This window comes from Haloplanus salinarum (genome assembly GCF_009762275.1).
Taxonomy (GTDB): Archaea; Halobacteriota; Halobacteria; order Halobacteriales; family Haloferacaceae; genus Haloplanus; species Haloplanus salinarum.
The window spans coordinates 1-56,846 of sequence record NZ_CP034344.1 but is presented as its reverse complement, the minus strand read 5'-3'; the positions used below and the strand labels follow the sequence as shown (position 1 = coordinate 56,846).

General features: G+C 60.5%; 56 protein-coding genes and 1 pseudogene (1 of these 57 running past the window's edge). 9 read left to right on the top strand and 48 right to left on the bottom strand.

The genetic code is table 11. From position 1 onward, the window contains the following. Positions 1 to 224, top strand: the final stretch of a protein-coding gene (locus EI982_RS00275; protein WP_233255202.1) for a Cdc6/Cdc18 family protein. 1,276 nt of this gene lie to the left of the window's left edge; 224 of the gene's 1,500 nt are visible here — the last part of the coding sequence; the start codon falls outside the window, past its left edge; it ends in the stop codon at positions 222 to 224. Positions 225 to 739: 515 nt separating this feature from the next. Here the strand turns inward: EI982_RS00275 and EI982_RS00270 are convergent. Further along, positions 740 to 1,063, bottom strand: a complete 324-nt coding sequence (locus EI982_RS00270; protein WP_157687622.1) for a DUF6788 family protein — start codon at positions 1,061 to 1,063, stop codon at positions 740 to 742. A 138-nt stretch (positions 1,064 to 1,201) separates the two neighbouring features. Between EI982_RS00270 and EI982_RS00265 the strand changes: the two genes are divergently transcribed. After that, the gene (locus EI982_RS00265) at positions 1,202 to 2,125 is read left to right on the top strand and encodes an ArsR family transcriptional regulator (protein WP_157687621.1); all 924 of its coding nucleotides are present in this window, start codon (positions 1,202 to 1,204) and stop codon (positions 2,123 to 2,125) included. 37 nt (positions 2,126 to 2,162) lie between these two features. Here the strand turns inward: EI982_RS00265 and EI982_RS00260 are convergent, their stop codons facing one another. The 3 genes from EI982_RS00260 to EI982_RS00250 all read right to left on the bottom strand — a co-directional run bounded on the left by EI982_RS00260 (position 2,163) and on the right by EI982_RS00250 (position 3,762). Beyond that, positions 2,163 to 2,597, bottom strand: coding sequence for a PIN domain-containing protein (locus EI982_RS00260; protein WP_008308689.1), 435 nt, complete (start codon positions 2,595 to 2,597; stop codon positions 2,163 to 2,165). Further along, positions 2,598 to 2,849, bottom strand: a complete 252-nt coding sequence (locus EI982_RS00255; protein WP_157687620.1) for an AbrB/MazE/SpoVT family DNA-binding domain-containing protein — start codon at positions 2,847 to 2,849, stop codon at positions 2,598 to 2,600. A 91-nt stretch (positions 2,850 to 2,940) separates the two neighbouring features. After that, positions 2,941 to 3,762, bottom strand: a complete 822-nt coding sequence (locus EI982_RS00250) for a hypothetical protein (protein WP_157687619.1) — start codon at positions 3,760 to 3,762, stop codon at positions 2,941 to 2,943. Positions 3,763 to 3,990: 228 nt separating this feature from the next. On the opposite strand from EI982_RS00250, the gene EI982_RS00245 reads away from it, so the two are divergent. Next, on the top strand, positions 3,991 to 4,662 hold the full coding sequence (locus tag EI982_RS00245; protein WP_157687618.1) for a helix-turn-helix domain-containing protein: 672 nt from the start codon (positions 3,991 to 3,993) through the stop codon (positions 4,660 to 4,662). Beyond that, entirely contained in the window at positions 4,659 to 5,354 is a 696-nt protein-coding gene (locus EI982_RS00240; RefSeq protein ID WP_157687617.1) for a nucleotidyltransferase domain-containing protein, read from the top strand. Before EI982_RS00245 ends, EI982_RS00240 begins: the two co-directional genes overlap by 4 nt. Positions 5,355 to 5,478: 124 nt before the next feature. On the opposite strand, the gene EI982_RS00235 is transcribed toward EI982_RS00240, so the two are convergent. The 5 genes and pseudogenes from EI982_RS00235 to merA all read right to left on the bottom strand — a co-directional run bounded on the left by EI982_RS00235 (position 5,479) and on the right by merA (position 9,890). Further along, positions 5,479 to 6,408 (bottom strand): ArdC-like ssDNA-binding domain-containing protein, encoded by a 930-nt coding sequence (locus tag EI982_RS00235; RefSeq protein ID WP_157687743.1) that lies wholly within the window; start codon positions 6,406 to 6,408, stop codon positions 5,479 to 5,481. 86 nt (positions 6,409 to 6,494) lie between these two features. Continuing rightward, positions 6,495 to 6,842, bottom strand: coding sequence for a DUF8013 domain-containing protein (locus tag EI982_RS00230; RefSeq protein WP_157687616.1), 348 nt, complete (start codon positions 6,840 to 6,842; stop codon positions 6,495 to 6,497). Positions 6,843 to 6,917: 75 nt separating this feature from the next. Beyond that, positions 6,918 to 7,919, bottom strand: a complete 1,002-nt coding sequence (locus EI982_RS00225) for a DUF6610 family protein (protein WP_157687615.1) — start codon at positions 7,917 to 7,919, stop codon at positions 6,918 to 6,920. A 124-nt stretch (positions 7,920 to 8,043) separates the two neighbouring features. Further along, positions 8,044 to 8,258: pseudogene (locus EI982_RS18580) on the bottom strand (hypothetical protein). Between the two features lie 177 nt (positions 8,259 to 8,435). Beyond that, positions 8,436 to 9,890, bottom strand: coding sequence for a mercury(II) reductase (gene merA / locus EI982_RS00215; protein WP_157687614.1), 1,455 nt, complete (start codon positions 9,888 to 9,890; stop codon positions 8,436 to 8,438). 78 nt (positions 9,891 to 9,968) lie between these two features. Between merA and EI982_RS00210 the strand changes: the two genes are divergently transcribed. Next, on the top strand, positions 9,969 to 10,313 hold the full coding sequence (locus EI982_RS00210; protein ID WP_081927482.1) for a winged helix-turn-helix transcriptional regulator: 345 nt from the start codon (positions 9,969 to 9,971) through the stop codon (positions 10,311 to 10,313). 101 nt (positions 10,314 to 10,414) lie between these two features. Next, a complete protein-coding gene (locus EI982_RS00205) occupies positions 10,415 to 10,969 on the top strand; it encodes a peroxiredoxin (RefSeq protein WP_049987294.1) in 555 nt (184 codons plus the stop codon). A 42-nt stretch (positions 10,970 to 11,011) separates the two neighbouring features. Here the strand turns inward: EI982_RS00205 and EI982_RS00200 are convergent, their stop codons facing one another. The 21 genes from EI982_RS00200 to EI982_RS00110 form a co-directional block, all read right to left on the bottom strand. After that, complete coding sequence (locus EI982_RS00200) at positions 11,012 to 12,172, bottom strand: hypothetical protein (RefSeq protein ID WP_128904654.1); 1,161 nt, start codon at positions 12,170 to 12,172, stop codon at positions 11,012 to 11,014. Between the two features lie 170 nt (positions 12,173 to 12,342). Then, positions 12,343 to 12,879: a hypothetical protein gene (locus EI982_RS00195; RefSeq protein WP_157687613.1), complete on the bottom strand. Its 537-nt coding sequence runs from the start codon at positions 12,877 to 12,879 to the stop codon at positions 12,343 to 12,345. Further along, positions 12,876 to 13,031 carry a hypothetical protein gene (locus EI982_RS18190; protein ID WP_006183438.1) on the bottom strand — a complete coding sequence of 52 codons (156 nt, stop codon included), beginning with the start codon at positions 13,029 to 13,031 and terminating at the stop codon, positions 12,876 to 12,878. Before EI982_RS18190 ends, EI982_RS00195 begins: the two co-directional genes overlap by 4 nt. Then, positions 13,031 to 13,717, bottom strand: a complete 687-nt coding sequence (locus EI982_RS00190) for a DUF6166 domain-containing protein (RefSeq protein WP_157687742.1) — start codon at positions 13,715 to 13,717, stop codon at positions 13,031 to 13,033. Before EI982_RS00190 ends, EI982_RS18190 begins: the two co-directional genes overlap by 1 nt. Before the next feature lie 157 nt (positions 13,718 to 13,874). After that, positions 13,875 to 14,174, bottom strand: a complete 300-nt coding sequence (locus EI982_RS00185) for a hypothetical protein (protein WP_157687612.1) — start codon at positions 14,172 to 14,174, stop codon at positions 13,875 to 13,877. Positions 14,175 to 14,227: 53 nt separating this feature from the next. Beyond that, entirely contained in the window at positions 14,228 to 14,449 is a 222-nt protein-coding gene (locus EI982_RS00180) for a DUF8129 domain-containing protein (RefSeq protein ID WP_157687611.1), read from the bottom strand. Positions 14,450 to 14,498: 49 nt separating this feature from the next. Beyond that, positions 14,499 to 14,777, bottom strand: coding sequence for a DUF7389 domain-containing protein (locus EI982_RS00175; RefSeq protein WP_006183442.1), 279 nt, complete (start codon positions 14,775 to 14,777; stop codon positions 14,499 to 14,501). A 23-nt stretch (positions 14,778 to 14,800) separates the two neighbouring features. Beyond that, positions 14,801 to 15,202, bottom strand: coding sequence for a DUF6166 domain-containing protein (locus tag EI982_RS00170; protein WP_122106725.1), 402 nt, complete (start codon positions 15,200 to 15,202; stop codon positions 14,801 to 14,803). Positions 15,203 to 15,281: 79 nt separating this feature from the next. Further along, positions 15,282 to 15,677, bottom strand: coding sequence for a DUF7567 family protein (locus EI982_RS00165; protein WP_006183444.1), 396 nt, complete (start codon positions 15,675 to 15,677; stop codon positions 15,282 to 15,284). Positions 15,678 to 15,754: 77 nt separating this feature from the next. Continuing rightward, positions 15,755 to 16,120 (bottom strand): DUF7568 family protein, encoded by a 366-nt coding sequence (locus EI982_RS00160; RefSeq protein ID WP_006183445.1) that lies wholly within the window; start codon positions 16,118 to 16,120, stop codon positions 15,755 to 15,757. A 3-nt stretch (positions 16,121 to 16,123) separates the two neighbouring features. Continuing rightward, a complete protein-coding gene (locus EI982_RS00155; RefSeq protein ID WP_006183446.1) occupies positions 16,124 to 16,615 on the bottom strand; it encodes a DUF7995 family protein in 492 nt (163 codons plus the stop codon). A 107-nt stretch (positions 16,616 to 16,722) separates the two neighbouring features. Next, complete coding sequence (locus tag EI982_RS00150) at positions 16,723 to 17,145, bottom strand: DUF8025 family protein (protein ID WP_006183447.1); 423 nt, start codon at positions 17,143 to 17,145, stop codon at positions 16,723 to 16,725. A 121-nt stretch (positions 17,146 to 17,266) separates the two neighbouring features. Continuing rightward, positions 17,267 to 19,639, bottom strand: a complete 2,373-nt coding sequence (locus EI982_RS00145) for a heavy metal translocating P-type ATPase (RefSeq protein ID WP_015299293.1) — start codon at positions 19,637 to 19,639, stop codon at positions 17,267 to 17,269. A 60-nt stretch (positions 19,640 to 19,699) separates the two neighbouring features. Further along, positions 19,700 to 20,449: a helix-turn-helix domain-containing protein gene (locus tag EI982_RS00140; RefSeq protein ID WP_157687610.1), complete on the bottom strand. Its 750-nt coding sequence runs from the start codon at positions 20,447 to 20,449 to the stop codon at positions 19,700 to 19,702. A gap of 61 nt (positions 20,450 to 20,510) precedes the next feature. Further along, positions 20,511 to 20,795 (bottom strand): DUF7967 family protein, encoded by a 285-nt coding sequence (locus EI982_RS00135; RefSeq protein ID WP_006183450.1) that lies wholly within the window; start codon positions 20,793 to 20,795, stop codon positions 20,511 to 20,513. Positions 20,796 to 20,832: 37 nt separating this feature from the next. Then, positions 20,833 to 21,495, bottom strand: coding sequence for a DUF6735 family protein (locus EI982_RS00130; RefSeq protein ID WP_006183451.1), 663 nt, complete (start codon positions 21,493 to 21,495; stop codon positions 20,833 to 20,835). A 68-nt stretch (positions 21,496 to 21,563) separates the two neighbouring features. Then, a complete protein-coding gene (locus EI982_RS00125) occupies positions 21,564 to 21,944 on the bottom strand; it encodes a hypothetical protein (protein WP_006183452.1) in 381 nt (126 codons plus the stop codon). Positions 21,945 to 22,050: 106 nt separating this feature from the next. Next, complete coding sequence (locus EI982_RS18575; RefSeq protein ID WP_096396460.1) at positions 22,051 to 22,239, bottom strand: DUF8012 family protein; 189 nt, start codon at positions 22,237 to 22,239, stop codon at positions 22,051 to 22,053. A 144-nt stretch (positions 22,240 to 22,383) separates the two neighbouring features. After that, the gene (locus tag EI982_RS00120; protein WP_096396480.1) at positions 22,384 to 23,271 is read right to left on the bottom strand and encodes a biosurfactant protein 1; all 888 of its coding nucleotides are present in this window, start codon (positions 23,269 to 23,271) and stop codon (positions 22,384 to 22,386) included. Between the two features lie 100 nt (positions 23,272 to 23,371). Beyond that, on the bottom strand, positions 23,372 to 24,298 hold the full coding sequence (locus EI982_RS00115; protein ID WP_049983730.1) for a transcription initiation factor IIB: 927 nt from the start codon (positions 24,296 to 24,298) through the stop codon (positions 23,372 to 23,374). 224 nt (positions 24,299 to 24,522) lie between these two features. Next, the gene (locus tag EI982_RS00110; RefSeq protein WP_157687609.1) at positions 24,523 to 25,419 is read right to left on the bottom strand and encodes a DNA-binding protein; all 897 of its coding nucleotides are present in this window, start codon (positions 25,417 to 25,419) and stop codon (positions 24,523 to 24,525) included. Between the two features lie 733 nt (positions 25,420 to 26,152). On the opposite strand from EI982_RS00110, the gene EI982_RS00105 reads away from it, so the two are divergent. Together EI982_RS00105 and EI982_RS00100 are read left to right on the top strand one after the other, a co-directional pair. Next, positions 26,153 to 27,076 (top strand): winged helix-turn-helix domain-containing protein, encoded by a 924-nt coding sequence (locus tag EI982_RS00105; RefSeq protein WP_157687608.1) that lies wholly within the window; start codon positions 26,153 to 26,155, stop codon positions 27,074 to 27,076. Then, a complete protein-coding gene (locus EI982_RS00100) occupies positions 27,073 to 27,885 on the top strand; it encodes a DUF6036 family nucleotidyltransferase (RefSeq protein ID WP_135806887.1) in 813 nt (270 codons plus the stop codon). Before EI982_RS00105 ends, EI982_RS00100 begins: the two co-directional genes overlap by 4 nt. A gap of 165 nt (positions 27,886 to 28,050) precedes the next feature. Here EI982_RS00100 and EI982_RS00095 read toward each other — a convergent pair whose 3' ends face one another. From EI982_RS00095 to EI982_RS00040, 12 genes are all read right to left on the bottom strand, one after another. Further along, entirely contained in the window at positions 28,051 to 28,374 is a 324-nt protein-coding gene (locus EI982_RS00095; protein WP_157687607.1) for a DUF7558 family protein, read from the bottom strand. Then, complete coding sequence (locus EI982_RS00090) at positions 28,374 to 28,664, bottom strand: DUF8069 family protein (protein WP_157687606.1); 291 nt, start codon at positions 28,662 to 28,664, stop codon at positions 28,374 to 28,376. Before EI982_RS00090 ends, EI982_RS00095 begins: the two co-directional genes overlap by 1 nt. Before the next feature lie 220 nt (positions 28,665 to 28,884). Continuing rightward, positions 28,885 to 29,325: a DUF8030 family protein gene (locus EI982_RS00085; RefSeq protein ID WP_157687605.1), complete on the bottom strand. Its 441-nt coding sequence runs from the start codon at positions 29,323 to 29,325 to the stop codon at positions 28,885 to 28,887. A 74-nt stretch (positions 29,326 to 29,399) separates the two neighbouring features. Beyond that, a complete protein-coding gene (locus EI982_RS00080) occupies positions 29,400 to 30,653 on the bottom strand; it encodes a phage NrS-1 polymerase family protein (RefSeq protein ID WP_049983723.1) in 1,254 nt (417 codons plus the stop codon). A 447-nt stretch (positions 30,654 to 31,100) separates the two neighbouring features. Then, a complete protein-coding gene (locus EI982_RS00075) occupies positions 31,101 to 35,483 on the bottom strand; it encodes an ATP-binding protein (protein WP_157687604.1) in 4,383 nt (1,460 codons plus the stop codon). Continuing rightward, on the bottom strand, positions 35,476 to 37,683 hold the full coding sequence (locus EI982_RS00070) for a VirB4 family type IV secretion system protein (protein WP_157687603.1): 2,208 nt from the start codon (positions 37,681 to 37,683) through the stop codon (positions 35,476 to 35,478). The genes EI982_RS00075 and EI982_RS00070 overlap by 8 nt, the downstream gene beginning before the upstream one ends. Further along, positions 37,676 to 38,797: a TraC-like domain-containing protein gene (locus tag EI982_RS00065; protein ID WP_157687602.1), complete on the bottom strand. Its 1,122-nt coding sequence runs from the start codon at positions 38,795 to 38,797 to the stop codon at positions 37,676 to 37,678. The genes EI982_RS00070 and EI982_RS00065 overlap by 8 nt, the downstream gene beginning before the upstream one ends. A 2-nt stretch (positions 38,798 to 38,799) precedes the next feature. After that, positions 38,800 to 39,915, bottom strand: coding sequence for a TrbL/VirB6 family protein (locus EI982_RS00060; RefSeq protein WP_074878667.1), 1,116 nt, complete (start codon positions 39,913 to 39,915; stop codon positions 38,800 to 38,802). A gap of 2 nt (positions 39,916 to 39,917) precedes the next feature. Next, positions 39,918 to 40,778, bottom strand: a complete 861-nt coding sequence (locus tag EI982_RS00055; protein WP_172863988.1) for a hypothetical protein — start codon at positions 40,776 to 40,778, stop codon at positions 39,918 to 39,920. Continuing rightward, positions 40,775 to 42,508: a DUF8186 domain-containing protein gene (locus EI982_RS00050; RefSeq protein ID WP_172863989.1), complete on the bottom strand. Its 1,734-nt coding sequence runs from the start codon at positions 42,506 to 42,508 to the stop codon at positions 40,775 to 40,777. The genes EI982_RS00055 and EI982_RS00050 overlap by 4 nt, the downstream gene beginning before the upstream one ends. A gap of 27 nt (positions 42,509 to 42,535) precedes the next feature. Beyond that, positions 42,536 to 42,955, bottom strand: coding sequence for a DUF7985 family protein (locus tag EI982_RS00045; protein WP_074878673.1), 420 nt, complete (start codon positions 42,953 to 42,955; stop codon positions 42,536 to 42,538). 6 nt (positions 42,956 to 42,961) lie between these two features. Beyond that, on the bottom strand, positions 42,962 to 43,240 hold the full coding sequence (locus EI982_RS00040) for a hypothetical protein (RefSeq protein ID WP_008364407.1): 279 nt from the start codon (positions 43,238 to 43,240) through the stop codon (positions 42,962 to 42,964). 474 nt (positions 43,241 to 43,714) lie between these two features. On the opposite strand from EI982_RS00040, the gene EI982_RS00035 reads away from it, so the two are divergent. Then, positions 43,715 to 44,590 (top strand): DUF8172 family protein, encoded by an 876-nt coding sequence (locus tag EI982_RS00035; protein ID WP_079235334.1) that lies wholly within the window; start codon positions 43,715 to 43,717, stop codon positions 44,588 to 44,590. A gap of 157 nt (positions 44,591 to 44,747) precedes the next feature. On the opposite strand, the gene EI982_RS00030 is transcribed toward EI982_RS00035, so the two are convergent. From EI982_RS00030 to EI982_RS00005, 6 genes are all read right to left on the bottom strand, one after another. Next, positions 44,748 to 45,974 carry a site-specific integrase gene (locus tag EI982_RS00030; protein WP_089769900.1) on the bottom strand — a complete coding sequence of 409 codons (1,227 nt, stop codon included), beginning with the start codon at positions 45,972 to 45,974 and terminating at the stop codon, positions 44,748 to 44,750. Beyond that, entirely contained in the window at positions 45,971 to 46,429 is a 459-nt protein-coding gene (locus tag EI982_RS00025; protein WP_157687601.1) for a hypothetical protein, read from the bottom strand. Before EI982_RS00025 ends, EI982_RS00030 begins: the two co-directional genes overlap by 4 nt. 3 nt (positions 46,430 to 46,432) lie before the next feature. Next, entirely contained in the window at positions 46,433 to 47,014 is a 582-nt protein-coding gene (locus EI982_RS00020; protein WP_058984797.1) for a DUF7342 family protein, read from the bottom strand. Between the two features lie 484 nt (positions 47,015 to 47,498). Continuing rightward, positions 47,499 to 49,175, bottom strand: coding sequence for a transposase (locus tag EI982_RS00015; protein WP_157687600.1), 1,677 nt, complete (start codon positions 49,173 to 49,175; stop codon positions 47,499 to 47,501). A gap of 276 nt (positions 49,176 to 49,451) precedes the next feature. Next, the gene (locus EI982_RS00010) at positions 49,452 to 55,034 is read right to left on the bottom strand and encodes a PKD domain-containing protein (protein ID WP_157687599.1); all 5,583 of its coding nucleotides are present in this window, start codon (positions 55,032 to 55,034) and stop codon (positions 49,452 to 49,454) included. A gap of 184 nt (positions 55,035 to 55,218) precedes the next feature. Next, entirely contained in the window at positions 55,219 to 56,601 is a 1,383-nt protein-coding gene (locus EI982_RS00005) for a bacterio-opsin activator domain-containing protein (protein WP_233255201.1), read from the bottom strand. Positions 56,602 to 56,846: the final 245 nt, after the last annotated feature.

The window sequence follows — 56,846 nt, the reverse complement described above, 5'->3', positions numbered from 1 at the left end:
TAAATCACGTCACAGAGCAGAGTACGTACGGTGTACTGGACTTCGAGCGTCGGGGCAAGGGGCGAGGCAGAGGAGTGCATATGTATTTCTCCCTCTCCGAGGATCCGGAAACGATCATGGAGACGATCCGTGAGGATTCCCGGTTCGAAGATCTAGCTCACGAAGAGGCGACTATCAGAGCGGTTGTCCGCGAACGGCTGAAGCAGTTCCGGAGTAAAAACTAATCTCGCCCGTATTCTCCCCGCACTTACTTCTCGAAAACGGGGGGTGTTCGTATCCCGCGCGATGCGTTACAACTCGAAAATGGGGGGTGTCATTCGTCGGGATGTCTCGTTACTACTCGAAAACGGGGGGTGGGTGAGCCAAGAGATTTGACGTGCCGGTCGATGTACTGTACTTTCCCCTTTCCCTCTCCCATTTACAACTCGAAAACGGGGGGTGTGTCCTACGATTTCTTTGTCGTCGGGACCATCGATGATGGGGAGACGGTGGAGAAACGACGGAAACGCGGGGGGTGTGGTCCCTTCAAAATCAGCGTCACCCCCTCCACCCACATCCAGTTACGACGGAAACGTGGGGTGGGTGTTTTCCCTCATCGAGTTTTACTCGTCCGGGGTGACCGGACCCATTCACACTGAGGGGTGTTGGACAAACCGATCCCATTCACACTCTGTGGGGTGTCGCCTGCTACGTCTCTACTAGTACTGAAAAAGAACATCAGACTACAGTTCAATCTCGTCTACTCGTCGGGATTCACTGGCCCCTTGTACTTCGACGTCACCGAATCTCCTTCCCGCCACTGCCAGTAGTAGTAGCGGTTGTCGTTGATCTCCTTGATCGTGATTGTCGCTTTGGCAGGGACGTCGTCCGGGAGATCGTCTGGTCGCTCTTCGACCTCTTCTTGATCTGCCGACTCCTCGAGACGGGCCTCCCGTTCCTTGTGCTCGGCGAGCGCTTCAGCGTACGTCGCAACATCTCGGAGCTGCTCCGGGCTCGACTCGTTGAGCGTGTTGACGATCTCCGTCGGGAGGTTCGCCGGTGGGGTCGGGGGTTCGTAGGACATCGGCCACTCTCGTGTTAACCAACACGACTCACGAGTCCATAGTTTTGTTGGTTAAGACGATGGAGACGACTCTCGTGCCTGCTGGCTGTAACATTACTTGAAACTTCTTTATATACAAGTTTCGTACTATGTTACACCGTGCTCCGGCGTATCGAACTCGAGGTCATCGCCACGGTCGACTGCGGCGACACGATCTCCGAACTCGCGACGAAGCTCGACCACAGCGAGAGCTATCTCTCTCGTGCCGTCAGCGACCTCGTTGAGAAAGGGCTCGTCTACACGGAACGCGATGGGCGGCGAAAACGAGTCGTCCCATCGGATGCTCGCGCCGTCGAACTCTATCGGGACCTCGTCCGCCAGCACTCCCACATCGACTTCCCCGAGCTACTGACCGGCAAGGCACTCGAGGTGCTGTACTACCTCGACCAGCCGCGAACTGTCTCCGAGATCGCCGACCGGAGCGACAACTACCGCAACACCGTCAACCGCATCCTCAAACGGTTTCGCGACCGCGGTCTCGTTGGGACCGTCGACGGCCACTACGAGTTCAACGCCGACTTCGACCGCCTCCACGAGTTCGCACGTGAACTCGCACACCATCTGCATCGCCAGCGCCTCGAAGTCGTTGCCCCGAAGGGCACAATTCTCTGGGAGGACTACGACGAATTCTTCGCCCAGGCCGAGACGGAGATCGACACGGAAGCGTTCCACGAAACCGGCCTCGCTCGGTTCGCGGCCTTCGACCTGCAGTTCCTGCTCACCGGCCATCGCTACTACGTCTACTCCGAGGATCTCGACGCAGTCTCGCCGGCGGAGCTCTGCTGTCACACGCTGCTGATCGACGACGGCAGTCGCCACCGCTCGTACTGTCTTCTCCTGCTCAGTCACGTCGACGTCGACGAGGCGGACCTCCGAGAGCAGGCGACGAAGTATGGCCTCGAAGACGAAATTGACGCCTTGCTGCGCTACCTCGAGACGCAGGGCGACGTCGACGACGACCGGCTCCCGGAGTGGGACGAGTTCCAGGAGCTGGCGGCTGACTACGAGGTGCAACTAGCCTGAGACCGAACATCGTCACCAGCCGTGCCGTCTGCCTGCGTCAGTTCGGATCGTAGGGATTCGTTGCTGTATCGAGCCGATAGACGTCCTCGACGGCGTCAAAATCGTCGTCAAACGCATACAGGTAGCCGAGCCCCTCGGTTTGCATATACGCGATAATGCAGGCATCGACGAAGGAGAGGGGTTCGTGTTGGCGAAAGAGGGCCTTCCCGGTTGCGAGGGCGTCGGTAGTGAGCGAGTCGATGTGGAAGCGGGCGTTTTCTTCGATTCGATCGAGGAGATCGACGGCTGCGTCGTGGCCGGCGTGGGTCGTGAGACCGTTCAGTGTTTCCGCGAGCACGTAGTCGAGGACGACTGCCTCCGGGAGCGTTCCATTGTCAATGCCCTGGAGCACCGGGAGTGCAACGTCGTGAGACCCATCCCGCCGGTATGCGGCGGCAAAGAGGACTGTCGTATCGATGAGTGCACGAGGCATTTACTCGACGTCGACGCCCCAGGCGTCGTGCTCGCTCGTGACATCGGTCGACTCCTCACCAGCGTAGCCGTCGAAGTCGGCGAACGTGCCGGTTTGCTGTTGGATGACGTGGACTCGGATGCTCCCGTCGTCCTCGAGATGCCAACGGAGCTGATCGCCATCGTCGATATTGAGTTCACGCCGAATCCGGGCGGGGATGTTTGCCTGGTTTCCAGATACCTTGCTTTCGGCGTCGATTCTGTCGCTGCTCATACCTCCCGATATGTGGCCGGCCGTGAAAAGCCTAGTGTGCCGCCACACTACCCAGTATCAGAAGAGTGATTCCGACGGAGAGGATGATGATCTACCCTGAGGTCGTTGGGAGCCGACCATCCGGACGTGGAACACGACCCTGTTTGATCTCGTGATCGACGCGACGCAGATGCTTACAGCCGCCTTCGGGTGAACGTTGCTGCCAGTCGGGACAGGTACACGACTCGTCGACGACGTCAACTTCGTACCGGTTTCCGGACGCGGACTGTACTTCGTAGCGGCCACCTTTCGAGAGGAGCGAGACGTCCATCGCTTCAGCGACGGCACGCGCCGTGCGGGGCTCGAGATCGTCCTGCGACTGTGTGTTCTCGTCGACGACCAGTCGGTCGCGAACGTCGCCCGTTCGACCCCCGTCCGGAGCGACGGCTTCCGCAGGGCCACTGAGCCGCTCGTGGAGCACTTCCTCCACCGGCTGGCCTTCCGGCCACAGGTAGTGGACCTCACGGCGCTCGCGATGATCGTAGGAGCCACAGGCGGCAGCGCTCCCAGTCCAGACACGCCACGCCCCGAGTGCTGCCATCACGTCGACGATGACTCGCGGAACAGCCTCGTGCTTGTCGGGGTAGAACATCCGAAAGCGAGTACATTCCGCCTGCGGCGGAACCGTCTCCCACCACTCGACGTCGTCGTCCCAGCTCTCGTACATCGCCTTATCCTTCCCGTATCCGACGGTCAGGCCGTCGATCTGCGGTATCTCCACCGATGTCTCGTCAGCCTCTTCTTCGAGCAGCCGAAGGACGGCGTACCGGAGATACTCGTGATTCGGATTGTCTGAAGATTGGGAGACCTGCTCGTGGTGCTCTGCGACTCGCTCTGCCTCGTCGAGAACGGTCGTTAGATATCGGTCGGTCATGGGTCAGTGGAGACGGGAGTGCGCCTCCGCCCCTCGGCGGGCGCTGAAAAACTTAACCAACAAATAGCGATCAGTCGTATCCTCTGTTGGTTAACCCCTCTCTGCTCGAATGCTGAGCCGGATCGGACTACCGGAGCTAAGAATAGTATATCTGTATAGCAATAACGTCATAGGGAATACGGGGGACAAGACTAATACCGTTAGATGCGATACCGATAACTAACGATGATGGAGTACGTCGACGAGACCGCGGCGAAGATCATAGTCGCGGCCCGGCCGGGTGACTCGATCCGGCGAATCGCCCAGAAGATCGACGGCTCCTACTCGTGGGTCTACGACTGGATCGAGCGGTTGGAGGACGCAGGCTTCATCCGGCGTGAGGACGGCATCTACATCGAGAATTACGCTGTCAGGGATCGCTACTACGACCTCGTCGCGGCCATCTCTCGCGCTGTTCCCCCTTCGATCGACGACGGCTACGTCATTCCACACTTCGCCGGGATGCCCTTTGCGTACACGAAAATCGACGGCGTCTACGTCTGGACCCACGGCGGCTATCAGATCGCTCGCGGCCACGACGATTATCCGATCTTCATCCAGGTCGCCGACCAGGACGTCGAACGGTGGACAGCGTTCTTTGATGAGTTCGGGATTCCGAGCCGGATCGAAGAGCGGCCGGACGCGACCGACTCCGACGCGGCCGTCTCGTACGTGTTGTTCCCGACGAGTGGGGAGATCACTCGCGAGTGGGTTGACGGCAATCCGGTTATTCCGTTGGATGAGGCAATCGAGCACATGTTGGAGTACCGGGTGAACTACGAGCCGGCGTTGGAGATGATCGCCGACGAGTACGACCGCGATATCGACGCGTCCCACGAGGATCCGCGTCTCAATGCATGAGCCTCGGTGAACGCGAAGACGAATTGTTGGACACCCTGGCGGCAGTCATTGACGCTGACCTGCCGTACGTGCTCGTCGGTGGATGGGCGATTGCGGCGTTCAATCAACGGTTCACTACTGACGTCGACGTCGTCATTCCGGCGCAGGCGGTCGACGACTACACCGCGCTTCTCACCGGCCGCGGCTACGAGAAAACGGCCGATGTCGAGCGAAACGAACTCTACGAGGGCCGAACTATCCGGTTTACGAAAGACATCGGGAATCCGGTTCGGTTCGACGCGATGGTCGACGCGCTGGGCTGTCGCCAGACGGAAGCCGAGTGGTCATATCGCTATCTAGCACAGCACTCAGTCACGGAGGAACTGCGAACCGGTCGACCAATAACAGCCAGGATTCCGGAACGGGAACTGCTGTTCGCGGTGAAACTTCACAGTGGTCGCAAGGCAGACTCCCGGGATCTGGTGGTGCTTGCTGCTGGCGCGGATTTCGACCGGATCGCGACTCATCTGCATCGCGGGGAGTCCGAGAAGCTCGCTGGTCGCATCGAGACTGTCCTCGACCGACTCACGTCGGAGGATTTTGCGGACGCGTTCAAAGGGGTCTTCGAACAGCAAACGGTTCCCGACCAGGATATCGATGCCGTCGTTGAGTTCCTTCGTGACCAGCAGCGCCGAATCGATTCTGAACTATAACATCGACTGTCGGTGGGGTATGTCTTGGGACCGATCGAAACACGCAGGGTCGGACGCCGAACGAATTAACCAACAGTGTGGGATAGTACCCCAAGGCGTTGGTTAACAGCCGGGGAAGGCGTGTTCAGCCCTCGGCGACCGTCCCGATTATCTCTTGCGCGGTCGAACTGATCCGGCCGAGACGCTCCTGAATGCTCTCCGCATCGTCGTCCTGCCACGCGGCAAGATAGAACGCTGATCCGCTCGCATCTAGGTCGAAATACCGCCCGACGATGTACGCAACGGCTTCGGCTTCGACCTCGCGTTTCGCACGCTCGGGTTCGTCGCCGACATCGAAATGGAGCAGTGCGTGGGCGTACTCGTGAATCAGCGTCACGGCGAGATCGGCCTGATTCGAGCGAGCTTTCGCTTCGACGACGGGTTGGCACTCGTGGAGAGTCCGGTGTTTGCAGACGCCTTTCGCGTCGCCATGCTCCCACTCAGCAGCGTCGACGACGCGGACGTCGATATCGAGCGTAGCTGCCGCATCAAGGAGCGCTGGCACCAGGTCGTCGGCGTTACCAGTGGCCTCGGTTTCCAACTCGGGGAGCGGTTCGCCCTCGGTTTGAGACACATCGAAGACTGCCGTTGGTTTGAATCCAACCAGTCCTTTGGACCACTCCTCGGGCGGCGTCTCGTCATAGTCACAGTCGCTTTGCTCGTGGTAACTCGGCGAATTCTCGCACTCAGGGCACTGCTTCGTAATAATGGGTGCCCAGATCCAGATCGCCTGTTCGCCCTCTTGGACGTGCCGGTCGAACTCCGACCTCCACGTATTGTAGCCCGCCACGCGGGTCGCCTCGGGACACTGGAGCTTGATCAAGAGGGTGTTGCGATGGGAGTAGTCGTGGAATCGGGACTGGACATCGAGCCACTCTTGGAACTGTTGGCTGGCTTTTGCCTCGTCGACGTCTGCGACGAGCTCGTCGATCCACTGTTCGATGGTACTGTGCATCTCGTCGTCTCGCGTGTCGGTCTCCTCGAAGGAAACCGACGGATTACTGGTCGTAGCCATTGTGTTCACCGAATCGAGTTCACCGCGACTGCAGCAGTTCAGAACGCGCCGCAACCCTCGGGGGCGAAGAAAAACTACCCTCTCGATTATCGGAGTTCGTGGGTCTCGTCAGCGAAGCCGACCGTAACGAGGTACTTGAGGAACTCGTCGAACCGCTCGACGTCGCTAGGCGTGTCGGTCGCAAGGTGGCGCCCCCACTCGATGGCCCACCGGAAGGCGGGATCCGTACCGCCCTTGCCGTGAATGTACCACCACCGGGCCGCTTTCAGCACGACCAGTGGGTTCGTCGGCGGCTGTTCGCTTGCTAAACCACGGGTTATCGACTCGATTTCTCCGGGCACGTCGGCTGGTTCTATCTCTCCGGACTGGGTGTTCGAGATATCGATCGGGATCTCATCGACTGAAACGTCGTCTACAGTTTGTTGCTGGCTCACGGAAAGTCACCTCTGGACGAAGGCTCACGACCGAGCCTCCGCCCTCTCCCCGGGCTCGAAAAACAGCACGCTGCGTCACGCTGGAGGGATGTAGACACTCTGTTCGCCAGCGATCTCCTCGAGGTCCTTCCGATGGCGATGGGTGAAGTAGCACTCGAAACTGCAGTACCCACAGACTGCACCGGTATCGTATTCAGCGACGAAGGGGCCGCGACGTGTTCGCCAGACGTTCGCTCCGCATTCGGTGCAAGCTCCGTTTTCGAGATCGGCAGGACTCGGTCCCTCGTACTCGAAGTGTAACCCAGCGTCCTCTGGTGTCGTCTCGGGCCAGATCCCATGTGACTGCCAGAACTCGCGGATGCGAGCGAGACTATGGCGCACCGTCTTTCGCACGGTGACGTGGTCGGCGTTGCGACCGCTGTCGTCCCAGCCGTCAGCCGTCCAGAACTCACCGAACTGTGCGCCACGATGGAGTCCGTTCCAGTCGACGCCCACAATGTCAGCTGGCGGATCGTCAGAGAGCGTCGGGCGGGTCAGTTGTCGGATGGCCTTGAGTTGCTTGGGTGGGCTTCCGCCAAGGATGTGGATGCGCCGACCGCGCCAGTCTACCGGGTCGGAGAACTCGTGCGCCAGGCGGTCAGCGTATCCCCGTGAATACCCGAGGACGAGAGTCTCGGGTATCGCGTTGATCACCGCCCGCGACTTCGGAACGATGATGAGATCGGCCTCGGGGTAGCTTGATTGGATCTCACGGGCAGCAGCGACGTGGGCGTCGACGTCGTCGATATCGTCGACGTCTCCGATGACCCCGACCCGTGGTTCGTACTCGAAAAATCGGTCGACGAACCGCTCCAGATCGGGATTCCGAAAATCGTTGTCGAGCATCCCGACGGAGAGGCTGAGGTTCTGATACTGGTCCGTTTGATATCCACAATCTTCTCGAAATCCGGGGAGAAATCCGAGGGCGAGAGCATCGCCGGCGAAGGGAGCTCGGTGGAGGAACGCCACGAACTCTGTTTGTCTGGCGGCAGCGATTTCACTCGCCGTGTTGGCTTTGGAGCTCAGCTCGAGGGACATGATTAGGCTCGCGAGGCCGCTGCTGACTGCCCCGCACCCTTTCAGGGGCCGGAAAAACCGAGGCACAGCGGATTAACCAACAATAGAGGGAATCCACGCGAAGTGTGTTGGTTAAGAATAGAGCTTACTCTTCGTTCTCACGCAGCTCTTCTGCCTTCCACTTGAGCCGGCGAAGAATCTGCGTCCGATTCTGGTGGGCGTTCTCGTAAGCGACACACTGCTGGAGGGTTTCCATATCCGGAATCGTCGCGATTCCTGCTTTGATCAGGCGCGTGTTCGATGCTTCAAGCCGCTTTTCTGGCGGGAATTCGTCATTTCGGCGTCGTTTGCTCTCTCCATATCGGTGCCCTCCACCCCTTGAGGGCCAACAAAAACGATACTCTATACAGCGACGGCTGGTTTTCCAAAAAGGTGGCTGCCGAGCGATGATACTCAGATGGAATCCCAGACCAGAATCTCCTCCTCCTACGCAACTTCGAACCACTTTATATCGCTACCAGGGGCTATGAGCCCGTTTCATTCGATACAGCAGCTCATCGTCGACGTATCCCGCCGAAACGCCTGACAGGCGTGTTTGAACGCCTCGCTGAATGTGGGGAACGGGTGGATCGTGTCGATGATGTCGTCGACGGTGAGGCCGAACTTCACCGCCAGCGTCGCTTCCATGATCATGTCGGCGGCACGGGGGCCAACCATATGGACGCCGACGATTTCGTCAGTCTCGTGGTGTTTGACGACCTGGACGAGGCCATCCGTGTTTTCGACGGCTTTTGCTCGCGGAACATCCGCCATCTGGACGGTTCGGCACGAACAGGTACCGTGCTCGTCCTTGTACTCCAGTTCGGTCGTCCCGACCGCGGCGACTTCCGGGCTGGTGAACACGACTGCTGGCACCGCGTCGAAGTCGATGCTGACGCCCTCGTCCCCGAAGGCGTTCTTGACGGCGTGATTGCCCTCCTTGGCGGCGACCGTCTCCAGTTCGGGCTCGCCGATCACGTCACCCGCTGCGTAGATGTCGGGACTCGTCGTCTGGAAATGCTCGTCGACACGAATCGCGCCATCGGATTCGGTCTCGACGCCGACTGCTTCCAAGCCGATGTCCTCGCTGTTGGGCTGGACGCCGGTCGCGACGAATAACGCCTCTGCGGTGAACGCTCGCTCCTCGTCCTCGATGACAGTCTCCACAGCGACGCCCTTCTGACCAGGGTCAGCACCACTGTCGGTAGCCACATCCTGAACCTGCTGGAAGTCGTTACTGGTCACGATGTTGATTCCCTCCTCGCGGAAGGCTCGTTGCATCTCCCGGCCGAGCTGGCCTTCCATTCCTGAGAGCACGTGACCGGAGCGCTGGAGAACCTTCACGTCGACGCCGACACGGTGGAGGATCTGGCCCCACTCCAGCGCGATGTACCCGCCGCCGACTATCAGAATACTCTCGGGAAGGTCGCGCTCCTCGAGGATGGTCTCGCTCGTGTAGTACTCGACTTCGTTGAGCCCGTCGATCGGTGGCGCCCAGGGCGAACTTCCGGTCGCAACGAGTGCCTTCTCCCCAGTGATGTGCGCCCCCTCGTCGGCGCCGTCGATGACCTCGATGGTCGTGTCGTCGACCAGCTGGCCGTAGCCCTCGTAGATGTCGGTCTCGAAATGCTCGGCAACATCGACGTAGTTCTCCTGCCGGAACCGCTCGACGAGTTCCTCGGTACCGTCAAGGGCGTCGGCCCAGTCGACAGTCGGTTCCTCGGGGTATCGAACGGCGTCGAAGGGATTCTCCAACGCTGCAGCGCCGCTCTCGGCGACGGCAAGTAGATGTTTACTCGGGACACAGCCGACGTTCACGCAGGTCCCGCCGATGGGCAAGCCGGTATTCACCATCGCCGTCGAGAGATCCCGCCGGCTCGCTTCGGTGATCGCGGCGAAGGCTGCGGCGCCACCACCGAGAATCACGAGATCATAGTCGGAGGTGTGAGTCATCTATACCGATACTTTACGACAGGAAGTTCTTATACTCCAGAGTCCGAAGCTATAGAGTAGGTTGGAGGCCACGAAGCTATGGCAGATACTACCTCATCGGCGCCAGCGTGCGATGTCGACGGCACGTGCTACTGTCCGCTCACGGGTGTCATCGACACGTTGAGCCGGAAATACGCGATGCAACTCGTCAGCATCATCGGCGCACACGATTCACTGCGGTTCGCGGAGATCGAGGCGCATCTCCCGACGGCGAGCACGTCGACAATCTCGAAACGCCTCGACGAGTTTGAGGAGGCAGGACTCGTCTCACGGACGCAGTACAACGAAATTCCGCCACGCGTCGAATACGCGCTAACTGACGAGGGGGATGAGATTCGTTCGAGATTAGAACCCCTTCTTGAGTGGGCGACGGCGAACTCCTGACGTACGGATTCCAGTGAATTTCATCCCACATTTGAGGCTACTCCATTCAGGTGGGGGTGTTAGCCCCAAGACTATCCTTTCTTCATATGCTACTGTGACGCATGATAAACGAGGGAGCCTCTGCACCGTCATTCACTCTTCCAGGTCTCCGTGACGGAGAACAAACCGAGTACAGCTTGGATGAGACAACTGCGGATGATCGGGCTGCGTTGCTAGTTTTTTACCCATTTGATTTCAGTCCTGTTTGTACCAACGAACTGTGTGCGATCCGCGATGCAGAGTGGTTTCAGCTGACGCCGGCGCTCGATGTCTGGGCAATTTCTGGGGACAGCGTCTACGCCCACCGAGCATTCGCCGAGGAATACGGCCTCAATTTTCCGTTACTTAGTGATAGCTCCGGGCGGGTTGCCGAGTCGTATGATGTCTGTTATGACGAATGGGAGAACCACGAGCGCGTTCCACAGCGTGCTGTGTTCCTCATCGATTCGGAGCAAACGATTCGATACGCTTGGGCCACAGAAGATGCACTCGAGAAGCCGGATTTCTTCCCGGTTAAAGACGCTCTTGATACGCTGGAAGCGGAACGCGATGAATTCGGTCCTGATGATGTCGAATTAGTCGTCGAATATAACGAGGAACCGGAACCGCTCACGTAAACGGCTGTTTGAGGACAGTTTCAGTGAACGCTGCTCCGACAATCAGCCCATCGCCTCTTGGAACCGCTCACGCAGCGCATCTTCACGCTCCTCGAACTGGTCGACCTTCTCCTGTAGATCGTCGCTGACGCGCTCGATGCTCGCGAGCGCACGCTCGCCGGCGAGCGACGCCTGCGACCCGTCGTCGCCGTCCGCCTCGAGCTGCTCCTCGTAGGCTCGCTCGACGCGCTCGATGGTACCCTCGGGGTTGAACAGGATGTCGTTGGCCGTGCGGACGTAGCCGTCCAGCGACGCACCCTCCTTGCCCTGGAAGAAGTGAGTGAGCGCGTACGTCGCGCCGGAGTGCAGCGTCCACATATCGATCTCGAACGGCGACGCAGCGTTCGCCTCGGCATCCTCGGCAGCACGCTCTGCGAGATAGTCCGGGAATCCCAGCAGGCTGTAAAACTCGGTGACGGTGAACGGGAGCTCGGAGAACTCGAGATCGATCTCCTGCGCATCTCGGATGAATTCGAAGAGGTCGTCGGCGACGAGTTCGACCTGGGCGAGAATCTCCTCCCACCAGGTCCGGAAGTCCCGAACGTCCCCTACGTGCTTGATGACTTCCTTGTCGGTGAGCGAGCGCATCGAATTCGAGCAGTACCCGTCCTGAGCGAATCCCTCCACGTAGACTGCGTGCTCACCGAAGAAGTCGTAGCCGGAGGTCACGCCCATCGTGATCGGGTCTGACCGCCCCGGCAGCCGGACTTCGAGGCCGTCGAACATCACGTCCATATGGACCTCGCCGCCGCCCCGGTAGCGCCGGATCTCGCCGAACATCACGTTCCCGAGCGGCGACCCGTCGATGGTCTCCTCGCGAAGGACCTCTTCCAAGGGCCTGTACACATCCACCGGGTTGATGATCGCGTAACTGTCCGTGGGGACGTGAAATAGTGGGTCTGCGTCGGGCTCGCCGTCTGTCGCGTGGTCGCGCGCTCTTGTCGGCTCGACCAGGGCGTTGAAGCGCTCCGTTTCGACCCACTCGTCGGAGTAGGGATTCCGGTATGCGACTGTCGTCTCGACGGCCTGCGGGAGGTCACGAATCGTCTCTGCGAAGGACTTCGGTTCGTCGACCGTTTTCTTCCGGCGGTACCAGTCGGGTAGTTCTGTATCGGTTCGTCCGTCGACGCCAGCGAACACGGTTCTGGATTCTGGGTCTTTCATCTTGTCTCCTCGAAATTGAATTCGTCATCCGCGACGGCGCTCTCATCACGCGCCCTGCGCCCTTCTCACGGGCGCAAAAACAACCACTCTTAACCAACATTCCGCCCACGAATCCAGTACTGTTGGTTAAACATCTGGACGGTCCCGACACCTGGCTTCGGCTCTTGAATTCACTCGTCGGCGTGGCGTCGACGGCGCACCTGTTCAGGATTCGGCACCCACGGATGTGCGTCCCAGCAGTGGAGGGCGTGCTCTCGTGCTGTACCGAACAGCGCCTCGCACGACCCACACTCGTAGGCGGTCTCGGGCCAGCGTTCCGTGACGAACATCGCCGTCACCGTCGATCTGACTGGATCTGGTGCGGCCGACCGCTGAACGTAATCATAGCCGATCACTGTCCGTCGACGAAGCGCCGACTGTGCCAGCCGTTCGGGCCGGTCTGCTGGGAGATACACCCAGCGGACGAACGCCTCTTCTGAGTCCTTCGCCGAGGGTTGAAGGATGAACCATCGGTTGTGCTCGTCGCGGAACAGATACCGCTCAGTGCCCCGGTTCTGGAGATAGAGCGGATCACCACGACCGGGAATCAGCCGAAGTCCCACTGACGGCGAGATCGGGGTGAGGAGTCGCTCTTCCAGCGTGAGCGAGCGGGACTCCCCGGCCGAATTCTCGGTCTCGAAGTCGTCGAGCGTCGCTTCGTCAGTCATGATTCGCTGGGATTCGTCTCGTCGGTGTCTTTCCCAGCTGTTCGCTCGTGCCGGTCGTTGTATCGCTCGAGTTCTCGGCCGATGCACTCCAGCGCCGTGACGGCGCGTTCGATGAGCTGGTACGTGGCCCGCGAGAGTCGGATGTTCTCCATCAGATGTCCTCCTCTGGCTTGACGAGGTCGTTACTCTCAGCGACGAGTGCCTGAACGGCTGAAGCAGGATCGTTCTCAACCGGAAGTGTTCGATGGTCGAGAGGGGCGGGATACGCCCGGTCCCCCTGCGCACAAAGTATGATCAACCACTCTTCGCTCCCTTCGGCGAGGACGACGTAGTGGTCGATATCCCGACGTTGGAAGACTGTCCGATCTATCCGGCTCACCGCACTCCAATTTGCCGGCAGTGACGTTGGTGGCGTCCCACCATCTGGCGTGAGTGCTCGGTCCTCTTCGAATTCGGCGAGTGCCGCCTCGATATCCTCCCCGGTGAGATGCCAGCAGTCGGCCGGGCCATCACACACCAACTGACTGACCACGTCATTGCGGAACTGGATGTAGTGTTGCTGGGCGACGGTTTCGTCGTCGGTATAATCGAGGAGGAGCGCACAGGCGAGCTGTGCCGGTCCGCTCCCAACGTAGCCCCAGTCGAATCCTGTCGGGCTATGCCGCACGAGACCGAGACTTCGATCAGGGGAGAGGCGTTCGTGTTCGGTGAGGTTCAGGACCACTGGCGTTCCGTCGACACGCATTCCGACGTACTCAACGCAGTCTACACTCGCCTGCCATCGCTCACTCGCATCCTGTACGACTGTTCGTGGGTCGGTAGTCGAATTCGTCTCCATCGGTTGCATGCGGGCGTTCGGATTTCCCGCACCCCTGCTGGGGGTCGAAAAACCACCACCGGCTATTAGCCCCTCAGCGTCGCTTCAAAGTTAGAATTCAGACTATTATAGTTCAGACTATAACAATTCATCAGACAACCAATCGACAGAGGCAAGTCTATTCTTCGAAGAGACAGCGAGCGGCTGCATCGTCGCCAGTGAGGGTCTGCTGATCCTCGTCCGTATCAGCGAAGAGGGTTGACTGATCCCCCTCGGATGTTTGCTCCACTTCGGGTCGATCGTCGACGCCGAACTCACTCGCCTCGGGCTGGTCAAGACGCGAATCTCGGTCGCGATGATCCACGTCAGCGCCGAAATCCTCGAGTGAGGTCTCGACGCTCGTTTCGGTTACTTCGAGTTGGCCATCGTCACCGAACGCAGTCTGTCGGTGAATCTCGATTTCTGGTCGATCGCTCATCTGGATTGAGCCTCCACCCACCGAGGCTCCGACAGACACCTCCGAGTGCTGCGTCAATCGTCTTCTGCGCGAATTTCGCTGGCCCGATCTTTGAGCTGGCGAAGAATCGGGATTCGTTGCTGATTCGCGTTCTCGTAGGCGACGCAGGCTCGCAGCGTCTCCATATTGTTGATCGTCACGATACCAGCGTTGATGAGTCGCGTATTCGATGGCTCGAGCCGTTGTTCTGGCGAAAGATCGCTTGCGTCTGTTGTTTGACCGTCTGGATTGCTCACTGATGATCGCCTCCGTCACTGCTGAGGCGACAAAAAACAGCCCCCGCCGTTACTCGTCTTCTTCCTCGGGTTGGATCTGGCGGGCGTCCTCAGCGAGATCGTGGATGTACTCCCGAAGAATCTCCATGTCCTCGCGAGCGTCTTCGAGAGTCTTGCCTTTCGCTTTGGCCACGATTTTGTCCTGATCGCGGGTGCCCGTCCCGCGAGTAAGCTTCACGGTGAGGGAGACGCCGACGTCACTGCGTTCGACGTACTCCGTTCGTGTCGTCTGTTCACTGGCTGCGGTCGATTCGTCATCCGCACGAGATGGTTGGGTATGTTCTGACATGGGTTACCTTCGGTGATTGATATTCAGATGGACGGTGCGGCCGGCTCGCCGGGTGTTTCGTGAAGGATTGCGTCGATCTCGGCCCCGGTGAGTCGCCAGCGTCCAGCAGACCCAGCACAGTCCAGTTGGCTCACGACCTCGGTTTTGAATGCCTGGTAGTGGTCGAGGGCGAACGCTTCGTCACCTGTGTAGTCGAGGAGGAGTGCGAGCGCGAGTTGTGCCGGACCACTACCACCATATCCCCATTCGAATCCCGAGGGACTGTGATTCACCAGCGCGAGACTCCGCTCTGGTGTGAGCCGTTCTTGGCCGGGACGTTTCTCAACGATAGCCTGCCCGCTCTGCCGATACCCGACGTAGGCGATGTCGCAGTCGCTCGCTGGGTGTGTCTGTTCAATCGAGTGTGTGTCGCTAGGTCTACTCATTGGTCTGTTCGGGAGCTACTCGTTCGAGCACCCCCGCACCCCTCAGGGGGTGAAAAACAGTCACAGGGACTGCTTGCCCCTACGCGAGATGGGAGATATCGGCTGGTTCGTCGACCTCATCGAATTCACCACGCTCGACCGGCTGCCAGTCATCGCCGGGTGCTGGACTCCACCAGTCGACCTCGTAGGCACCCGGTGCGCCGAGGATCTTCACCCGTGCCGACCCATCGGGTAGATCGCGACGGAGCTTTTCGTCGACGTGGAGGTTCCACGTTGAGTGGGTGTCGAAGCAGGCGAGCACGGCCTCCTCGTAGCCGCGTGTCTCTCGGGATTCTTGGAGTTCGACCTGTGTGTTGCAGTTCTTGCAGAACACACCTTCGAACGGAATGTGACTGAATATCTCGTGCCCGCAGACGGGACACCAGAGGAACTCGAACAGTGCTTCGCTGTGGCGGTCGATGACTTCCAGACTCATCTGTGAATCTGGCCCGATTGAGACGGGCCACCCATTCCGGCCCAAAATAAACGTCACCGCAGATACGCTCCTATCAATCAGCGCTCGGCGCCGTACACGATTCGCGAGGATGTTTCGTACCCACAGTTCCGACACTCGACCCAGCGCTGAACCTTCGCACCGTCAGCCGTTTTCCCACCGATTGCTATATCGCTGTTCGGACACTCGGGACAACTCAGTTCGGGCGCTGGCCGGTCACGGAGCTCGTCACGGAACGATTTCGCGTCCTTCGTCTCGTACCCCCGCGACCACACTGGGTAGCCGTCGACGAGGATTACGCCACGCCACTTGTAGCGGTATGAATCCGGCGCTCGGTGTAAGACCGCCCGAGCGCCGGTCTCGGTATTCCGGTATGCGAGTGTGGGCGTGCGGCTCTCGCGCTTCCAGTTTGTGATCCGGGACATCTGTTAGAAGTGGACGTCGGCGGGCACGATCCAGAGCTCCTCGCTCTCCTCCAGCACTCGATCCAGCTGCTCACGGTGACGGATCCCGTTCGCATATTCGTTGTACAGGAAGATCGTTGGCCCGTCGTAGGCGCCAACCTGGTGGAAGGCGTGCCGAGCGAGATCTTCGTCGCGCATGATCTCCTCATCGGAGAGCTCGTCGATGGCCTCTTTCACCCGGTCGAGATTCCGCTCGAACTCCTCTTTCGTCGCCTCCCAGCCACGCTCAAGCAGGTCTTGGCCGGCATCGGAGTCGACGGGGGCTGCAGTCGGCAATTCACCCCATCGCGCCTTCCCCGCAACGGACGTGTCCTCCTCATCGAACGTCACGTGGTAGTCGAAGACTGCGCCGGCGTGTGGGTCCGCGCCGACCAGGCGGTCGAACACCGACTTTCCGCTGGCCAGTGCGTCGTCGTGGGTCGATTCTTCTACCAGAGCGTAAATTACCATGTGCATCTCGAACACCTCGAAACGCCGACGCACCGGGAGTGGTTGATCGTTCGCTCCTGCTGCGCCGGCACCCATCGCCGGCGCTCGAAAAACCCTGATCTAGCGGTCGATTCTTAGGACTCGTTCGTTCGATCGACTGTGATGGTCAGGTTTCCGGACTCGTAGTCAGCTTCGAAGTCGACGGTGAACGCATCCGAGTCATATGCGGCGTGGTAGGCGCGGTGACGCCTTAGCGAGCCCGTCGCCTTGAAGTGGAAGAACGCAGCCGACGTGTAGGGCTTACTCTGCGTCTCGATTTGCGTCTCAACTGACGCCGGAAGTGCAATCTGTGGCGTGTCGGTGTCAATACTCGCAGCGAACTCCTTCGCTTCCTCGACGGTCGCCTGTGAATGTGCGGGCGTCTCGCCAGTGAGCACGTTCACCGGTGTCTCCGTCTCATCGGTGAACAGGACATCGTGGAAGGTGCGCGTCCCGAGGACTGCGTCGGGATCTAACTCGCAATCGTGGAATGGATCGTCGTCTGAATTCTCGGGCATCAAATCACGAGCCAACGGTGGGGCTCAGTCCTTTCTGCCCCAGACAAACCACAACTAGTCTCGATGTAGCGGAGGTAAGTCCCGAAAGAAGAGCGTCCTGCCCGCACTTCCCGCCGCAGAATCAGGCGTCGATGATTCGATCGGGCTCGATTCGTGACAACCGCATCGCGTTCCCGGTGACGCCGAGGCTCATCCCCATATCTCCGACAACGACTGCCAGCGCAACGCTGACCAGGCCCAGCGGCACGCCTAACGCGAGCAGAAGCTTCACGCCGAGGCTCGCCCAGATGTTCTGCCGGATCACGCCGTTGGCCGTATGCGACAGGTCGTACAGGTACGGGAGTTTCCCGATGTCGTCGCCCATCAACGCAATATCAGCCGTTTCGAGGGCGGTGTCGGTGCCCGCCGCGCCCATCGCGATGCCGACCTCCGCAGTGGCCAGCGCGGGGGCGTCATTGATGCCGTCGCCGACCATCGCGACCTCCCCGTACTCCGCCTGTAACTCCTCGACTGCGTCGACCTTCTCGTCGGGTAGGAGTTCGGCGCGATATTCATCGACACCGACCTGCTCGGCGATGGCGCGGGCGGTGCCCTCGTTGTCCCCGGTCAGCATCACCACGCGCTCGACGCCCAGCTCGTGCAGGCGTTCGACAGCCCGCTTCGAGGCCGGGCGCACCTCGTCGGCGATGGCGATTGCACCCAGCAGTTCCGACTCCGTCCCGACGATAACGACCGTCTTGCCCTCCCGCTCCAGTGAGGTGAGCGCGTCCTCGGCGAACGCCCCGTCGTCGGCCTCGGTCGCCTCTTCCGCCACGACGCCGCCGTCTGTCTCGCGGCGTGCTCGAGCGAGGTCGAAGCCCAGCTCCTCGAAGAGCGCGGGCTTGCCCGCATAGTACGTCTCGCCGTCGATCTCGCCCCGGATGCCCTTCCCCGTGAGGCTCTCGAAGCCACTCGGGTCGGGCAGGTCGCCCACGCCCGCCTCCTCAGCACGGGCGAGAATCGCCGCAGCGATGGGGTGCTCACTGCGCCGCTCCAGCCCGGCGGCGCGACGGAGCAGATCATCCTCAGTGGTGTCGCCGACCGGGACGACATCGGTGACGGCGAGTTCGCCCTTCGTGAGCGTCCCCGTCTTGTCGAGCGCGACGGCATCGACTTCGCCCATCGCTTCGAGGTAGTTGCCGCCCTTGATCAGGACGCCGTTCTTCGCGGCGCTGGTGATGCCCGACACCACCGAGACGGGTGTGGAGATGACGAACGCACAGGGGCAGGCGATTACCAGCAGGGTGAGCCCGCGGATGAACCAGGTCTGCCAGTCGCCGGCGAAAGTGAACCCGTACCCGGCCACGTCCACCGAGATGGGGTCGGCGATAACCAGCGGCGGGATAGCGGCGGTCAGGATTGCCAGCACGACGACGAGGGGTGTGTAGTAGCCGGAGAAGCGGTCGACGAACTGCTCAGACTCGGTCTTCTTCGCCTGTGCGCCCTGTACCATCTCGATGATGCGCGAGAGCGTCGAATCGCCAGCGGTCGAGGTGACCTCTACCTCGAGGTACCCCTCTTCGTTGATCGCGCCGGCGTAGACCTCGTCGCCGGCAGTCTTGTCGACGGGGACGCTCTCGCCCGTGATCGGCGACTGGTCGACTGCACTCTCGCCGTCGATGACCGTTCCGTCGAGCGGAATCTTGTCGCCGGGGCGGACGACGACGGTCTCGCCAACGTCGACCTCCTCGGCGGGAACGGTCACTTCCTCACCATCGCGAAGGACGGTCGCCTCGTCGGGCGAGAGTTCCATCAGCTCGCGCAGGGAGTCCCGTGCCCTGTCCATCGCGTAGTCCTCGAGCAGCTCGGCGATGCTGAATAGGACGGCCAGCGTGGCGGCCTCGACGAAGTAGCCGATACCGGTCGCCGCGATGATCGCCGTCCCCATCAGCAGGTCGATGTCGAGGCTTCGGTTCTTCGCGGAGTAGTACCCGCTACGGACGACGGGGATGCCGCTGGCGGCGACGGCGCCGAGGAACAGGACATCTGCGATGTGGAGCGGGTACTCGAGGACGCTCGCCACCGTGACGTTCTGTCCGGTGAGGAGGAATTCGAAGAGGAGGCCGAGCGTGACGAACGCCGCGCCGAGCCACGTCTTCTTCGCGCGAGGACTCGTCCAGACCTCCGATGGTGGCGCGATGTCGACGCCGTCGGTCGCCTGGTTGTCCTCATCATCGCCCTCAGCGTCCGAGCCCCCGACGACCTCGTAGCCGGCGCCTTCAATCGCCTTGATTACGTCGGCTTCGCTAGTCCGATCAGGGTCGTACGTGACGTTGGCCGTGCCGGTGGTCGGCTGGAGCGTGGCGTCAGTAATGCCGTCGACACGCTGGAGGCTCTTGTCCACCTTTTGGGCGCAAGAGGGACAGTCCATCTCGGGAACGGCGAGGCGGGCGGTCAGCTCACGTCGCTGTCCGCCGCCGCTCGTTTCTCCTGCTGCGTCCGGATTCTCTGTCATTACCTCACGGTAGGAGTGGGAGTTCCATATGTCTTTGTTGGAATATTCCAACTGCGGCCCTCAGTGCGATGCCAGCCGTTCTTCCGCTACCCGATCGCCGGCGACATGTTGCTTCGCCAAATGTTCTTCCGCCCGACGGAGTCGGTAGGTGAGTGTTGACCGTGGCACGTCGAGATGCTCGGCGAGTTCGCCGACGTCGACCTCGCGGGGTGACTCGTAGTAGCCGTGTTCGACAGCGGCCTGGAGTGCGGCCTCCTGTGCTGGCGGCAGGCCGCTCGGTGTCCCGTCGCCTCCCCCAGCTGATGTCGTCGTATCCGCGGTGCGGAGCATCTCCATCTGGGCGCATTCCCCGACGGCAACCCCGAGGGAATCGAAGAACGCCGCCACATCGCCCTCGTCGGAGTGAATGAGCCGCCACGTGTAGTGGCGGCCCTCGTGACGGGTCTCGAACAGCACACCGTCGCCGAGGTGGTCGCGGGCGATGTGGGGGACTGAGGCACAGGCAGGGGTCCGCTCCCAGTCGGAGTAGAGGATGAGCGTGTCGTCCGTGCGGTCGAGGACACGGGTGGTCTGGGTTGCGCCGCAGTCCTCGGTGGCGAGACAGTCGGCGTAGTAGTCGCTGTTGCGAAACGCGTCCTCGATGGCGTCGAGTGCGTCCGGAGTGCCGGTGGCATGGTCGACTCGCCAGAGCTGGTCGGCAGTGGCGTGCAGCGAGAGTGAACGAACGCGAGCGTCGGGGTGGTCTGCGAGGGCGTCCGCCACCCTGTTGCAGCCGGGCTCGTATTCGAGAGCGAAGACGAGTTCGCGCATACCCCGACTAAGGCCTGCCACGACATAACCCATGGCTTGGGGCGATGTCTACTGGCGGGTATCAGATCACGTCGTCCGGGTCGTGAACCTCCTGCATTCGCTGTGCTTCGGCCGCGTATTGCTCCTGGAGGTCGGGGTCATCGACCATGCCAAGATTGCCGGGTTCAGCATCGACTGCTGCTGTCGTATCTCGGACGTCGGTGAAGGACGTGAGTGCGCGTTCCTTCCGATAGTACTGTTCTCCATCGGGTGTTGCGTAGGTGAGGATGATCAGGTTCTGCTCGTCATCGGAGTACGTCCGTTCGACAAGCCAAACACGAACGTCATCTTCAGACTGATTTGACATACTTAGACGTCCCCCGATATCCACTAAGGGATTGGTGTTACGGCTTGCCGAGACTCGCTGTCTCGAAGGGTGATTCTCCGGTCGGAATGAGCAGCTCCTGTCGGTCTCCGACCCGCTCAGCGAGCTTCCGTTTCAGATACTGTATCGCCGTTGACGGCGTGAAGACGCCCTTATCGAGCATGTCGCCGACGACGTCTTTGAGGGCCGCGAACTGTCCCTGTAGGTGGCCGTCGCCGACCGGCTTGCCGTCGTACCAGCGCACCGTCGCGAGCGCGCCGTTCCCGACGGTCTCTCCCTGTTCGACCGTCTCCGAGTCGTACTGCAGCCCGAACCACAGCGTCCGATAGGCGGTCACCTCGAAGGTGGGTGACACCACGAAGATCGCCTCGTGGTGGAGATAGTCGAGGTGGTCCGCGACGATCTCGTCGAGGGTGAGCCCGGTGGCACGGGGCTTCGGCTTGACGACCGACGACGGACGATCCTCGCCGGCGAGGTAGCCGTCGACGCCATCTGCTTCGAGGCCATCGGCCAGTTCCGCCAGCAGCTGTTTCGCCCACTTCGAGTCGGTGTCGTCGCCACCGAACGGTGTTTCGGCCGAGATTCGGTGCTTGAGCTTGAGATTCGCTGCACCCCAATGAGAGTAGTGGAGCGTGTACTGTCCGTCTGTGCGTTCGTACGCAACGAGTGCGCGGTGGCCCATTGAACAATCTCCTTGCAGGACGACCCACGACTGGATCGCCCCGCACCCCTCCCGGGGGACGAACAACGCTACTCGTCGATCGGGTCGGGGGAACTGAGGTCCGCGTGGAGGACTTCGCCGTCGCGAACGACGTACCGTTTCGCCAGCACGGGAAACCGGCACTTGGTAAATCCGGCTGTCTGGATGTCGAATTCTTCGTTCGGTTCGAGATACTCCGCGAGCGACCGGAGGAACTCGTGAGTGACGATGCCACCGTCGTAGTCAGGAAGACCGTTCTCACGGGCCTCGTACACTTCGAAGCTGTCGTAGCCCCAGATAACGAGTTCGCCGTCGTCGTCCACTTCCCAGTTGAGCGTCCCGAAGCAGTGGTTCTCACAGAGCTCGCGGACTGCCTGTGGATCCGATACGAGCGCGCCGGTCGATGTCGTTGCGGCTTGCAATGTTGCCATGGATTGTTCTCGGGAGCGGTCTCGCGCCCCCGCACCCTTTCAGGGGGCGAGCAACTGCTCACGCTGTGACGGCCACATGACGTTGCGCTGCCGATGCGTCGAGCTGTCAGGATTCTCTGTTGATGTCACCGTCCCTCGTCGTATTCGGTTGGGTGAGAAAATCTACCTGCTCGAGGAGCGTCGTCGCGGTGCTAATTCGCTCTCGATCAGCGGGCTCCAATTGGTCGCTGTCGATACTGGTGAGGCTACTGAGCGCGCGGTGGAGTCGATAGCCGGGGGTGTCTCGTGGATCCATGTGTGCGCCTCCGCCAATTCTCGGCGCCGAAAAACACCGGCGGGCAGTCAGCAGGTGTGGTATCGTCGGGTGGTCGCGAGCTGGCTTCTGTTAACCAACAACTCCGAGCCGACACCAGAATTGTTGGTTAATTTGACGTCGTCTTTACTGATCGGCTTCGGGTTCGGGCCCGTAGCGTGGCGTGCCGCACCGCTGACAGCCCCACATTGGCTGCCCGGTCCACTCGTCATCGGGGACAGCCTCGAATTCGCGGAATCGATGCTTAGTCTCCCGATCACACTCTCGACACTCGAGGTGAGTTCTGTTTGGGCGCTCGCGTCGTGGCTGTTCGGTATCGGTCTTGTCAACGGATTTCTGGAGCGCAATCGCTGGCACCAGCCAGAGGTCGTTGTCTGCGTCCTCACGTAGGCTTGCAAGACGAGCTTCGGTGCGAACCTCGCTCCCGGTTTCGTCGTAGAGGAACGTCGTGTGCTCGCCGTCGTGACAGGACTGCGTCGTCTCTGTCCACGCCGTCCGCTCACGAGCAGCCGCGAGCAGCTGATTACCACATTCAGACGTGACCCGTGTCGCCGAGGGGAGCGAGGGCCACTGATCGACAAGCCGTGGGGCCGGTTCCTCGTCGAGATCATAGATTAGCTTGCAGTCATCGACTACTGGGTCATCGTCTGCCTTCGCGAGGAGGGTGGCCGCAGCAGATCCCTTCCCGACGGCGCCGTAGAACGTCGACGCCTCAACGACTATGTGGATGATATGGAGGAGAGTCTGTTCGGCAGTCGATGTGTCCTGATCGTCGGCTGCTTCGAGATGGTTCGTGAGACAGAACCGGCACTTCGACTGGCCAGCGGGGATCGACGCTCCACAGGAATCGCACTCGGTCTCACCTTCTGTCGGGTCGTCTGGATAGCCCGCGTCGACGCCACCAGAGCGTTGCCGCCGGGGCTCGCCACTACTACTGGCGAGTTGATCGTCGGGAACGTGGGTCGCTTCGCCGAGCGGTCGGAGGGCTTCGTAGTCGGCGTACTGGTCGGTCATAGAGTGATCTGGCCGTATCATGCTTCGTCTTCGGGTTTAAATAATGGCTCTCACATCAATCAGCCTACAGACATACAATCGAAAATCAGCAGTGTGGGCGTTAGACAGCCAGTTCGTCCAGTGTGTCGCGGTGGGTCCGCACGGTGACCACCGAGACGTTCGCAACGTCAGCGACGTCCGACTGGGTGAGCCATTGCCCGTCTTCGCGTCCGGCTTTGTACAGACAGGCTGCAGCGAACCCGGACGGCCGAACCCCGGTGGTTGCCCCAGTCGATTCGGATGCTTCCGCCAACTGCCGAGCCCGCTGCCGGATTTGATCGGAGACGTCGAGCTCCGAGGCCAACCGCGGAACGAACGCACTGGGCGTCACGGGTTGGGCTGGCAGGCCAAGTTCCGTATTCAGCGTCGTGTATGCGTTCGTCACCCGCGATTGCTCGACGCGCGCCGACTCGGTGATGTCGTCGAGCGTTCGTGGTCGCCCGTTACACCGACACGCTCCGTAGACACTCGCGGCGGCCATCGCCTCAATCGACCGGCCCTGCAGGAGTTCCTCGTTCTGAGCGCTGCGGAAGAGCTGGCAGGCCTGGTCACGGATCGTCTCGGATAGTTCGAGCGTACTACTGATCCGGCGGACTTCACTAAGCCCGTGTGCGAGGTTGCGTTCGGCTTTCGACTGAAACCGCCCACGCGTCTGTTCACGGCGCATCCGAGCGAGCCGCCGTCGCTTCTGTCCTGAGAGTTCGTTCCCGTTCGCATCGGTCCCGTGGCCGATCTCCGTCGACAACCCACGATCGTGCCGCGCCGCTGTCAACGGAGCACCCGTGCGCTCCCGTTCGTCTTCGTCGAACCCTCGCCACTCTGGCCCGTGGTCGATCCGCTGCTCGTCGACGACGAGTCCACAGTCCTCGCAGACGGTTTCAACCGCGTTGGTTGTAACTTGCCCGTTACACTCGGGACACTGCGTAGCATTCGAGTCGGTCTGGACGTCTTCGTCGAACGTCGTTTCGTAGATCTCTCTGGTTGCCATGGATACTCACGAGGGGACTCACGCGGATCGCGTCTCTCGGAGTGCCCCTCACCCATCAGGGGCACATACACACCACACGGAACAGCGCTGACACTGGAGGGCTGCGGTGGCGAAAGCCCGGCCGCGAAACGGCGCGTGAGCGCCGTGAGCAGCCCGGACCGTGGAGGTGGTGGGAGGTGGCGGTGACCGCGTACACACCAGCAAAAAAGGGGTGCGCCGACCGGCTATTCCCACCACCGACCGCGCTCAGGGAACATAATGGTGCTCCACCCAGTGACAGCCAGTGAGACGCGCCCCTCGTACCAGTTCCGGGCTACCTTGTGAATACGCACCTGCTCGCCCTCTTCAATCCACGGCGCATCTGATTTCTCCCAGATCGTCACCTTCGTTTTTCCACTGTCGTCTGCGATCAGCCCGACTTGAGCGATGGCCGGCGAGTCCGCATCCCAGAGTACTTCGACTCGACCCTCGATGCTCACTTCTTTGCGATTGACGTCCTCGAGCTTCCCAATGGGGATCACCGTCCCAGGCGCCGTCTGCAACTCCTCGAACACCCCGACGACTGCACTCGTTAGGTCTTTCCCACCGACGACGGCTTCACCCAACCGCCGGCCAATCGCTGCTCGCGACCAGCCATCTAGCTTCTCCGCCAGTCGCATCGACTGCTTGTTCACCGCCGCCAACTGCTCCTGCGTGAGCTCTGCACGAGGATCGTCTCGCTCCGGGTCAGCCATCGGATTCACGCTCGCTGCCCGCTTCTGGAACTTCACACGCCGCTCAGCGCTTCGCTTCGCTGCGATGTCTCGCGTCCGCTTCGCACGCCCCTCCTGCTGACTGAGTTCTGCTTGGGCACTGATGTGTTCCAACTCGGCCTCTCGTGCCTTGATGCGCTCTTCCTGTTCGAGGGTCTTCCCGAACATGTGATCCGGGCCTTCCTCGACGCGCGCGTCTGGGTGGTTGGAATCGACTTTGGCCTGGACTTCCATGTCGACCGTCGCCCGGAACTCCGGGGTCTCGTCGACGACTTCGAAGCCGTCCTCGTCGACCTCGACGTCATCGTGTTTCTCGAAAGCCTGTTCATCGACCGAAACCTCATTACCGAAGACGTTCTTACTCGACATTGGAGTTCAGCTCCTGAAGGCGCTCACGCGCCCGACACCGCGATGCACCAACATCGCGGATTTCCTCGACGACAACGACCGACAGAACCATCTGCGCGCTCTCGCTCGCGCCTTCGCGAGCGCCCTGTGGGCGCGAGCGAGAGCGCGCCCGAGGCGGACGACCATCCAGCACCGCGCGCCGACCCGCCCGGAGCGAGCGGCCAGCGGGATATGCCCGCTCGTGTCCGGCCCGATGTGCGGGTCCGTGTCCAGGGCGACTGTCGCCGAGAACGCGCGCCGCGGTGTGGCGCGCGACAGCGCAGGCGGCACCAAGCGCTGGAACGCGAAAGCCCGCAAGGGGCGCAACCGACGGGGATACCCGCTGGCGCCGAGGGCACATTCATTTTAGCCCGGAACGGGCGCGGGCGGTGTTGAGAGCGCCCGCACGCCCGGAATGGTCGGTCGCGAGCGACGCGGAGGGCGGAACGCGGCGAGCGGTGCGGGCCATAACGGACACACCTGTCCACCCAGCCGCGACACTCAGCGACCCAACTACTGCCCTGGCGGACTCAGAAAGGGCGAGGCCGTCTCGGTCACCGGGAGAGCAGGCTCTCCCGAGCTAACGGGCGGCGCGCCGCCCGTGAACGGCCGAGGGCCTTCATCGTGTTGCTCACCCAGCAATCTCAGCTGAGTCAGTCATACTCGTTGCGAGATAGCGAAGTTATTTAAATATCGGTTCGTATCTACGCAACAGATGCTTACCGAAGGCGAGGTTCGCGCGCTCACCATCCTTCACGGTGAGCAGACAGTCTCCGAATTTGCGACCCAACTGGACCGCAGTCTCAGCTACACGTCTGAACTTGTCGATCGTCTCGAAGCGACCGGACTCATCGAGACGCGTCGACAAGGGAAAACAAAGCAGATCCGGCCATCGGACGCGAAAGCACTCGAACTCCTCGCAGACATCACCCAAGAGTATTCGCACATCGACTGGCCTGAACTGTTGTCGGGTGCGACGCTCCGCGTTCTCTACTATCTTGAAACACCGCGGGTCGTAATGGAGCTCGCACGCCGGGCCAACATTCACAGGAGTACCGTCCATCGCGCCCTCGATCCACTTCAGCATCGAGGGATCATCTACGAAACTGACGAGGATGCATATGTGCTGAACGAGGGATTCGAACAACTGAGTACGCTTGCTCGGGAACTCGTTCACCACGACCATCGCCAGACCGTCGAACAACACACCGACACCTACACGATTCTCTGGGAGTCACTCGACGAGTTCCTCGTCCAGACCGCAGATGAGATTACCGCCGAGGACTTCCTTTCGACGGGGCCAGAGCGTTTCCAGACCTACGACCTGCCCCTTCTGGCCCGCGACCGTCGATACTATTTCCATTCAGAGACGATAAATGATCTCTCGCCGGCGATGCTGTGCTGTCATATGCTCGTAATCGATTCGGGCGCACGTACCCAGTCATACTGTCTGCTCCTGCTCAGCCACGTTGACGTCGACCGTGACGAACTGCGTGACCAGGCCACAAAGTACGGCGTCGACGATCTCGTCGAGGACTTGCTCACGTATCTCGACACGAGTGGCGAGGAGCGGGCATCTCGACTTCCCGAGTGGGAAGAGTTCCAAGAATTGGCTGAGGACTACGGGGTGTCAGCATGAGGGCGCGATTCGACAGTTCGTACATTCGGTCGGAACTCGAGCGCATCGGGGAGCAGCTAGACGACCCACTCACTGTCTTCTTGATCGGCGGTGGGGCAATGGCGTTCCAGGATCTCAAGACCACTACCAAAGATATCGATCTCATCGTCGCATCCGGTGATGACCTCGGGCAGCTCCAAGCAGTACTGCTCGAACTTGGGTACGATATCGTTCGGGAACCGGACGAAGAATACGAAGCGCTCGGTGCTCAGCGAATCCTCGAGAACGATGATGGGTGTCGAATCGACATCTTTCACCAGCAGGTAATCGATAAACTGGTTCTTTCTGACGGGATTCGGAAGCGTAGCGAGCGATACCTCAACCCCAGCAACTTGGTGGTCGAACTCGTGAGCCCAGAGGACATCTTCCTATTCAAGGCGGTCGCCGGACGGGTGGACGATATCGAAGATATGTTTTCGCTGCTGCAGACTGACCTCGATTTCGACGTCGTCGAAGCAGAACTCGCCGCGCAGATCGACCTCTTGGACCAAGAGCTATTCGTAACATACGTGAACGAGGCGTTGGCCGATCTCACCGAGCAACACAACGTGAGGACACCCCTGCATGAGCCGGTCGCGGAGATTACAGAGCGCGTATACGAGGAACTCGAAGTGCTTCACGCCCTCGACGAACCGAAATCTATGCCTGCCCTCCAGCAGGAACTCGATTACACCACGGTTGAACTACAGGATATCGTGAGTCGTCTCGAGGAGAAAGACGCAGTCAAGGGAACCGCTGATCGCATCGAGCGTCTTTCGACGACGATCTGACGGCGAGGGATACCGGAATCTGTGGCGTAATGCCAAGCGGTGCGGCTTATTGGATACTTTCCCTATCTCTGGATAGGAGACCCCCCCATTAGTCGCGGTCAAGCGCGACGTTGACTTCGTCAACGAGGTCCTCCATGGAAACGGTGTAAGCGTCGGCAACATGTCTCACTCAACGAGATGATCATCGAGGTCGTGCGTCCAGTACGTCGCGGGCCCGCCAGGACTACATCGCGCACACAGCTGCAGCGGCCCCTCGAGATGGCCGAGTTCCACACGGAAACGCGTGAGCGCCGCGAGGGCGTCGACGACGAGACCACAGCCATCGCAGGCGTAGCGATCGCGCTCGTCGGGATCCGGATCCATCTGGATCGCGCAGTCGACGCAGATAGGGTGGGTGACCCGCTCATCTTCCCCCCAGGTGTGGGCCTCGCCAGTCTCGGTGCTGGGCGGAGCGTCGCAGAACGCACACCCTGTAAGCGTCTGCTGCATTACTCCGCCTCCGCGTCGGCGTCGCGGCCGGCCGTCCAGCCACGGTGGAAGACGGCCAATTGCGTCGTCGAGTCGAAGGTAGTAACACTCGGCTCGTGAACGAGAACGCGATCCTCGGGAACGGGTGTGACGACGTCCGCGTCGATGAGGTCGTCGACTAGGCTGCGGGCCGTTGCGTCGTCGACGTCCGCGGTCGCGACGCTCGCGGCGTCACGGTCCTGTGCGAGGAGTTCGGTTTCGCGCTGTTCGTGGTCGGCACTCGTGTCGTCGTGAGGATCGGGACCAACCATGGTGAATCACGCCGCGCACGCTCTCGCGCGCTGCACGCCTCCCGGCGCCGATAAACAGCCCAGTCGGAGGGCGTCAGTCCGACCCTGGGTCGCGATACTCGAAAACGGCAACGTCGCGGAGGGATAGGGCGGTGGGCGGGGGTTGAGGGCATGAATTCTGGCAACGTCGTTAACCAACACTTCGACAGAACTGGTCCCGAGTGTTGGTTAAGAGTGTGGCCTATGGAGTCCGGAGTTCCTGAACCGGCTTCACGGTGAACGTGTCCGGCTCGCTGGCTGCTGCTTCTCGTGTGCGTTCCGCTTGTGAGGCTGCCGACCGGGTGAGCTGGGTGACGAGTTCGTCGCGAACGATCTCCTGAGGAACGGTTGTCTCGTGCCAGCCCAGCCGGGCGTCGAAGTGCCGCTTTTCGAACTGCTCGCTGACGTCGTCGACGGCGACGTACTGCGTGCGGTTTGTCCCCCGGACCTGGTGGGTGACGACGACTGCCCCCACGTGCTCGTGCGTCAGCTCGATTAGGGCACACTCCACGAGCGCGACGAGCGACGCGTGATCGCGGTCGTTCGGGATCGCCACCTCGAGGTCTGCCCACGGAGCCTCCCCGTCGGAGTTGGTTGCTGCTTGCTGTACCGTCTGCGTTTGGGTCGTACGTTCCGAAGCCATCGTCTATCGGGGGCACGTGATGTACCCCGCCGCCCCCTGGCGGGGGTGACAGACGTGCCGCTGCGGTCGCAACGCTACTTGGACCGACCGCCGAATAACCGACCCAACAGTGAGGATGACTCTGACTCACTACTGTTCTCACTCGTAGTAGCGGCGTGCTCGCCCTGGCACTCCTCCTCCTGGCCACGGGTGGCAAGTTCGTCAGTGAGTCGCTTGACCTCCGCTTCGAGAGCGTCGATGCGCTCGGTTTTCTCCGTGAGTGTCGCCTCGAGCTCGTCGACGCGGTCGCTCAAGATCTGGTTCTTCTCGGCGAGATATGCGCGACTCCGCTCCGAGTCAGCAGCGCCGACGTCTGGCGACGATGTGGCGGGGATCTCGTCCGCGGTATCGTCGCCGGCGTCCGGGTCGTAGAACTCCGAAGTAGTCGCAATTGCTCGCTCGATGGTCTTCTCCCCATACGTCGACCCATCAGCGTAGTGGACCTCGTCCCACTTCTCTCGCATCAATCCCGACTGGCGGAACAGCTGCTCCATTTGGGTCCGGTCACCACCGGTCCAGAACGCCAGCAAACAGCACAGCGCCATGTCGGCCTCGGACTGACTGTCGTAGCCGACCGTATTCCCGTTCCAGAGCCGCTCGAACTTCTCGCCGTTCGATGCGTTTCGCGCTTTCTCGAGGAGGTCATCGTCTTCGAGGTCGACGTCAACGCCGGCTGCACCGGTCGTCGGTGACTCGTCGTCAGCGCTACCACGCTGTTCGGGCTCTGCTGCCGTGTCACGCTCTGTCTCCTGAACGTACTCACGGTGAATCGCTCTGAGCGCGTCCTGTCGACGTGCGACGCACGTTGGTGTCCGCTCGACGTGATCGCCAGTGACGGTGAAAAAGCGTGCCGTGTCGTACAGTTCGATGCTCCCGCGACGGTTCCGCCCGTCGGGAAGTTCGCCCCTGATGAGGACGTGATAGCCGGTGCCGGACGGTGACACCTCCGTATAGGAGTCGAGGCGCTCGATGATGTCTAGTGCCGCGTCGTCGACGTCGCCGGTTTCCGGGTCGCGGCAGTCGTCCAGATCGACGCCGACGATGGGGTCGTCGTCGGTAAACACGAACCCGACGCCATCGGCGTGTGCCGTCTCGGTGTAGTCGAGCGCTGTCTCGAAACTCGCCCAGGTCTCCGACTCTGTTGATGACGCGAACCCCCCACCTCCCGGCGTCACCGGAATCTTCGTCGGCTTGCCGTCCCGCTCTTCTTCGCGCCAGCACACCCACTGGTCCCGTTCGCGTAGCGTCTCCGGAATCTCCTCCGGTTCGTCGATGATATTCTTATTCATGTTCTCACAGTACCTTGCATGGCTCTCACTAATTCTGAGCCAGCACAGAACTCACTCAATTCTACTCCTCGATCCAATCCCTTGGTCCCAACGGGGACCCCCCGTTCTATCCTAGTTGGTTTTCGCTCGGTGATACCCCTGACCAGCTTCGCCGTCTGGTGGTTTTTCCCCTGACCGCTGATACGGGCGGGAGTACCCTTTCTTAATTTCCCCTGACCAGCAGCGCCGTCCTGCGATTTCGTATGTTCACTTGATGTTAGATACTGTTGCCCCTCCCAGATGCCCTGACCGGCGGTTCCGTCTTGCGGTTTTCTCGGTCCATAACCGAGTATTAACTCTTGATTCTTACCCTCTCGTGCTGTTACTGGTCGTTTCCCCTGACCGGCAACGCCTTCGGGCGGTTTTTTGATAACCCGTCTCGAATTCAAGTACCTCATAGATTTCTCTTCATTCAATCAATTGTTGCCCTGCTGCCGTGAGCGAAATACCTGTATAGCAGTTCACGCGGGTTTCGTTTTGACGAATCCGACTCGTATCATGCGTTACGAACTCCCCGAGAGAACGGGAGAACCACGCTTTCGATTGAACTTCTTTGTCGTGTCTGATTGCCCATATCCGATACGCATTATAGAGATCATCCTTCGGGAGTTCCGCCTCCTCTTCTTCGGTAACGTACACGTCAACGAATGACTCGAAATCGTCCGCGTCGTGATCGAGTTCACTCCCGTTAGTTTGGGAGATTTGCTCTGAGGAATCTTCCCCCGGCATATCCTCTCCCGGAGCAGATTCGGCCCGATAGTCAGTCTCCGCCCGGTCACTATTTTCGTCGTCGTTTTTGGAGTCCCCCTCTGATTCATTGTGGGCGGTTGAGTGATCAAATAGGGTTGTGAGAGGTTTCGTTGTCCCGTCCGTGTAGACGACTGATGACTTCTCATCGGCAAGAATCACGATTACGTAGCTGTCGCAGCTGTACTCTGGGGTGGAGAACTCGTCTTCCGGAACGAACGGCTTTTTGATCCGAATCCAGTCGTCCTCGAACGCCGATTTCGTCTCGTAGATGTGTTGTTCACCGTGCTCATAAACGACGTACTCGTCGGCAGCGTGGTCGTAGCTGTAGATGGCCGGAACACGATCTTTCGAGAGTTTTTCCAGCGACTCGAGGCGGATATGTTCCGTCCCGCTGGCATCACGAAGGACGATCTCGTCGCCATCACGCTGCCAGATGTTCTGGGTCCCGTTCTCGTCGTCGGTCGCCGGTCGCACGGCCGTCACTCCACCTTCTTCGGTCGCTCCACCGCTGAACGTGAGATTCGAGTCAGTCGTGTAGAACCGTGTCTCACCATTCTGGAGGGTACGGACGGGAGGTGTGAGAATGCCGTCAACACGCTCGGCCCACTCAGTTTCGTCGTTTCCTGGTCGAACGACAAACAGCGGGATATCACCTGCTGCTTGGGCCTTCCGGAGATTCGTGAGCACTTTCGCGGGATTCTCGGGTGTCGTCGTTTCGACTTCGATGGCGAATCGGTCGGAAACGTCGGGGTGGCTCGCCCTCGCGTCAGGTTTCTCGCTGCCATCCTGTGCGAGGATCGAGACGGTGAAACCGAGTGCGGTGAGCTCTTCTTCGATCTGAAGGAGTGCTGCGTCGTGGGCACTCCCACCAGCGGCCTGCACGCCACCAGTATCGGGTGTCGCGACCTCTTCTCCGGCGTCAGTGAGCCGGATGCGGAGCTCGTCGGCGTCGATATCGACGGTCGTATCGAGGTATCGTGATCGTTCTCGGATGTCCGCGAGGGCATCATACGATGGCGGCTCGGCGTCGACGTCGTCGAAGAGTCGTCTGAGTTCGTCGTCAACTGCTTCGACGGCCACCCAGCCGTTTTCCTCACGGCAGCCCTCTCGAAGCTGCAGACTCCGAACCACGTTCGCAATCGCGACGTCCAGGTCGTCGCTCGCGATATCGAGCACCTCGTGTCCGTCGGCAGGTGTGCTCGTTGTTGAAGTGTCTGGCTCAGCCGGCACACCGTGTTCGTCATTGATGTCCTCGTGCATCGAGGAGAGTGTCTCAGTGAACTGCTCCTCTTCACGCTCTGTGAGCGGGGATTCGCTCTCGGGGTGGCCCGGTGGAATCGGGAGTGGTTCGAGACTGAACGGATACGGCCCCGTTTCACCGAACGTCGGGCTTGGCAGGCTGGCGATCCACTCCCCTCGTGGCAACGAACGAATCCGATTGGCGAAATCCGCGGGGTCCATCTCTTCGTGGGCCATCGCTCGCGCCAGTTCCCGGTCGACGTTGATTTTCCCGATGAGTGAACTGCCGATGTTGTTCAGAGCATTCAGGTAGATCTTCCGCCCACCTTCAGCCTCCATCTGTTCGGGGAACTGCATCGACAGACCAACAGAGAGCCGGAATCCCCGGCCTTTCTCGAGGAGATCATTCATGATGTCGGAGACCACGACCGATGCTGCCTCGTCGACGAGCAAGTTCACGACGTAGTCGTCCGAGTGCTGGGGGAGGGCCTGTTTGCGGTCCTTGAGAGCTGCATCGAGATTGGTCAGGATCACACCGGTCATGATCCGGGCGGCGTCGTCGCGGAGGTCGCCGAGGTCGAAGAGGATGACCGTATCCTCGTCGAGGACATCCCGAAAGTCGAACTGGTTCTCGGTATTATTGAAGATCTGCCGCAGGTGCGTATCCTGTGAGATGTAGGCGAGACGGTTTCCGACACCGCCCATCACGTTCGCGAAGGTGTTCGAATCTAACTGGAGCTGCCGTCGAATCGTCCGGGTGACTTCCTCGTCGCTCGACCGTGGGGCGTCGCCGATGTTCTCGTTCGGTGGCCCGGCCTCCCAGAGCTGGTCGACGACGTGTTCGAGCTGTCGGTGGGCGAAGTAGTCCGTCGACGCTCGGTAGAGCCCGTTCTCACGCCCGTATTCCTCGTCGAACAGTGTCTTGATGAGTGTCTTGATGAGAGTTGGGGCCACAGTCGCCCGCTCGTAGCGGTCGGTTCCCATCACGAGCTTCAAAATCTCTTCGTAGTGGTCGGCCTTCCGTTGGACGGCGTCTTCGCGGCGCCGTCCGCTCTCCATCGACGGTTCGAGATCGAAAAACGAGAACCCGGGGAGGACGTCCGGGATCGGGAAGTGGACGACGTTCTCTTGGAGGTCGGTCATTCCGAACCGACGCGCGTGAGCCCGCATATAATTCTGGGCCATGTCGTCGTTCTTCGGGATGATGAGGATCGTCGGCCCCTCGGTGTTGGCGTACAGCGACAGCATATCGTTGATGAGGGCTTTCGACTTCCCAGAGCCGGTTGTTCCGAACCGGCCGTAATGAGTGGGCAGCAGTCCGGGTGGAATGTGTGTCGGCTCGTCTTCGGCCTCGCCGGTGTCGTCGAGGGCATACCCGATTGCCATCCCGTCGCGGAATTCACTCATGAGGTCCTGGTGGGGGCGTGGCAATGGATTCCGACTCTGCTGTTCCGCACGCGTCCCACGTGCCCCCTCGACAGTCAGCTGTTCCGAGGAGGGCACGAGTACGAAATTCGCGAGTTCTCGGCCACTCAGGACGAACTCGGGTCGGGTCGTCCCACGGCCGGTCGTGATCTCACGATCCAAGAGCCGCTGCAGCGCCGCTCGTGCGTTCCGTTCTTTCGTGGCTGCCCGGAAGCCGCTGTCGCGTACCCGTTCGGCCGCAACCTCGTAGTACGGTCCGTCAAGCGGGTCGAATACCGGGACAAGTGATTGCATCCGATCATCGAGATCATCGCGACCGTCGTCCCCGGACGGAATCCCGATCGCTCGGATGTTCGCGGTGAACGACCGCTTCGGATTTTTCGCCTCGATTGCCGCGACACGTTTTGCAACGGCGTCGCTCAGCTGGTTTCTGTCCCGGCTCTCCGACTGATCGTCGAGTTCGAAAAGGGAGCCAATAATCTCCTGAGCGAGTGTGTCTCGGCCGTCGATGACGTCCTCCTTGCGAAGGTCGGCATCGGACTGCCAGCTCTCGCGTCGCTGGAAGACGGCCTGGAACGCTACTGGTGCTGTCGCCTCCATCAGGTGGTCGACAAGCGACGCGAGCGCACCACCTGGCTGATCGACGGCTGGGAGTTCTGCTTCGTCGTCGGCAGTGAATGGCGAGAGTGAGGTCATCCAGTCCTGTTTCCGAGTGGCCGACCCCTGCCACCGCACGCCGAGTGGGGAGACGGTCTTGGTCGCTGGCCGGGCGAGTATCGTCCCCTCTGTTGTCACCGTTGGTTTGGCAAGCGTCGTGAGTGGCTCATCCTCGGGAATCGCATCTGGTGGGGCGAGTTCGAGGGCGGTGTCTCCGATCTCGATGATGTGGTCGGCAGACAGGTCGCCGACCGTCCCTCCTTCCGCGACTGATTGGGCGTCTGCTTGCCTCGCTTGACTGTCTTCGTCAGTCCCACGTTCGTATTGCTCGTCAGGACCGAACTCGTACGTGAGATCGCCCGACTCATAGTGATCGACGAATGTCTCTCGGTCGAATTCCACAGGCTGCACGAGTCGGGATGCGACGTCGACTTTGGTACGCTCGATGTCGAACGTCTCGGGATAGATCGACCGGAGACGTTTCTCAAGCGTATCCAGATGGTCGTCAGCACCGTAGTAGAATTCGACGGGGTCGTCTGCACCCTCGCTGAGCGCGAGGAATTCGAATCGTAGCGGTGTTTTGCTGTGTAGCGGATTGAGTTTGTCAGCTAGCCCTGTCGAGTTCGTTAAGGTCAGTTTGTGGAGACTCTCCAGTGCCTGCGGCAGCCGCTCCGGATTGAGGCGTTCGGAGGTAGGCGTCACGCGGAGGTACTCACGCATCGTCGTCACCTCCCGCTGCGCCACCATCAGTCTCTGTTGGCGTCCGCTCAGATTGGAGTTGTCCGTTGTCAGTCTCTCGGCGTTCAATCTCGTCTTGGAACGCCTGCACGTCCGCGTCCACGGCGTTCTCACCAGTCCCGGGGAGTGAGGCTCGCCGTTGCTCGGTTGGCTCGAAGTCGATGACCTGCTTCTCCTTGGGCATCGCTTTGACCTGGATCCCACGCCACTCGCCGTCGACGCCAACCAGTGCTTCGGAGAAGCCGGCGTCCTCGTTGCCGGGGACAGCGTCCTGAACGAACCGCATCTGCGCGTAGTTCAGCCCGAATTCGTCAGCCCACTCCTTGTCCATTCCGTCCAGCCGATGGAACTGCTTGACCGCACACTGGTCCAGGATGGCCTCGGATTCGGCGTGCTCGAAGAACTCGTCGACCGTCTGGGTGACCAGCCGGATTGAGAGGTCGTGGTGCCGGTGATGGCGGAATACTGTCTCGAGGAACGCCAGACTCGCGGCGTCCTGCATAATGTAGCGTGCCTCGTCGATGTAGAACACGACTTCCTTCTCCGAGACTTTCGCCCGCTCGTACACCAGCGAGATCAGCAGCTGCATCGTCAGCGCCGTGCTGCTGTCGACGCTACCCTCCTGCTGGGCGAGATCGAGGTAGATAACCTTCTCGTCGCGGATGTCGAAGTCCGATTCTTGACCCAGGTTACCGTGCCGACCGTCGTCCTCGAAGGGGCGGAGCTGGTCGAGGAGCCACGTCGCGTCTTCCTTGATCTTCCCCGCCTCCTCGTCGGACCGGACGACGAACTCCTCGGGGTCGTTGACCATCTCCTCGAAGACGTCCATCATATCCTGAATCGTCGGGCTCGGGTTGTCGTGCGTCGAGATGTCGTCAGTGATGCCGTTGCGCTTGTACGCTCGCTTGAGTCCGAGTTCCAGCGTCGTCCGGCGGTCACCCAGCGAGATGCCCCGCAGCGCGAAGAAGTTCGTGAGGAAGCTCATCGCGTCGTCGAGCTTCTCGTTGAACGGGCTCGCGTCCTCGCCCATCGCCCGCTGGACGTGCTCGGGCGTCTCCCGAATCTCCAAGGGGTTCAGGCCGAGCGTCCCGCCGACCGTGATGCGTTTGGCATCGAGCGCTTCGGCGACCCCCGCCCAGTTGTTCAACGGCTCGAGGATGATGCCGATACGGTCCTTGCTCTGCTCGATCGACCGGATGAAGTTCTGTTTCGAACTGAACGACTTCCCGGAGCCGGTGTCGCCGACGGTGAACATCGCGTACCCGTTGTCCCGCGCGAACGAGTCGATGACGACCGGGCTCTGGTTGTCTTTGTGAATCCCGAACTCGACGCCACCCTCCTCGAGGATCGTCGCGTTGTGCGGCGAGGACAGCAGCGCGCCGACGGCGCCGCCGAGCGCAATCGACGTCCGCCCGAACTCGTTGTCGCCGATGGGCGCGGCGGACTGGAGAGCGAGATCCTGCCGACAAATTGCGGTCTTCGGCGTGAGGTTCGCCGGATCGTCGCGGAGGGCACTCTTGACCGTCTGGACGGCATCTCTGAGTTCGTCTTTCTCGTCGGCCCGGACGGTGATGAACATCCCTTGCTCGAACACGTTCGCGCCGTTCTCGACGGCCTTGTACGTCGCTGCGGCCTCGTTGGCGCGTTCCTGCAGGTAGGCACTCCGGATACTCTGTTCGAGGTCAGCATCGACCTGGAGGTCGTCAGCGATGTCCTGCAGTTCGTTCCGGGCCCGCTCCTGATTTTTCGGCGTGATGTGGGCCGTCAGATCGAACTGGACATCGGTAATCTCGAAGAGGTCACTCAGATACCCGTCGTTGGGATAGTCGGCATAGTTAGCGATGTACAGCGTCGTCGTCCACTGTTCGCCGACCCGTGCAGCTCGCGTTTCCCACTCGACAGCTCCGGGCGCGGTGACGGTCTTGTGTGACTCGGAGATGTCGTCGAGGAGCTTGCGTTCGGCCTCGCCTTCTTCGAGTGTCTCCTCGTCGAGGACATCGGTGAAGTCCACGTCTGGTTCATCATCCGCAGTGAAGCGGTCCCAGAGGTACTTACTGCCGGCGCCAAGGCCGAGACCCACTACAAGGGCAAGTACTGCACTCTCTGCTGGCGTCAGATTCTGGAGCCACCCGGCGACGGAGCCAAGCGCGCCACCACTTGTCTGGAGGAGCACGTTACGCATCGTGTGGGTCCTCCCGGCGCGAGTGGCCGATGATCGATTGGTCGCGAACGACACGCTCCGCCTCGTCGTAGTCGTGTTCGCGGCCGTTCCAGAAGTCCATATTCAGGACGAACAGCTCGACCGTGCTGAGTCGACGTGCGGACCACCCCGAGGCTTGCTGGATGAATTCGGAACGAACGTCGTTGACGCGACTGTCGAGCTTCTCGAACATCTGGGCACGGCGCTCGACGTCGGTGAGGTCCTCGCGGCGGGTGACGAACGGATTGAACAGGAACCCGATGACCGGGAACTGGGTCAGCTTCTCGGCGGGGGTGCCCTCGTCGCGGAAGCGGTCGTAGACCTCTATCGGGCTGACTTCAACGCCGATGTAGTACCGGACCTGCTGAATACCCCGGTCACGCATCTCCTTCGGCCGTGTCTCCCGGTACTCTTCGAGGAGTTCCCGGAAAATCGGGTTCTCCGTGACGTCTTCGTCCGTGAGCCGATCTTCGATGGTCTCGGTGATCTGCTCGACCGGGAAGGAACGGGTTGTGGCGTGGAGTTTGAGCTTCGAATCCAGCTCTTTGTTGGCGAAGTCCTCGCCGGCGTCTTGGAGCTGTGCCCAGTCGTCGGACATCGCGAAGTCCATGTTGTCCGGGTCGATCTCGATGAACGCCTCCATCGTCCCGTCGGCCCGCTGAATGGCTCTTGCGCCCGGCCACGCTCGCTCGATGTTCGTGAGGTCCTGCGTACGTTCGTCCGGCTTGAAGGGCGTGTAGTTCGCCAGACCGCCCTCATTCCGCTCTGTCTCGTTGGTACTCCCATCAGCGTCTTCGGGAGCACTGAAGGTAATCTGCGGCCGTTTGACGTACCGATAGACGTCCTTGGTCCACGTCCACGCGTTCAGGTGATCGGGAGAGACGTAGACGATGGCAACGCCAAAGCCGAAGCCGCCGGCGACGAACGGAAGTGCGAGCGATTCGATCCCCGTGAGGCCGGCGATGAATAGGCCGACGATCGGAAAGGCGATCAGGACGCCGACGTCACCCTCCTCAATGTTGAGGTAGGGGATGCGACTCTCCTCGCCGAACTGGTCCATGATGCGCCGTGCGGCTGCGTCTTGATCTATCGACATTGTTAGTGGATACCTCTATCAAAGTCCATTCCGCGTTCCTCACCCGCTGTATCCGACGTAGTACCACCAGGGTCGTTCTCGGTCCGTCGGTATGAGGGCGTACTATCTCCACCCTCACCATGACCGCCTTGGGCCGCAGCTTTCTGTGCAACGGCATGGCCGGCTGCGGCTTTCGGCCCCCACCGAGCAGCGGTTGTCGCGACGCCGGCACCCCCAACATACGCACCGGCAGCTACGCCGCCGATGAGGGCTGCGCCCTTGGTGGCGCCGCCGATAACTTTCGCCGTCAGCGGGGTTGCGTATTTGAACGTCTTCCAAGTGATATAGAGCGCGATAAGCGGCAGTGACGCGGCAACCAGGTACTTCAGAAACGCACTATTTGGCGTGAGGGCCCCTTCCGAATACAGCAAATCGTATCCTTTGAACACGACTGCTGCTGGGAGGGGTAGAACCGCCAAAGGAACAAACCGCTTGGAGAATCCCATCGCGATGTCCGAAAGGACTGGGACATTACCATAGGCGAGAGCAAACGCTATCGGCATCCCGTAGACATACACGTAAAGCAATACCTCTCGAATATAGTAGAGGGCCTCAAGTGCCCACATCGAGAGGCCACCAACAATTGCGAACACGAATGCAAGCCCGGGATTGGTCAGAGATTCTTTGAGAAAATTCAGCATCGCATCACCCAGGGTTTCGAGACTCGGCATCAATGCGATGGTGAACCCGTCGACGATGTAGAGACCAAGAACACTGACCCAGTACCAGCTGATGATAAGAAACGCGCCAACCCACGCAGTCTTCTTTGTCCGTCTCGCTTCGTATACACTTCCGATATTGAATATCCGAACTGTGTGTCGCCCTTGAATACACATCACCAGAAGGAGTAATGAGATGAGCATAATCTCACCTCCGACCAACGCATCCCGAATTGCAGGCCAGGGTCCGTTTGTTGGCGCACCAAAGACAAATGCACCGTCGGTTTCGGGCGTTGGAGTCCCGAACATCTCCTCAGTGAGGGTTTCATAACCAGTGTTCAATCCCTCCATGAAGAGGGAGATCACCCAATCGACGACGTCTTTGAACCCCTCTAGGACGACATCAATCAGGTCCACCATAGTTAGTCCTCACTAATCGTAATCTCGCAATTATCGAATTCCTCTGACGCGGAGTAGTGGATACTGTAAGTATTGGAAACTCGGTTTGTCCCCACTCGTGTTTCTATAATGACTTCGAAGCTCCCGGTTTGTTCTTCGCTCTCACACGAAGTCCCCTCACCTCGAACGAACGCAAACGGTGAACGGTAACTGTACAGTGTGAGCTGCTCTCCCGGTTCTATGACTACCTCGTCAACCTCTGTATCTTCTTCTGGATCGTATATGCCACTGACATCATCGTTTTCATCATAGTTCGTCCCTTCCTCATCCGAGGGATATGGAACATCTCCAATAAAGAGGAGCTGCGTGATCGCATCCGGGCCATTCCCTTGGTTTTCAACAGATACGAAGGCCTCTTTTGAGATTTTATCACTCGAGCTATTCCACATCTTTTCAGGCTGATTCTTCCCGATCCCCATCTCCACGATGCTAAGATTCGGCTGAACGGACAGAGCGGACTCTTGCACAGTTTCTTCGCCCTCTAGTGCGAGAACGCGATACTCGCCTGGAGCGTATGACGTTCCAATCTCAAACGAAACCTGCTGTGCTCCTGTCGCTACGTCACGTTGACCGAACAATTCTCCATTCGGCTGGATGAGATTGACTTGGCTGACATCGGTGTCTTCCGAGAGTTCCACCACGACCGTTGTCCCATCAACAGCAACGCGCTGAAGTGGACCTTGGTCATTTTGAGATGGAGACCCATTACTGGGTGTTCCGGAGCTCTCATTTGTATTCATACACCCAGCAAGGGTTGTGAGTGCGGCGCCGGCGACTGTTCGGAGGGCGGTTCGCCTACTGATGGGTGGGGTATCTCGTGTCATGAATTGCGTTGGAAGATGTCTGCTGGACCGAGCATCCGCAGGAGGCGCTTGCCAGCGTAGAACATCACGAAGAACGGCAGGAGCTGCCAGCCGACCTCGAACACCAGCGCAAACCAGCCGTCGATCGTTCCTAGAGGGTGCCAGCGGGCCGTCGCGGTATCACTCACGTACGCCGGGTCGTGACCGAGCCACGAGCCAGAGTGGTACCGAGCCGTGTAGATGCCCGGTTCGTCGATGGTCACGATCGCCACCCCCGAGGCGTTGGTCTCGACGCGCTGATCTGCGACCGTGATGTACCCGTTCCGGGTGGTGCCGCCGATTGGATACTGACGGCTATCGTCAAGCGCAATCGGCGCACCAGTTTGATTGTCCCGCAGTTCGACCCTGAGCGTCGCTTGCGACTGATTCTGCTGGATAACCTTAACAGTAAGATTGCTGCGGTGGAGTTGTCGCTCGGAGCCGGCATCCGACTCGACGATTGACGCATTCACGCCCCGGACGATTCCCGCAACATGGAGCGCCTCTCGATCGACGTTCTCAGCTCGAACGGCGACGCCGTACGTCGTCGTGTACGATTGGTTGACGATGTCGATATTGATGTTCTCACCGATGGTGCCGACCGGAGACGGGCGGTCAGTCCCCCAGGTCTCGATGAGTTCCGGCCCGTCTCGAACCGGCTCGGCACGCGGCCCGATCCGCGAGGGATAGGCGTGGACGTACACCGGAATCGCGTCCGACTCGACGGTGGCGCTATCCGTGCGATTCGACCGGACGAGCGTGTCCCAGTTGGTGTTCCGAGCGGTGTAGAACCGCCAGATGCCACGGACCCGTGCCTCACCGTCCTCCGTGAGCGTGTACCCCTGCCACGGCCGCGACTGGAAGATGGCCACGCCGGCTTCGCCGTTCGGATACTCGGCGTAGTAGGGGTACGCCGAGAGGTCGTAGATCTCGACGGCGATCGAATCGGAGACGTTGTGTGATTCCGTCCGATAGGTGACGTCGACGTCCGTCCGGTCACCCAGGTCGGTCCTGACGGTTTTCTTCAGCCGGACGCTAATCTCCGCTTCCAGCGTGAGATTCGCACTCCAGTCGTCCTCGATCTGGTAGTCGAGGACAGGCGTATGGGCTCCGTCACGCTCGGCGATGGTCTCGCCGTCCTTCTTCAACCGGACTTCTTCGATCTCGTGCTCCGTGAGCGACCATGAGATAGTTGTGTTGCCGGAGGAACTCCCGTTGGGGACGCGAACGCGGTAATCAACGAACCCGCGCATCGTCCCATTCGGTGCGATATAGAGTGGGGTTTCACCGGACTCGAGGTGTCCACGAGTGGAGGGCTGGACCGCGAAGATCGTTGCGTGAGCATCTTCGATGAAGACGCCGTCCTCAAGGTCCGCGTGCGGCGGATGCACGGACGTATCTGGGCCGCCGGCGTCGAGGTCCTCAAAGTCGTTCCGCGTCCACGTCGCCGCAGTCGCCGGCGGTCGTTTGAACGTAACGTCCGTCCCGTTGGCGACCTGATGGACGGCGGAGCGGTTCTCGCCGTAGCGCTGGCGGTACTCTTCTTGGCTGATGTAGTTGTCCGCATCACGTGACCACAGCGTTGCCGACTCGTTTTCCGTGAGCCCATTCCCCTCCGTACCTGGTCGTGGCGGGTCAGCGGCGACGATACCCGTGACTAGGCTCGTCGCGAGCAAGCCGGCCATGAGCACGGAGAGCTCTCGGTGGTTCATAGGGCTCGCAACGGTGCTGTGGAGTGCTTACCAGGGGACGAGGTCGACGCACTGCGCCAGCGGGAGGCCCATCATTGACCCGGCGACGGTGTAGAGCGGGCCGAGGACGACGAGGACGACCGCGGACTTCATCGCCGAACGCTTGTGGCGCTTGAGCCCCTTCTTCTGCTCGGGATTGAGGGTGAACATCTCGATAAGGGAGTCAGCCTGCCAAACGATTGCGAGGCCGACGATCCCCAGCGCGGTGGTCAGCTGGAAGAACCCCTCAATCATACTCGGGAGGTTGTCTGCGCTACAGACCGCGTTACTCTGGGCTGCAACCGGTTGAACGGCAAACAGGCTCAGGAGGACGATGGTGAGCGCTGCCTGCCGAGGGATTTTCCCAGTCAGCGGTGACTCGGTGTCAGTGCTACGCTCAGGGTCGGAGGGAGTCTGGTCCTGTGACATAGCGGGTCAATCATCGGTGGCGTCTCCAGCCGTTGGCTGGTTCTGCTGCTCTTCGACGAGCGACTGGAGGTCGTCGAATCGGTTGGTGTCCTCTGCGATCTCTTCGAGGGTGTAGCCCTGCTCGCGGGCCCGTTCGAGGAGGTCGCGGAGCTCATCGGGGTCAACACCGCGGACTTCCATTTCCTCGCGGAGGGCGCGGCGATAGAGGGCGGAGGCGTTGATGTGGTCGTTCCACATCAGGTACAGGTCATCGATGTCCTCGATGGTGACTGACCTCGTAATCATACATGCGGGTATGGGTATGCACCGGCTGAGTCCCGGTACATATTGGCACGGTAGCTGGATGAGGAATAAATGCTTTCTGGCTGCCAAGTGGTGCAAATTTATCCGATAAATTATAACCAAATCACTTGTTGACCTAGTAGAAAAAGTCTTAACCAACATCCACTGAGAAAGTTGGGCATCTGTTGGTTAAGAATGAGAATCAGCTCGCTTACTCGAGCTCTACAACCTCGCCGTTTCCGTCGTCGAGGAGCCCCTTCTCGCCTACGCCCGCGGAGAACTGACTCACGATGAACATGAACAACGTCGAGAGACGCACGAATGAGACACCTGAATTCAGACCACGGACGGCCATAACTGGAGAAATAGGTATTCGGCATGCTTAGCAGTATAAAAAAGCAGTCCACCGACTTTTCGAAGAGAATCTCGCTCGTGAACTTGATTAAGAAGCACAGATGAGTAGTAATACGCACGCAGATGGGCCACGTCTACTACCACCACCCCGGCGACAAGCAGTTCTCCCTTGACTTCGTCCATCCAGCTCCTGCCAAAATCGTCTCGAAGATCGTCGACTACGGCGACGACGTCGCTGTGAAGGTCCAGAAATACGATATCGACGAACCGTTCTACGTCATCTACACATCCCGCGTCGGCGGTGGGCCTGTTCAAGAGATTGATTTTAACCTGAACGAGTCGCTCTCAGAGATGAGTGCCGACAACAGTACCATCATCGTTCGTCTTCTCGAGATTTACCGCGCACTTATCGCTCAGAACGAAGAAGAAGAGGGAACTCCCGTTGAGGCGTACAAGAATATCGACGTCGATGCACTGCCGGACGTTCTCGACCGGACGTCGTGGGAAGGATCAGCAACAGACGTAGCGGGCCGACTCGCCTCGAACCTGATCCTCAAGCACGCGCTTCCAAATGCCAACCATCGAACCGCTGTTGCGCTGATTCAGTTCTACCTCCGGCGACTGAATCCGGATTTCGCTATGCCGGAAACCTCTGTAGAGACCGATCCAGAATCCTACGACTGGCGAGAGTGGGTGAACGAGTACATCAACGAATCGAAGCGACTGTTGACCGTTCGACGGAAGAACGTCCTCTTCAAGCACCTGTATAGCTTCGGTGCGCGGACGCTTGAGCGAAAACACGCAGTCGAGATCGATCTGACTGAATACGAGTTGGATATGTACCCAAGTGAGGCGAAAATCGCCTACGCGGAGAAGCACGAAGATCTCTGGGTAACGTTTGTTGAGGAGGCTGTCGAACGTGCCGGCTATCCGGAGCTAAAAGAGACGTCTGGCCTCTCGAAAGCAGAATTCGCCGAAAAAATCCGAGACCTCAACTAAGCGGTTCTACTAGTCTTGAAGCGTGGCGACTGTTCGGCCCGTTTCCTCGGCCTCTTCGCTGCGCGACATATTGTACGTCGCGAGCGCTTCGTCAACCGCTTGGTCAAGGCTCATTGGTTAACCTAATCTAGGTTCTCCTCCCGTATAAACGCTTGCGTCAATCGATCTGTTCGAGTGCTTCAGTTGCGACATCACCCAATTCACCGGCTTCAATATGCGAATACCGTTCACGAACCATCTCCTCCGAGTTATCGAGATAGCGAGCCGCAACAGTGTACCCGAACGCGCGGACTAGCACCTCGCCCATTCCACGTCGACCACCGTGGGGCGCGAGATAGTCGTGTTTCGGATGGTCGATGTCGATCTCTGCAGCCTCTGAGAGCCGTTGGAGAATCGACCGTGCGCCGTCCGTCGTGATCGATGGAGGCCGAATGTCCTCATCGAGCGCCAGCAGCAGGTCGCGAGCGTACTCCGCACGGCGTTCAGTGATTGCTTCTGGGCGTTCCCCTCGATCGGCGAGGTCATCCTGGACGAGCTCTGCGAGCGTCCGTTGGTCGAACGTCGGAAACACCGGCCACTGCTCCGTCGGCGGGTCCATCAGCTGGCGATAGCTTCGCAGCGGAGAAATCACTGGATCGGGGAGACTCGCGGCGTCCCACTGCTGTTTCTTCCGGTAGACGTCCATACTCCCGTCGTCGAGGGAGAGATCCTCCCAGCGGACGCCGCGCCGGCGCGGGTCGTTTGGATCTCGGAGGAGTTCGCCAACGCGGACAGCGGTGTACGCGAGGACGAACACCAGAGCCCGGTCACGAGTCGCCTTCAGCGCTACGTAGCGCGCTCGCTGCTTGTCGAGGGGGTCAGTATCCTCTGGGAGTGTCGTGTACGCCTCGACAGCGTCGCGGGCCCGTTCGTCGACGTGGCGGGTGAGAGCGTGGCGCTGTTCAGACGTCCAGGCCTGCTGGTCGCCGGGCTTGCGGCCGTCGTCCTCCGGTAACGGCGCCATCGCACTCGCCCGCTGCGCGTAATGCGCCTCGAGATACCCTTCGTTGACACACCACCCACACCAGGCAGAGATATAGCGGTAATAGGTTTGTACCGTGTTCTGCTTGAGTCCCCGATCTCCACCGAGATGTCGGGCGTACTCCCGGAACACGCGTTCGTCGAGATCGTCGAAGGTCGGTTTGCGGTCGACGTCGTCGGAGACGATCCCGGTCCAGTCGTCGGCGCCGCGGTCGCCGGCGGCCCACTCGGCGAACCGTTCAAGCTCGCGTGCAGCGTTACGTCGATAGTTCCCACCGTCGCCGCCGCGGCCTTTCCCCTTGTCCTGGAGGTAGCGCTCGAAGGAACTCGCGAGTGACTGATTAGTGCGTTCTCGAGGTGTCATCGTTCCTCGTTCGCGTACTGGTAAGTCGGACGGACGTCCTCGAAGAGCGTTTCGACGATTTCCCAGAGGATCAGGGAAGGAGTCTCGTATTCAAATGTGATCCCCCAGCGGTCCTCCGTATTGGCGGCAGAGTACTGGAAATGCGCCCGTCCGAGATCGGGAGGGTCCTCGTCCTGGTGCCAGCCGGCGTGAAAGCCCGTGTTCGGATCGGTGTAGTTGATACGGAACCAGTCGTGAGGGTCCTGTCGATACCACTTGACGGTCAGTTCCGGCGAATCAGGGCCCGTTGGGGGATTAAGGCGGGCTGGATCAAAAACCGCCCGCAGCTGCTTGGCCTCGATATCGTCAGGAACGTACTCGACGGCCGTGATCTGGGGGACACGGTCGAGGACGTCCCGCTTCAATTGGGCGTAGAGGTTCGCGTTCGGGTCACCACCTGGATGCGGGACCGACATCCGTTAGCTGCTGGCCTCGGCAGACTCTGTCGTCGGAGCGAGGAAGTCCCATTCGCGGATGGCAAAGCCAACGATCTGGATACGACGCTGAAGGTGCTCCCACTCGCGGGCAATCTCACGGCGACGGTCTTCCTCGTCACCGTCAAGGGACTCGTCAGCGAGCGTTCCGCGAAGCTGATTCGGTGACTCGACGCCGAATTCGCCCTCCCAGTCGCGAATCTGCGTCTTCATATCGGCGAGACGGTCCGTAAGCTCCTCGACAGTGTGCCCGCTGTCTCGAAGCCGCATCGCCTCCTGCATCGCTTGGCGGCGATAATCTGGGTAATACGTGGTGTGAGTACCGCTTTCGTCACGGTGGAGGATGCCATCGTCGACGAGCCGATCGAGGACGCGTTTGGTCGGCTCGTGTGACCAGCCCGCTTCCGAGGCGATCCAGTTGGCCGTCTGAGGCTCCGAAAGCTGCCGGGCGGTCATCCTCACGCGGTCTTCGCCCGTGGTTTGGCGTTCCATTAGGCCCTCGGAGTTCGGTTCGTCTTCGGACATACAACACCGTTCGCGCTTTGTCTTAATATAGGTTGAGGTCATTAGTTCTATATCGAGTGCGTTTCTTCGCCATCGCCTCGACCCCGGCTGAGGAGAGTCAGAGCAAACTCGGAGCCCGGTCTTGTCGGCTCTACCCGGGGGAAGCGCCGTTGTGAGGGGGTTGCAGCATTCGTGCTTCACCGACGGCGTCGGGGTACTTCAAACTGGTCGTGATTATTCGTGTAATCACGTCCAGACGCTTATTTGCCTAAAGTTCCGAATTCTGGCGGTAGTAGTGTTAATAGACAAGAAACCGGATTTATAAATTATATATCGCTATATCAAAACTGAGCCGGGGGAAGTTGAGACTATAGCGGTTTTAGAGGGGCTGTGATGCGTGAATTTGACCGATTCGGTCAGCAGAACCTGCCCCAGATAGCTCCCCAAGCGGCTAGTCTTGTCATACTTCCAACTATATGGGCAAATTTTCGAGACCTCCAGTAGCGTAGCCACTCAGACGGCACGCTGACCCGAATAGAGCACCTCACTACCCGATTCCAGTTTCCTTCTTCAGCAGCGTCAGTGTGTTATCTGCCGTCACCATCGGCGAGTGCTCGTACTCACCAGTCAACTGGACCTGCACCAGCAAATCGACGGCTCGCCAGATCGAGTACAGCAGACACGAGAACGCGAAGTAGAAGAATCGAAGCCCGAAATTCTTCGACGTGGTAGCAGCCATGAAGCGTTTGATCGACTTGTATCCGCTCTCGATTTCCCACCGGTAACCGTACTCCGTGAGATGCCCGCTCCCGCAATTCGTCATAAACACCGAGTACTGCCGATGGTCGTCGTACTCGGAGTCTTCTTTCCGGCGGTAGATCAGCGTGGTCTCGTGCCATTCGTTCTTCCCGAGGTGGAGCTTTCGGCCGGTCTCGTATCGGTCTTGGTCGCGCTGAAGCAGCCGCTTCGCCTGAGCCTTCTCGCTGGTCTGCATCCGCTTGGGAACGACATACGACAGGCCACGCTGGCTGAGCATCTCCAGGACGTGCTGACTGTCGAACTCCCGATCCATCAGCACGTTATCAACGTGTACCATCTCTTCAGCAGAATCCAAGAGGTCCTTGACGATTTCCAAGCGTGACTCCCCCTTTCGAACTGGCCGTGCGTCCAGTACAACCGGAATGGCGTTCCCGACTAACTGGACGGTGGCCCACTGGTAGGCGTACTCGTCGGTGTTCTCTTTCGTTCCGATGATTTCGTCCTCGTGACCCGTGCGGTCACCGGTAAAGGGGTCGTCCTCGGTGATGTCGATCGCGACGATCCCCGCTCGAAAGAACTGCTCTGTCTCCGCAACTTCGTTCAGGAGCCGAGTGATGGCCTGCCGGTACATCTCTCGCACTTGGTCAACCGAGAGGTCGCGGATGTGCTCGCGATGGGCGTGGCCCAGCGGTGTCCGATCCCGAGTCGATTCGTAGACAAAACTGCGAGCCCCTTCGTTCGCAGCCAGCCGCTCGCGAAGTCCGAGATACGTTTGTAAGTCCCAGTAGGCGTTCTCGTGTATCTCACAGCCCTCGCCACGTTCCAGCGAAAACGCCGGGAACACGATGCGGCTGACGTGTCCGGTGATCTTCTCTGCCTGCTCCAACGTAGTTTGATCATTCGGGTCTGACTCACCAGACTCGTTCCCGTGGTATCGGAGCTTTCGTGCCGGCTCACGCGGAACCGCCACACCTGCATTCTGTGCTTTGATGAGAATCGTTCGAGCCGCTGTCTCGACAGTCTCTCGGAAGTCAGGGGTGAACCGCTCGTGCCAGCTTCGCCACAGTGTCGATTGGTACGGGATCGTCTCGAACCCCAGTTTATCGCGGAGTTCAGTGCGGTTCCTGAGGTAGCCAACGAGTGCGGTTTCGTGCTCCCACCCGTGGCATTCTTGCAGGACGAACACCCGAAAGAGGGTGGCCATCTGGTAGCGTGTCGACCCCTCATACCAGTCGTGGGCACTGAACCGGAAGTAGGCTAAGGGGAGTGCACAGACGAACTCCTCGACCGAGTCGTGGCTCTCGTGGTCGAACCACATCTCCGACACTGTCCGGATATCGGATTCCAGTCCAGCGAGCGACGTTCGATCGTACAGCGGTGTCGAATCGTACGCTGGCCAGTCGATATGGGGACGCTGTGCAACTCGTCGATAGACAGCGCGTCGAGAGTCACGAGTTGGTGGCACTACGAGATACTAGATTCACCACACTCAAGACTCAGTTTGTGGTGATACAGACCAGAGGTGGACTGTTATCCTCCCCGATCGCCTCTCGTGGTTAAGCGACACTGACTAGACCGAAGACAGTCCACACCGCGCCAGATTGGTGACGATGTCGGCCTCCCCGTCTGTGTCTGCCGTGACCGTCGCAGGAGCGTCCGCCGTGTCGCCACGTCGATACCACCCTCGTTGGCGGGTCGCCAGAAGCCCTGGTTCGACAGCAGGTCTTATCATGGACTCAAGTTACGACCGCCGCCGGAAGAAGACGATCACGATCAGGAACGCACCGATCAGCACAAGAACGCCGAATCCAGGGCCACTCGCGTCGGTCGTCGTCTCCCTTGTTCCGTTGGCACTTGCTGTCTGGCTTGAGTTGTCTGTGGCGACGGTGGCCTGTTGTGTGGTCTCCTGCTCTGCTGGTGTTGGCTCGGTTAGCGTCTGGTCTGCTGATGTCGACTCAGCCGGCGTCTCGTCCGACTGGACCGAGACGGCCCCGGCAGACACAGTGCCGACCGTCAGCGTGTACTCGCCGGGGTCCGATGGCGTGAACGAGAGCGATACAGTCCGCGATGAATTCGAAGCGAGGTCGACATCGCTAGTGGCGACGACTGTCCCGTTAGCTCGTAACTCGGCCGTGTAAGTCCCAGCCGCACCGCCGAGGTTGCGGACGGTCGCGTTGACAGTGACTGCCTCGGAGGCGGTGAGCGTCTCCGACCGGCTGCTGGCACGCATGACCTCGAACGCTGGCTGCGCCGAGGCGATTGTGAACAGCGACAGCCCGGGCGATGTCCCCTCGAAGACATAGTGGGTGGAGTTCTCACCGACTTCGTCGGTCGGGAGGCGCGTCCACCCGTCTGTTCCGTTGCGATAGAGCGCCACACCACTCGGGTCGACATCGCTCTCGTTCAGGGCATCTTTCCGGATTCGGAAGCGGAACGTGACGCTGTCGATGTCCGAGTCGGGGTTGGTGTGGGTCACTTCGACGTAGCCCAGCGGGGACAAGCCGGTCTCGATCAAAAATGTCCGTGGATCCGTGTGGGCGCGGTCGCCGTCGGTTGCTCCCTGCGGATCGGACACGTCTGTTGTGTCCGTCCCAGTGTCGTCGGACTCTGTCGCGCGCTCGCTGGTATCGATGTCGGCGTCCCACTCGCGCACCGAGATATCGAACTCGCGGGATCCGCTCTCTGTCGGGGTGATCGACAGACTGTCGACGGAGACTGTATTCTCACCCTCGCCTTCGCTGTCGTCGTTCCCGCCACTCTCGTCCTCGCCATCGGTCCCGTCGGCGTCGGTCTCGCTGAGGTCGAGCGTGATTGGGCCGTCATCGTCGGAAGCATTAACGGTGAACGAGACGCTAGCGTCGCTAGACTGGGTGCCGCTGACGACGGTCTCGGTCCCAATGCTGGAATCGTCGGCAGTAGACTGATCGCCGCCAGTGTCGGTGGAGCCGCTACTCCCACTACTACTGCCACCATCGCTGCTAGCCGATTCAACGGTGACTTCGACAGTGTCCGTGTCGGTATTGCCTGCGGCGTCTGTGACGGTCAGCTCGACGGTGTAGGTACCTGGGCTGTCGAAGGTGTGACTCGTCGTCTGCCCGGTCGCGGTCGTCCCGTCGTCGTCAAAGTCCCAGTCGTAGCTGACGATGCCGACGTTGTCCATCGAGCCAGTCCCATCGAAACTCACTGACTGTCCTTCGTCGATGGTCGTGTCCGGCCCAGCGCTTGCGGTCGGCGGTGTCGAGTCAGTAGTCGTGAAGCTCAGGGTGGTGTCGTCGCTGATGCCGCCGAAGTCGTTCGGAGACGAGGCGGTGTCAGTGAGTGCACCTGCATCAATCCGGACGGCGTATTCCGTGTCTGACGCGAAGTTGCTCGTGGGAGTGATCGTCAGCGTGCGTCCGGAAATCGAGACCGTTCCGTCACCGCTGCCAGTGTCGCTGCTCACGTCGAAGGCCTCCCGGTCACCGAAGCCGCCGTCGTCCTCTCGGAGTGTGACACTCCCAGACCCGAAGGCGATGTCCTCACTGAACGTGATCGTGATGTCGTCGCCCTCGCTGACGCCAGTTGCGTCGTCAGCCGGCGTGCTCGACGCGATGGTCGGTGCGATGCCGTCGGTGACGCTGACGGTGACTGCTTTCTGGTATGTTCCCCCGCTGCCGTCGTCGGCTTCGAGGCGAACGTCGTAGTCACCCTCGGTGAGCGACCCGGCGTCGTCCGCGCGCAGGTCGCCGCCGCCAATGTTGAACTCGTCGTTGTCGGCGTCCCCGGTCCCGCCGACCAGCGAGAACGTGTGGCTGCTGTCGTCGACGTCCGTGGCCGAGAGACTCCCGACTACCGCGTCGGTGCCATCGGACTGGTCGACGCTAGTGCTGGTCAGGCTGATGTCCGTGGGGTCGTCGTTGACGCCAGTGATGCTGACAGTGACCGTTCCCTGCGCGGTGTCGTCGTCGCTGTCCGCGACCGTGTAGGTGAACGTATCCGTCGTGGAATCGCCGCTTGCGAGTGACTCGTACTGGCCGTTCGGGTCGTAGGTCCAACCTCCGTCGCTCTCGACCGTGACGGTCGCACCGGAGTCGAGCGTGACGGGATTTCCGTCGCTGAAACTGCTTCCGTCGACGGTGTCGAGCGACAGCGTGTCGCCGGCGTCGGGGTCGCTCGCCAGCACCAGCAGGTCGGCGCTGTCGCCGTCGGCGACCGAGACGGTGGTGTCCTCGTCGGTGCTCTGTGAACTGTCGTCGGGTGCGGTCGGTGGCTCGTCCACGTCGGTCACGCCGACAGTAACGGTCTGGGTGTTCGTGTTGCCAACGTCGTCGGTCGCGGTGACGGTGAGTTCGTAGTCGTTGTTGCCGTCGTCGTCTGCGGGACTCTCGTGGTCCAGTGCGCTATCGAGGGATAGCTTCCCAGTGCTGCTGTCGATGCTGAAAACACTGGCATCACTGCTGGCAGCACTGGACAGCGTGTACGCCGAGACTTCCGTGCCCGGTGGACCGTCGTCACCGGCATCCACGTCGAGGAAATCGCTCGCTGTGCTTTCCTCGTCGACCGACACGCTGTTGCTGGTGCCAGCACTGAATCCGGGGTCGGTGTTGTCGACGGTGAACGTCTCGCCGCTGGCGTAACTGCCGTCGGCAGTCCCGCTGGTGCCGTCACCGCCCAGCGGCACGCCGTTGCCGTTGGTGATGCCGTCGTCGTCGTCCAGATCGAGCCGGATGTCACCGTCGCCCGAAATCGAACCGACCGTGACCGTGACCGCGTTCACAGCCACACTGGTGACCTGCGACACATCTCCGCTCGCGTCACCGCTGACCCCCGTCGCGGTGAAATCGCCCGTGTCGACGCCGCTGACGCCCTCGGAGAAGCGCACGACGAACTCGACGCTGTCGGCGTTGGTGGGGTTCGATTCGCCACTCGACCGGTCGATAGCGGTGACTTCGGGCGCGTTCTGGACGGTGACGGTCGGCTCCGCCGAGACGGTCGTATCATCGGCCCACGCGAACTCGGGGGTGTAGGTGCCGTCGTCGGGTTCGTCGAAGGTGAATGTCGCCTCCCCGTCGGTGTCGGTGACCCTCGTGTCACTCGTGGCGAAGCCGTCCAGGCCGTCGTCGTCGACGATTTCGATGGTGACACCCTCGCCGGCGTCAGTTCCGCTCTCCTTGGCAGTCACAGTGATCGTACCCGACCCATCCTCGGCGACGGTCGGGCTGGTAGCCTCGACGCTGTCGACGGTGAGCGCCGTCGCTCCTTCCCAAGCGAGTCGCGGGTAGTCGGTGGTGACGACCCAGACCGAGTCGAAGTCGAGATTGCCCATATTGACTTGTGGGGCGAACCGCTGCATCTGGGTAGTAATGAGGCTGGTGGCGTCGAAGGACCCTGTGCTGTCACTGTCTTGCCCGTTTCCGTTCACGTCTGCGTCCCAGTAGGAGTTGGATACTGAGCCGGCGTTGTTCCCGACGAGTCCACCGAGTGTGGAGGTTCCCGAGACGCTACCGGTCGCGAACGAGTTCTTCACGTTGGCGCCGTTGTCGTTCTTCCCGACGAGGCCACCGACATCGAACGAACCACTGACACTACCCTTCGCGTAGGACTGCTCGATCAAGTTTCGGTTTTCGCCGACGAGTCCACCTGCCTGATTCCCTGAGCCGGAGACATTCGCCGTCGACCCAGTTCGTCTGACGACGCCGCTGGAGAGGCCGACGACGCCGCCAGTGTATCTGTCGCCACTGACCGAACCAGTCACCCGCGTCTCGACGATGTCTCCACCAGCGTTCCGGCCGACGATTCCACCCGTCTGATCGCTCCCGGTGATGGTGACGCTGGTGAATATCACGCCCCTGACGAGGCCGCTGCTCCCGATGTAGCCGAACACGCCTACCTGACTTGTCGAGGCTCGGTCGATTGTGAGTCCGGACACCTCGTAGCCGTCACCGTCGAAAGTGCCTGTGAACCCCGTACTGGAGTCACCGATGGGTTCGAAGCCGTTGTTGCTGTTGGCCGACGAACTGGCCACGGAACTGTAGCCCGCGGTACCCGAATTGAGGTCCGCCGTCAGGACAAAGTCCCCGCCGAGGTTCTGGCGGACGTTGTCGAGGTGGTGCCAGTTCGCTATCTCGTACGGGTCGCCATCGCTTCCGTCACCGCCGGCGTAGGCGTTGACGTTCTGGGCGTCCAGTTGGGCCTGGCGGTCGACTGACTGCAAAATCGGGTAGCCGTCCCCGGTGGTATCGGCGTCGCCGCTCTCGACTGTCTCCCAGGTGTTCGTGAAGTCGAACCCACCCATGTTCGATGAGGCGCTGGACCCCTGCATCTCCGGAGCGGGCGAGCTGTCGCCGGTCGACCCAAATCCTTGCAGATTGGTCCTAGTATTACTACCACTGTACCCAAACGCACTCCCTTGGTTTGTGGTTCCCTTGTCCCAGTAGGAGTCGCTCCAATCGGTTTCGTAGCTATATCCGGCCAGCCCGCCTTCGTAGGTGTTGCCGGACGTCGAGCCCGTAGCGTAGGAGTCTCGCACGCTGACCTGGAAGTTAGTTTCACCGACGAGAGAACCGGCAACGTTACCGTCGACTGTCCCCGTCGCGTACGACTCTGCCACTGTACCCCCGTTTCGCGTCCACCCGACCAGCCCGCCCGCTCTGCCTGTGCCGATCACATTTCCCGTCGCGTATGAGCGGGTTACCCTCCCATCAAGATTCTCACCGACCAGGCCGCCGACGTTCTCGTCGCCGCTAACTGGCCCGGTCGCGTGTGACTCTCGAACCGTTCCCTCCGTCGTTCCGACAAGCGCACCGACTGAATTGGCTCCCGTGACATCGACCGACTCGAGACCGACGTTCTCCACGGTTGTCCCCGACCCGGCATATCCGAACAAGCCGACATCGTCACTACCTGACCGGTCGACGTACAGGCCCGTGATGGTGTGTCCGTTCCCGTCGAAAGTCCCCGTGAACTTCGTTCCGGAGTCGCCGATAGGGGCGAACCCATCGCCGCCGTTCCAGTTACTCGTCCCGCTGGCGTCGATATTGTCCGTGAGCTCGTATTCTTTGCCCACCCCCTCGTTCTCGATACACTGGAGCCGGTCGATGGTGTCGACGTCGAGTTTCCCGTCACTGTCACCGTCGTTGTAGCTCACCGTGCTACAGTCCGGAGCCGTGTTGCCCGCCGCCGATGCGACGCCGACGACACCAGTGCCGGTCACCAGCATCGCCAGGCCGACTAGGCCGACGAGATACACCGCCAGCAGTCTGCCGGCCGTGCGAGTCACACCGACCACCGCCCGAACTGGGGCCGCCTCGCAGTCCGTCTCGGGCGCGCTCGACCGCTCGTCCATGGGTGCTGCCGTCGGCCGTCAGGACACTCCAGGCTCGTGACCACAGAACGACTCCCATAGAGACACGGTACCAAAGACACGTTGCTGGCAACTACGCAGCATATCGGTGTAAAGATGGCTTGCATATATACGCAACAGTGACAACGAGGTAACCAGTACGTGAACACAACCGCACGGGGTCGACTCAGTCGAGTCTCAGGTCGTGTGAAAAGGCGTCCTCGAAGACGGTCCGTTCGGCGTTGCGCAGGTGATGGAGGAACGTCGAGGCCGAGGAGTCCAGCGTCTCGGCCACGTCCTCGGCACTGGCCTGCTGTGGGCGCTCGAAAAAGCCCGACAGCGAGGCCGCCCGGAGTGCGTTTTCCTGTTTCTTCGTTAGCCCGCTGAACGCGCTCGGGTGGTCGTCGTCGACGGGGCGCTCGGTACAGGCGTACATGGTCACCTCGGGCCAGTGGTCCTGTACGGCGTCGACGATGGCACTGAGATCAGTCCGGCGCGGGAACTCCACGGTCAGATTCAGACGGCCGTCACAGACGGTAATCGAGCGCAGTATCTCGCCGTACCCGCCCAGAACTCCCCTGATCGACCCTGTCTCGGCACGAATCGACACGATCGCAGTCGTCTCCGTTTCGGTGACGACGGTCGCCGCTGTGACCGACGGGAGCTCCGCTGCAGTCGCCCGAACTGTCTCGGCGTCCACATCAGCCGTCTTGACGAGGTATGTCGAACCGGGGCCACCCTCGGCGTGCAGTTCCTCAACGACCAGCTCCGGGAACTCGTCGTCTTCCTCGTCGCCATCCTCGACAGCCAGTGCCCTCGACAGGGCTGTCAGGACGTGGTCGCCCGTGTACCGGAGCGAGAGTTCCGTTACTGTCTCACCGGCCAGCGCTTCCTGCTGGCGGTGGACCTGCTGTTTGAACGCGAGGGCGGCCGCCACTTCGTCGACCAACTGTCCTGCCACGTCGCTGCCGGTATCCGTCCGGACGACCGTGAGCGCGCCGTAGGACAGTCCTTCGTGGACCAACGGCACCGACCGCACCGAGAACAGTCCACACCGCTCCAGTTGGGCGACGATGTCGTTCTCTCCGTCCATGTCTGTCGTGACTGTCACGGGGTCGTCCGTGGCGAGTGTGCGTCGTGTCGCTGCGTCGATGGCGCTCCCCTCACCGGGGTGCCGGAAGCCCCGGTCCGATCCGTGGTCGGCGATCACAACCGGATGCTGGTCGCCACCTCCTGGTCCTTGCTTCCGGACGACCCAGGCCGACTCGTAGCCGTAGTCGTTGACGAGCAGGTGACAGACACTCGCAGCGATCTCCCGGTTGGTCGGTGTCTGCAAAAGGAGTTGGCGGATGGCTTCCTTGCCGTCGCGTTCGGACTGGACCTGCTCTCGGGTCTGCTGTAACTCTCGTTCACGCTGTTTGCGCTCGGAGATATCCCGAGAGTTGATGACGTAGTTGCCGTCGGGCGTGGGGTTCGACGAGCCAACCGATTCGATCCATTTGTAGGACCCATCTGCCTGTAGGTGCCGGTATTCGACCGCCTCAACGTGGTGAGCTTTTTCCGAGACCATTGCGGCGAATGCTTCGACGACGCGTTCTCGATCCTCTGGGTGGAAGTACTCGGCAACCTGCTCGCCGACGAGTTCGTCTTGCTCATAGCCATACAACCGTTCGATGGCCGGACTCTCGTACAGTATTCTCCCACGCGGGTCAAGAAGCGTAAGCAGATCAGTCGAGTGTAACGGCAACTGATCGAGTGAGAAGGTATCTTTCAGCCCGAGAGGTGGGTGTGAACCCGGTCGATTGTTAGCAGTCA

Coding starts and splice junctions, on each gene's coding strand:
- EI982_RS00135 (WP_006183450.1), bottom strand. CDS start 20,795: ATGTCAAATCAGTCTGAAGATGACGTTCGTGTTTGGCTTGTCGAACGG.
- EI982_RS00030 (WP_089769900.1), bottom strand. CDS start 45,974: ATGACACCTCGAGAACGCACTAATCAGTCACTCGCGAGTTCCTTCGAG.
- EI982_RS00005 (WP_233255201.1), bottom strand. CDS start 56,601: ATGGTCTCGGAAAAAGCTCACCACGTTGAGGCGGTCGAATACCGGCAC.
- EI982_RS00160 (WP_006183445.1), bottom strand. CDS start 16,120: ATGTCCCGGATCACAAACTGGAAGCGCGAGAGCCGCACGCCCACACTC.
- EI982_RS00140 (WP_157687610.1), bottom strand. CDS start 20,449: ATGCGCGAACTCGTCTTCGCTCTCGAATACGAGCCCGGCTGCAACAGG.
- EI982_RS00080 (WP_049983723.1), bottom strand. CDS start 30,653: ATGAATAAGAATATCATCGACGAACCGGAGGAGATTCCGGAGACGCTA.
- EI982_RS00025 (WP_157687601.1), bottom strand. CDS start 46,429: ATGTCGGTCCCGCATCCAGGTGGTGACCCGAACGCGAACCTCTACGCC.
- EI982_RS18575 (WP_096396460.1), bottom strand. CDS start 22,239: ATGGATCCACGAGACACCCCCGGCTATCGACTCCACCGCGCGCTCAGT.
- EI982_RS00205 (WP_049987294.1), top strand. CDS start 10,415: ATGATAAACGAGGGAGCCTCTGCACCGTCATTCACTCTTCCAGGTCTC.
- EI982_RS00075 (WP_157687604.1), bottom strand. CDS start 35,483: ATGCGTGAGTACCTCCGCGTGACGCCTACCTCCGAACGCCTCAATCCG.
- EI982_RS00130 (WP_006183451.1), bottom strand. CDS start 21,495: ATGGGCCACCGCGCACTCGTTGCGTACGAACGCACAGACGGACAGTAC.
- EI982_RS00040 (WP_008364407.1), bottom strand. CDS start 43,240: ATGATTACGAGGTCAGTCACCATCGAGGACATCGATGACCTGTACCTG.
- EI982_RS00150 (WP_006183447.1), bottom strand. CDS start 17,145: ATGCCCGAGAATTCAGACGACGATCCATTCCACGATTGCGAGTTAGAT.
- EI982_RS00120 (WP_096396480.1), bottom strand. CDS start 23,271: ATGACCGACCAGTACGCCGACTACGAAGCCCTCCGACCGCTCGGCGAA.
- EI982_RS00090 (WP_157687606.1), bottom strand. CDS start 28,664: ATGGTTGGTCCCGATCCTCACGACGACACGAGTGCCGACCACGAACAG.
- EI982_RS00105 (WP_157687608.1), top strand. CDS start 26,153: ATGCTTACCGAAGGCGAGGTTCGCGCGCTCACCATCCTTCACGGTGAG.
- EI982_RS00185 (WP_157687612.1), bottom strand. CDS start 14,174: ATGAGCGATCGACCAGAAATCGAGATTCACCGACAGACTGCGTTCGGT.
- EI982_RS00070 (WP_157687603.1), bottom strand. CDS start 37,683: ATGCGTAACGTGCTCCTCCAGACAAGTGGTGGCGCGCTTGGCTCCGTC.
- EI982_RS00035 (WP_079235334.1), top strand. CDS start 43,715: ATGGGCCACGTCTACTACCACCACCCCGGCGACAAGCAGTTCTCCCTT.
- EI982_RS00110 (WP_157687609.1), bottom strand. CDS start 25,419: ATGTCGAGTAAGAACGTCTTCGGTAATGAGGTTTCGGTCGATGAACAG.
- EI982_RS00225 (WP_157687615.1), bottom strand. CDS start 7,919: ATGTCCCTCGAGCTGAGCTCCAAAGCCAACACGGCGAGTGAAATCGCT.
- EI982_RS00145 (WP_015299293.1), bottom strand. CDS start 19,639: ATGACAGAGAATCCGGACGCAGCAGGAGAAACGAGCGGCGGCGGACAG.
- EI982_RS00260 (WP_008308689.1), bottom strand. CDS start 2,597: ATGCCTCGTGCACTCATCGATACGACAGTCCTCTTTGCCGCCGCATAC.
- EI982_RS00125 (WP_006183452.1), bottom strand. CDS start 21,944: ATGGCAACATTGCAAGCCGCAACGACATCGACCGGCGCGCTCGTATCG.
- EI982_RS00270 (WP_157687622.1), bottom strand. CDS start 1,063: ATGTCCTACGAACCCCCGACCCCACCGGCGAACCTCCCGACGGAGATC.
- EI982_RS00045 (WP_074878673.1), bottom strand. CDS start 42,955: ATGTCACAGGACCAGACTCCCTCCGACCCTGAGCGTAGCACTGACACC.
- EI982_RS00050 (WP_172863989.1), bottom strand. CDS start 42,508: ATGAACCACCGAGAGCTCTCCGTGCTCATGGCCGGCTTGCTCGCGACG.
- EI982_RS00245 (WP_157687618.1), top strand. CDS start 3,991: ATGGAGTACGTCGACGAGACCGCGGCGAAGATCATAGTCGCGGCCCGG.
- EI982_RS00235 (WP_157687743.1), bottom strand. CDS start 6,408: ATGGCTACGACCAGTAATCCGTCGGTTTCCTTCGAGGAGACCGACACG.
- EI982_RS00170 (WP_122106725.1), bottom strand. CDS start 15,202: ATGAGTAGACCTAGCGACACACACTCGATTGAACAGACACACCCAGCG.
- EI982_RS00065 (WP_157687602.1), bottom strand. CDS start 38,797: ATGTCGATAGATCAAGACGCAGCCGCACGGCGCATCATGGACCAGTTC.
- EI982_RS00240 (WP_157687617.1), top strand. CDS start 4,659: ATGAGCCTCGGTGAACGCGAAGACGAATTGTTGGACACCCTGGCGGCA.
- EI982_RS00060 (WP_074878667.1), bottom strand. CDS start 39,915: ATGGTGGACCTGATTGATGTCGTCCTAGAGGGGTTCAAAGACGTCGTC.
- EI982_RS18190 (WP_006183438.1), bottom strand. CDS start 13,031: ATGGAGAACATCCGACTCTCGCGGGCCACGTACCAGCTCATCGAACGC.
- EI982_RS00155 (WP_006183446.1), bottom strand. CDS start 16,615: ATGCACATGGTAATTTACGCTCTGGTAGAAGAATCGACCCACGACGAC.
- EI982_RS00055 (WP_172863988.1), bottom strand. CDS start 40,778: ATGACACGAGATACCCCACCCATCAGTAGGCGAACCGCCCTCCGAACA.
- EI982_RS00200 (WP_128904654.1), bottom strand. CDS start 12,172: ATGAAAGACCCAGAATCCAGAACCGTGTTCGCTGGCGTCGACGGACGA.
- EI982_RS00010 (WP_157687599.1), bottom strand. CDS start 55,034: ATGGACGAGCGGTCGAGCGCGCCCGAGACGGACTGCGAGGCGGCCCCA.
- EI982_RS00085 (WP_157687605.1), bottom strand. CDS start 29,325: ATGGCTTCGGAACGTACGACCCAAACGCAGACGGTACAGCAAGCAGCA.
- EI982_RS00020 (WP_058984797.1), bottom strand. CDS start 47,014: ATGACCTCAACCTATATTAAGACAAAGCGCGAACGGTGTTGTATGTCC.
- EI982_RS00255 (WP_157687620.1), bottom strand. CDS start 2,849: ATGAGCAGCGACAGAATCGACGCCGAAAGCAAGGTATCTGGAAACCAG.
- EI982_RS00115 (WP_049983730.1), bottom strand. CDS start 24,298: ATGGCAACCAGAGAGATCTACGAAACGACGTTCGACGAAGACGTCCAG.
- EI982_RS00195 (WP_157687613.1), bottom strand. CDS start 12,879: ATGACTGACGAAGCGACGCTCGACGACTTCGAGACCGAGAATTCGGCC.
- EI982_RS00190 (WP_157687742.1), bottom strand. CDS start 13,717: ATGGAGACGAATTCGACTACCGACCCACGAACAGTCGTACAGGATGCG.
- EI982_RS00095 (WP_157687607.1), bottom strand. CDS start 28,374: ATGCAGCAGACGCTTACAGGGTGTGCGTTCTGCGACGCTCCGCCCAGC.
- EI982_RS00100 (WP_135806887.1), top strand. CDS start 27,073: ATGAGGGCGCGATTCGACAGTTCGTACATTCGGTCGGAACTCGAGCGC.
- merA (WP_157687614.1), bottom strand. CDS start 9,890: ATGACTCACACCTCCGACTATGATCTCGTGATTCTCGGTGGTGGCGCC.
- EI982_RS00165 (WP_006183444.1), bottom strand. CDS start 15,677: ATGAGTCTGGAAGTCATCGACCGCCACAGCGAAGCACTGTTCGAGTTC.
- EI982_RS00250 (WP_157687619.1), bottom strand. CDS start 3,762: ATGACCGACCGATATCTAACGACCGTTCTCGACGAGGCAGAGCGAGTC.
- EI982_RS00175 (WP_006183442.1), bottom strand. CDS start 14,777: ATGTCAGAACATACCCAACCATCTCGTGCGGATGACGAATCGACCGCA.
- EI982_RS00210 (WP_081927482.1), top strand. CDS start 9,969: ATGGCAGATACTACCTCATCGGCGCCAGCGTGCGATGTCGACGGCACG.